Annotated in this window: 51 protein-coding genes and 2 pseudogenes (2 of these 53 only partly in view); 16 read left to right on the forward strand and 37 right to left on the reverse strand. The window is 39.7% G+C overall.

Annotated elements, in window-relative coordinates; all coding sequences use genetic code 11:
* The 4 genes in view from hxsA to FTU13_RS02760 are tightly spaced (at most 45 nt apart) and all read right to left on the reverse strand, a layout consistent with a single transcriptional unit that may run on beyond the window.
* On the reverse strand, positions 1–391 hold the 5' portion of the coding sequence (hxsA, locus tag FTU13_RS02745) for a His-Xaa-Ser repeat protein HxsA (RefSeq protein WP_180126162.1). 272 nt of this gene lie to the left of the window's left edge; the window shows 391 of its 663 coding nt (coding positions 1–391); the start codon lies at positions 389–391; the stop codon falls past the left edge of the window.
* A 45-nt stretch (positions 392–436) separates the two neighbouring features.
* Positions 437–1,633, reverse strand: coding sequence for a His-Xaa-Ser system radical SAM maturase HxsC (gene hxsC / locus FTU13_RS02750; RefSeq protein WP_180126160.1), 1,197 nt, complete (start codon positions 1,631–1,633; stop codon positions 437–439).
* Between the two features lie 5 nt (positions 1,634–1,638).
* Positions 1,639–3,060, reverse strand: coding sequence for a His-Xaa-Ser system radical SAM maturase HxsB (gene hxsB / locus FTU13_RS02755; protein WP_180126158.1), 1,422 nt, complete (start codon positions 3,058–3,060; stop codon positions 1,639–1,641).
* 1 nt (position 3,061) lies between these two features.
* Positions 3,062–3,334 (reverse strand): hypothetical protein, encoded by a 273-nt coding sequence (locus FTU13_RS02760; RefSeq protein ID WP_180126156.1) that lies wholly within the window; start codon positions 3,332–3,334, stop codon positions 3,062–3,064.
* Between the two features lie 530 nt (positions 3,335–3,864).
* On the opposite strand from FTU13_RS02760, the gene FTU13_RS02765 reads away from it, so the two are divergent.
* The 4 genes from FTU13_RS02765 to FTU13_RS02780 all read left to right on the forward strand — a co-directional run bounded on the left by FTU13_RS02765 (position 3,865) and on the right by FTU13_RS02780 (position 6,222).
* Positions 3,865–4,269 carry a Tox-REase-5 domain-containing protein gene (locus FTU13_RS02765; protein ID WP_180107315.1) on the forward strand — a complete coding sequence of 135 codons (405 nt, stop codon included), beginning with the start codon at positions 3,865–3,867 and terminating at the stop codon, positions 4,267–4,269.
* A gap of 14 nt (positions 4,270–4,283) precedes the next feature.
* On the forward strand, positions 4,284–4,970 hold the full coding sequence (locus tag FTU13_RS02770; RefSeq protein ID WP_180034536.1) for an immunity 52 family protein: 687 nt from the start codon (positions 4,284–4,286) through the stop codon (positions 4,968–4,970).
* Positions 4,971–5,556: 586 nt separating this feature from the next.
* Positions 5,557–5,964 carry a Tox-REase-5 domain-containing protein gene (locus FTU13_RS02775; protein WP_180107314.1) on the forward strand — a complete coding sequence of 136 codons (408 nt, stop codon included), beginning with the start codon at positions 5,557–5,559 and terminating at the stop codon, positions 5,962–5,964.
* Between the two features lie 12 nt (positions 5,965–5,976).
* Positions 5,977–6,222, forward strand: coding sequence for a hypothetical protein (locus FTU13_RS02780; RefSeq protein ID WP_180126154.1), 246 nt, complete (start codon positions 5,977–5,979; stop codon positions 6,220–6,222).
* 697 nt (positions 6,223–6,919) lie between these two features.
* On the opposite strand, the gene FTU13_RS02785 is transcribed toward FTU13_RS02780, so the two are convergent.
* Positions 6,920–8,086 carry a low temperature requirement protein A gene (locus FTU13_RS02785; RefSeq protein ID WP_180126152.1) on the reverse strand — a complete coding sequence of 389 codons (1,167 nt, stop codon included), beginning with the start codon at positions 8,084–8,086 and terminating at the stop codon, positions 6,920–6,922.
* Between the two features lie 295 nt (positions 8,087–8,381).
* Between FTU13_RS02785 and FTU13_RS02790 the strand changes: the two genes are divergently transcribed.
* Positions 8,382–8,834: a hypothetical protein gene (locus FTU13_RS02790; RefSeq protein ID WP_180126151.1), complete on the forward strand. Its 453-nt coding sequence runs from the start codon at positions 8,382–8,384 to the stop codon at positions 8,832–8,834.
* Positions 8,835–8,862: 28 nt separating this feature from the next.
* Here the strand turns inward: FTU13_RS02790 and FTU13_RS02795 are convergent, their stop codons facing one another.
* Positions 8,863–9,534: an HAD-IA family hydrolase gene (locus FTU13_RS02795; protein WP_180094442.1), complete on the reverse strand. Its 672-nt coding sequence runs from the start codon at positions 9,532–9,534 to the stop codon at positions 8,863–8,865.
* 98 nt (positions 9,535–9,632) lie between these two features.
* Between FTU13_RS02795 and FTU13_RS02800 the strand changes: the two genes are divergently transcribed.
* Positions 9,633–10,400 (forward strand): hydroxymethylpyrimidine/phosphomethylpyrimidine kinase, encoded by a 768-nt coding sequence (locus FTU13_RS02800; RefSeq protein WP_180126149.1) that lies wholly within the window; start codon positions 9,633–9,635, stop codon positions 10,398–10,400.
* A 79-nt stretch (positions 10,401–10,479) separates the two neighbouring features.
* Here FTU13_RS02800 and FTU13_RS02805 read toward each other — a convergent pair whose 3' ends face one another.
* The 20 genes and pseudogenes from FTU13_RS02805 to acnD all read right to left on the reverse strand — a co-directional run bounded on the left by FTU13_RS02805 (position 10,480) and on the right by acnD (position 29,894).
* On the reverse strand, positions 10,480–11,532 hold the full coding sequence (locus FTU13_RS02805; protein ID WP_180126147.1) for a DUF1176 domain-containing protein: 1,053 nt from the start codon (positions 11,530–11,532) through the stop codon (positions 10,480–10,482).
* Positions 11,533–11,622: 90 nt separating this feature from the next.
* Entirely contained in the window at positions 11,623–14,058 is a 2,436-nt protein-coding gene (locus tag FTU13_RS02810; RefSeq protein WP_257226680.1) for an AI-2E family transporter, read from the reverse strand.
* Between the two features lie 138 nt (positions 14,059–14,196).
* Entirely contained in the window at positions 14,197–14,643 is a 447-nt protein-coding gene (locus FTU13_RS02815) for a nuclear transport factor 2 family protein (RefSeq protein ID WP_218948040.1), read from the reverse strand.
* Positions 14,644–14,668: 25 nt separating this feature from the next.
* Positions 14,669–15,352, reverse strand: a complete 684-nt coding sequence (locus tag FTU13_RS02820; protein WP_180126145.1) for a DUF2939 domain-containing protein — start codon at positions 15,350–15,352, stop codon at positions 14,669–14,671.
* A gap of 238 nt (positions 15,353–15,590) precedes the next feature.
* Positions 15,591–15,875, reverse strand: a pseudogene (locus FTU13_RS02825) (YegP family protein).
* Positions 15,876–16,148: 273 nt separating this feature from the next.
* Positions 16,149–16,511, reverse strand: coding sequence for a 5-carboxymethyl-2-hydroxymuconate Delta-isomerase (locus FTU13_RS02830; RefSeq protein ID WP_180126143.1), 363 nt, complete (start codon positions 16,509–16,511; stop codon positions 16,149–16,151).
* Positions 16,512–16,673: 162 nt separating this feature from the next.
* A complete protein-coding gene (locus FTU13_RS02835; protein WP_078192316.1) occupies positions 16,674–17,015 on the reverse strand; it encodes a zinc ribbon domain-containing protein YjdM in 342 nt (113 codons plus the stop codon).
* A 157-nt stretch (positions 17,016–17,172) separates the two neighbouring features.
* Positions 17,173–17,541, reverse strand: a complete 369-nt coding sequence (locus FTU13_RS02840) for a DUF488 domain-containing protein (RefSeq protein ID WP_180126141.1) — start codon at positions 17,539–17,541, stop codon at positions 17,173–17,175.
* A 44-nt stretch (positions 17,542–17,585) separates the two neighbouring features.
* On the reverse strand, positions 17,586–18,032 hold the full coding sequence (locus FTU13_RS02845) for an SRPBCC family protein (protein WP_078191122.1): 447 nt from the start codon (positions 18,030–18,032) through the stop codon (positions 17,586–17,588).
* Between the two features lie 329 nt (positions 18,033–18,361).
* Positions 18,362–18,748, reverse strand: coding sequence for a ribonuclease E inhibitor RraB (locus FTU13_RS02850; RefSeq protein WP_111884820.1), 387 nt, complete (start codon positions 18,746–18,748; stop codon positions 18,362–18,364).
* A gap of 133 nt (positions 18,749–18,881) precedes the next feature.
* On the reverse strand, positions 18,882–19,817 hold the full coding sequence (locus tag FTU13_RS02855; RefSeq protein WP_180089192.1) for a hypothetical protein: 936 nt from the start codon (positions 19,815–19,817) through the stop codon (positions 18,882–18,884).
* 496 nt (positions 19,818–20,313) lie between these two features.
* Complete coding sequence (locus tag FTU13_RS02860) at positions 20,314–20,979, reverse strand: pseudouridine synthase (RefSeq protein WP_180126140.1); 666 nt, start codon at positions 20,977–20,979, stop codon at positions 20,314–20,316.
* Between the two features lie 85 nt (positions 20,980–21,064).
* Complete coding sequence (locus FTU13_RS02865) at positions 21,065–21,523, reverse strand: GIY-YIG nuclease family protein (protein WP_180126138.1); 459 nt, start codon at positions 21,521–21,523, stop codon at positions 21,065–21,067.
* Positions 21,524–23,333: 1,810 nt separating this feature from the next.
* The gene (locus FTU13_RS02870) at positions 23,334–23,558 is read right to left on the reverse strand and encodes a hypothetical protein (RefSeq protein WP_180126344.1); all 225 of its coding nucleotides are present in this window, start codon (positions 23,556–23,558) and stop codon (positions 23,334–23,336) included.
* A gap of 79 nt (positions 23,559–23,637) precedes the next feature.
* On the reverse strand, positions 23,638–23,847 hold the full coding sequence (locus tag FTU13_RS02875; RefSeq protein ID WP_180101845.1) for a hypothetical protein: 210 nt from the start codon (positions 23,845–23,847) through the stop codon (positions 23,638–23,640).
* Between the two features lie 219 nt (positions 23,848–24,066).
* Complete coding sequence (locus FTU13_RS17600) at positions 24,067–24,276, reverse strand: DUF2569 family protein (RefSeq protein ID WP_180126136.1); 210 nt, start codon at positions 24,274–24,276, stop codon at positions 24,067–24,069.
* Positions 24,277–24,334: 58 nt separating this feature from the next.
* Positions 24,335–24,910 carry a DUF4126 domain-containing protein gene (locus FTU13_RS02885; RefSeq protein WP_180126134.1) on the reverse strand — a complete coding sequence of 192 codons (576 nt, stop codon included), beginning with the start codon at positions 24,908–24,910 and terminating at the stop codon, positions 24,335–24,337.
* A 127-nt stretch (positions 24,911–25,037) separates the two neighbouring features.
* Entirely contained in the window at positions 25,038–25,274 is a 237-nt protein-coding gene (locus FTU13_RS02890; protein WP_143221616.1) for a hypothetical protein, read from the reverse strand.
* Positions 25,275–25,791: 517 nt separating this feature from the next.
* Entirely contained in the window at positions 25,792–27,102 is a 1,311-nt protein-coding gene (locus tag FTU13_RS02895; RefSeq protein WP_180126132.1) for a hypothetical protein, read from the reverse strand.
* A 173-nt stretch (positions 27,103–27,275) separates the two neighbouring features.
* Positions 27,276–29,894, reverse strand: a complete 2,619-nt coding sequence (gene acnD / locus FTU13_RS02900; RefSeq protein WP_180126130.1) for a Fe/S-dependent 2-methylisocitrate dehydratase AcnD — start codon at positions 29,892–29,894, stop codon at positions 27,276–27,278.
* A 590-nt stretch (positions 29,895–30,484) separates the two neighbouring features.
* Here acnD and FTU13_RS02905 point away from each other — a divergent pair.
* The 3 genes from FTU13_RS02905 to FTU13_RS02915 all read left to right on the forward strand — a co-directional run bounded on the left by FTU13_RS02905 (position 30,485) and on the right by FTU13_RS02915 (position 34,092).
* Positions 30,485–32,584 (forward strand): multicopper oxidase family protein, encoded by a 2,100-nt coding sequence (locus FTU13_RS02905; RefSeq protein WP_180126128.1) that lies wholly within the window; start codon positions 30,485–30,487, stop codon positions 32,582–32,584.
* Positions 32,585–32,701: 117 nt separating this feature from the next.
* On the forward strand, positions 32,702–33,433 hold the full coding sequence (locus FTU13_RS02910; protein WP_180126126.1) for a folate-binding protein YgfZ: 732 nt from the start codon (positions 32,702–32,704) through the stop codon (positions 33,431–33,433).
* A 137-nt stretch (positions 33,434–33,570) separates the two neighbouring features.
* Complete coding sequence (locus tag FTU13_RS02915) at positions 33,571–34,092, forward strand: hypothetical protein (RefSeq protein ID WP_078191139.1); 522 nt, start codon at positions 33,571–33,573, stop codon at positions 34,090–34,092.
* A gap of 106 nt (positions 34,093–34,198) precedes the next feature.
* Here FTU13_RS02915 and FTU13_RS02920 read toward each other — a convergent pair.
* Both FTU13_RS02920 and FTU13_RS02925 read right to left on the reverse strand, forming a co-directional pair.
* A pseudogene (locus FTU13_RS02920) lies at positions 34,199–35,382 on the reverse strand (sorbosone dehydrogenase family protein).
* A 207-nt stretch (positions 35,383–35,589) separates the two neighbouring features.
* Positions 35,590–35,835: a hypothetical protein gene (locus FTU13_RS02925; RefSeq protein ID WP_078191141.1), complete on the reverse strand. Its 246-nt coding sequence runs from the start codon at positions 35,833–35,835 to the stop codon at positions 35,590–35,592.
* Positions 35,836–36,084: 249 nt separating this feature from the next.
* Here FTU13_RS02925 and FTU13_RS02930 point away from each other — a divergent pair, with 249 nt between their 5' ends.
* Positions 36,085–36,891, forward strand: a complete 807-nt coding sequence (locus tag FTU13_RS02930; RefSeq protein WP_180023122.1) for a tetratricopeptide repeat protein — start codon at positions 36,085–36,087, stop codon at positions 36,889–36,891.
* 72 nt (positions 36,892–36,963) lie between these two features.
* Here the strand turns inward: FTU13_RS02930 and FTU13_RS02935 are convergent, their stop codons facing one another.
* The 4 genes from FTU13_RS02935 to FTU13_RS02950 form a co-directional block, all read right to left on the reverse strand.
* On the reverse strand, positions 36,964–37,893 hold the full coding sequence (locus FTU13_RS02935) for an AEC family transporter (protein WP_180126125.1): 930 nt from the start codon (positions 37,891–37,893) through the stop codon (positions 36,964–36,966).
* Positions 37,894–37,974: 81 nt separating this feature from the next.
* On the reverse strand, positions 37,975–39,090 hold the full coding sequence (locus FTU13_RS02940) for an NADH:flavin oxidoreductase/NADH oxidase (RefSeq protein ID WP_180078252.1): 1,116 nt from the start codon (positions 39,088–39,090) through the stop codon (positions 37,975–37,977).
* A 12-nt stretch (positions 39,091–39,102) separates the two neighbouring features.
* Positions 39,103–41,271: a TonB-dependent receptor gene (locus FTU13_RS02945; protein WP_180126123.1), complete on the reverse strand. Its 2,169-nt coding sequence runs from the start codon at positions 41,269–41,271 to the stop codon at positions 39,103–39,105.
* A gap of 18 nt (positions 41,272–41,289) precedes the next feature.
* Positions 41,290–42,552, reverse strand: coding sequence for a carbohydrate porin (locus tag FTU13_RS02950; RefSeq protein WP_180126121.1), 1,263 nt, complete (start codon positions 42,550–42,552; stop codon positions 41,290–41,292).
* A 389-nt stretch (positions 42,553–42,941) separates the two neighbouring features.
* Here FTU13_RS02950 and mutM point away from each other — a divergent pair, with 389 nt between their 5' ends.
* From mutM to FTU13_RS02965, 3 genes are all read left to right on the forward strand, one after another.
* Positions 42,942–43,796, forward strand: coding sequence for a bifunctional DNA-formamidopyrimidine glycosylase/DNA-(apurinic or apyrimidinic site) lyase (gene mutM, locus FTU13_RS02955; protein WP_111884801.1), 855 nt, complete (start codon positions 42,942–42,944; stop codon positions 43,794–43,796).
* Positions 43,793–44,071, forward strand: a complete 279-nt coding sequence (locus FTU13_RS02960; protein ID WP_078192338.1) for a peptidylprolyl isomerase — start codon at positions 43,793–43,795, stop codon at positions 44,069–44,071. Before mutM ends, FTU13_RS02960 begins: the two co-directional genes overlap by 4 nt.
* 197 nt (positions 44,072–44,268) lie before the next feature.
* Positions 44,269–44,643 carry a hypothetical protein gene (locus FTU13_RS02965; protein WP_005007840.1) on the forward strand — a complete coding sequence of 125 codons (375 nt, stop codon included), beginning with the start codon at positions 44,269–44,271 and terminating at the stop codon, positions 44,641–44,643.
* Between the two features lie 38 nt (positions 44,644–44,681).
* On the opposite strand, the gene mscL is transcribed toward FTU13_RS02965, so the two are convergent.
* Both mscL and typA read right to left on the reverse strand, forming a co-directional pair.
* Entirely contained in the window at positions 44,682–45,113 is a 432-nt protein-coding gene (gene mscL / locus FTU13_RS02970) for a large conductance mechanosensitive channel protein MscL (RefSeq protein WP_078192339.1), read from the reverse strand.
* 290 nt (positions 45,114–45,403) lie between these two features.
* Complete coding sequence (gene typA / locus FTU13_RS02975; protein WP_111884800.1) at positions 45,404–47,239, reverse strand: translational GTPase TypA; 1,836 nt, start codon at positions 47,237–47,239, stop codon at positions 45,404–45,406.
* Positions 47,240–47,412: 173 nt separating this feature from the next.
* Here typA and FTU13_RS02980 point away from each other — a divergent pair, with 173 nt between their 5' ends.
* The 3 genes from FTU13_RS02980 to FTU13_RS02990 all read left to right on the forward strand — a co-directional run bounded on the left by FTU13_RS02980 (position 47,413) and on the right by FTU13_RS02990 (position 51,347).
* A complete protein-coding gene (locus FTU13_RS02980) occupies positions 47,413–48,783 on the forward strand; it encodes a uracil-xanthine permease family protein (protein WP_078191151.1) in 1,371 nt (456 codons plus the stop codon).
* A 66-nt stretch (positions 48,784–48,849) separates the two neighbouring features.
* Positions 48,850–49,884 (forward strand): methyltransferase, encoded by a 1,035-nt coding sequence (locus FTU13_RS02985; protein WP_180055569.1) that lies wholly within the window; start codon positions 48,850–48,852, stop codon positions 49,882–49,884.
* Positions 49,884–51,347, forward strand: coding sequence for an amino acid permease (locus FTU13_RS02990; protein WP_180021403.1), 1,464 nt, complete (start codon positions 49,884–49,886; stop codon positions 51,345–51,347). Before FTU13_RS02985 ends, FTU13_RS02990 begins: the two co-directional genes overlap by 1 nt.
* 241 nt (positions 51,348–51,588) lie before the next feature.
* On the opposite strand, the gene ligA is transcribed toward FTU13_RS02990, so the two are convergent.
* The 3 genes from ligA to smc form a co-directional block, all read right to left on the reverse strand.
* A complete protein-coding gene (ligA, locus tag FTU13_RS02995) occupies positions 51,589–53,622 on the reverse strand; it encodes an NAD-dependent DNA ligase LigA (RefSeq protein ID WP_180126119.1) in 2,034 nt (677 codons plus the stop codon).
* A gap of 98 nt (positions 53,623–53,720) precedes the next feature.
* Positions 53,721–54,764 carry a cell division protein ZipA C-terminal FtsZ-binding domain-containing protein gene (locus FTU13_RS03000; RefSeq protein WP_180126117.1) on the reverse strand — a complete coding sequence of 348 codons (1,044 nt, stop codon included), beginning with the start codon at positions 54,762–54,764 and terminating at the stop codon, positions 53,721–53,723.
* Between the two features lies 1 nt (position 54,765).
* Positions 54,766–57,671, reverse strand: partial view of a chromosome segregation protein SMC gene (gene smc, locus FTU13_RS03005; protein ID WP_180126115.1) — the 3' portion only. It continues 544 nt past the right edge of the window; 2,906 of the gene's 3,450 nt are visible here — the last part of the coding sequence; its start codon lies beyond the right edge, outside the window — the gene reads right to left on this strand; its stop codon occupies positions 54,766–54,768.

The following is a 57,671-nucleotide window of genomic DNA, read 5'->3' on the forward strand; positions in this document are numbered from 1 at the left end:
TAGGTGTGGTATCTGTTCGCGTAGGAACATTGCTATACGTTTTTACCGTTATATTTGAGCTTTTTTGAGCTGTTGAAGTAGTCCCAGCATATGAACTACTTGTACTTGGTGCCTTATAAGTCGGTACCGAATAGGTGGGGAGTTTTGAGCTTGAATAACCCGAATAACCTGAACCAGAATAATGACTCGAATGACTTGAATGGCTACGATGACTGGAATGACTTCGATGGGCAGCAAACAGATTTTCGTACTCATAGTTGAGAGGACGAATTGATACTGGCTCTAAGTTATCATAAGAATCAACAGTCACATTTGCCATTGCTTCTGTTTTGTTATGAATGATAGGAGCTGATACAGCAAAAAGAGCCAGAGACTTTATGAATTTACTCAAGTTATTATCGCCCCAAAAACAATAAATTATTTATTAATAAATATATTATGCATTTTTAGAGTTCATAATTTCAACAAGTTTTATTGGAGATAATGTAGATGGCATCCATCCAGATTTATACCAGTTAAATAGTCCACAACAATCAGTTTTAATTTCGCAACTATTACATACATCATCATATGTATTTTTCCAATCAGAGATACTTTTTGCTGCATATTGCCATAAGCTTTGAGGCAAACAACATAGTGGAATATTCATCAAAACCAATCGAGTTTTAGTGCTTAACAACAAATCTACCGCCGCATTTAGTTGATCCCACCAATCTTTAATATCAACTTGACTAAGTTCCTGATTAGCAAGTGCAAAACCGATAGGTTCACATCCAATCAGAGCAACCTCATTTACAAACGGGAGATTAGTACGTATGTAGGTGCATAGATCAATTAAATTTTCTAATACAGGCTTAACCAAAACAATCCTTAACTGTATAGGTTGTTCATAATATTGAAGAACATAGAGACCTTCTAATGTTTCTTCAAAAGCTGAATGCTGCTGCACCACAAAATCATGTAAAAGATCTGCATGACCATATAGTGGGACAAGCCAATTCACTTTGGTTTCAAGATTAGATAACACTGATTTCGCTATCTTCGGGGTACTAAACAAACGACCATTCGTTAATACATCAATCTTGGTTGAAGGAAATTTATTATGAATGGTATCGATGATTAGTCTTAACTGTTCATCTAGTAGTAATGGCTCGCCACCCGTTAAACCAATATTCATAGGTTCATAGCTGAGATGATCAATAATTTCTAATGCTTGTTGTACTAACCATGAATCATCATGCTTGGTTGGTGGTTGAGAGCACATGATGCAGTAGTTATTGCATCTGTTGGTTAAGAATAAAGTATGGTGCGTATCACTTGCTCTCAAAAGTACACTTAAATTCTTTTTACATGGGTCAATAGTAACTACATCATTTGATTTTAGTGCTTGTTGTTCTGGAATAAAAAGATTGTTTACACCAACCCTGTCGAGTAAGTCTGAGCTATAAATTGGGTAAAGTTTATCTAGCCCGGCCTGAATATATCGATCAAAGATTTCAACTTCCTGGACATTAGTAACTGGCACTAGAATAGATTGATTAGGTAACCACTCTACATCCAAGTTATCAAGATTAAGTACCCTAAAGATTTGGGGGGTATGTTTTGTGACTGAGTCTAACTTTATTTTTCTCATCTTATCTACTTACTAAAGGCCCACTGGTTTGCTAACTTTCTAAACTTGTCAGAATTTTGGTATTTGTTAAATATCCAATCGAACAAACCCATATAACGCTTACAATGACTGGTTAAATGTGTTGGTGGAGTCATCGTTTTAAATTCGTTATAGGCACTGATAGGATCCGGCCCACAATACGGTAGATAAGCACATTGACTACAACTCGGATCAGCAAAATTTAAACTCGAAGTAATGATATTTCTTTGTAGATCAGAGTTTAACAATTGAGATAAAGGTTCACCAATTTTACCTAAGCGTAAAGAAGTATCCCCTGTTTCTTTTAGCATACGAGATTCATCACTAGGGTATACGTATCCATCATAGTTATAAACAATACACCCTAGTCCAGCGCCGGATGGACTTTGGAGATCAATATAACCTTGATCAAATGGGGAAAGGATTTTATTTAATAAGATCGCTGAATGGACTTCTATTAATGCATATCCTCTATCATTCCAATAAATGACACGCTCTAATGCTTTCTCATAAAAATCTAAGAACTCAGCATTAGTTGGAGCAAGTCGCTTTGAGTTCTTCTTAGCAAACCCATAATCACTCAAACCACGAATAAAAATATCCTTAAATCCTAATTGAACATATGCATCTACAATCTCACTAGGATAATTCAAGCTTTTACGTGTAGTCGTCATTAATGCAGAAACTGAGTCTTGGCCTAATTCTTGACGTGCTAGCTCTAAGCCTTCAATAGTTCTTTCATAAGCATCTCGATTAGCAATCGGTCTATTCTTATTATGTAAGTCTTCAAGACCATCAATACTTGTAGACAATACCACTTGATGTTCTTTGAAAAATAAACACATTTCAGAGGTTAACTGGTGCAATGTTGTAGTTACCACAAAACGAATAGATCTATTGTGCTCTTTGTTTTTTTCAGTAATGTATTCAATAGCAAGTTTTACTAAATCATATTTGATTAGAGGATCTCCCCCTTGAAACTCAACTGTTAAAGTATCTGATGTACTTTCAAAGATAGTATCGCAGGCCAAGAGTAAATCTTTTCTGGAAATAGTGAACTCATCTCCTGCTTGTTGACGACTGACTTGGCAGTAAGAACATGAGTGCATACATTGAATCGTCACAACAATAATATGGAGCGAAGTTCCTTCTAAAATTGTTGATTTTTTTGCATGTAACCTTGAAGTTAAAGCTCGCTTTGAACCAATAGCATTTTGACTCATCAGAAAAAATTTGGATTTCAATTTGAGATAGATATCCATATCTAATGATTCATCTTTAGCAATAATTTTTTTTAAATTATCCTGAGAAATAAACTCAAAATCGCCCGTAACACTTGTTATGAGATAATTATCATCTGCCATTCGTTTAAAGTTAAATGGCATTAGTTCCACATTTTTAAAAATCATTTTATTTACTTATACTTGCTAAAATAATTGCATCAACAAAAGACTTTTGTTGAGGACTAACTTGCTTATTTAACTCTTTACGTAATTTAAAATCATTTAAGAAATTAAGAATTAAATTTTTTTGATACGAATCTTCAACTTTAAAAAAGAAATGTTCAGAATCTAATCGTTCTACCTCGTATGTAATTGGGCAAAATCTCAATGCCTGTATGATTTCATCTAGTGACATCTCAACATGAATATCAAAACCAAACTGAATTAATTTTTGACTCATTTCTCCCCCCAAGAATGATAATTCTTATCTAATTTTCTAATAATACCTTATGTATTTGTATTTTGATGCAAGGTATAAAGCACATTTCATTATTGTGTAATTAAGGTTCGAATCAAAAACTGTTTTTTACGTAATGACAGCTTATGTGTCGCGAAATCCTAATAATGAAAGCTTATGTGTCGCAAAAGTTGTCATTAAGTTTCACTGATAATGCCTAAGTATATGATTTTCTATTCCATCCAATGACAACTTATGTGTCGCATGACGCAAAAGGGAGGCTTAACAGCCTCCTTTTTTTAATTTTTTTTAAAATAAAATGGAGAATAAAACAATGCCTGATGATATCGTCACGCGACACATAAGTTGTCAGTGAAAAATATTATTTTGCATCTTGCTTTTCTTTTGCGACACATGCCACTACTTGTAACACAAGACCTTCAACAGAGGTCAGTAAAGATATAACTAAACAACAGCGTTGTAATAAATGTAAACCTTATCAATTAGGTAATAAGCATCAAATAAAACGCCCAATGGGTAATGAAATCAATACTGAATATCAAATTAAAATAGCCAACTTATCAAGTTACCCTCTAACATTCCAAGCTTCAGATCCATATCTTGTTTCAGGAAATACAAAACAAACAACAGAAATACAAGAGTGGGTATTATCTGGAGTCTCATTTGATGGGCTATGGCCAATGCAATGTATACTTGTCGAAGCGAAAGGGCGTTATGCTCAATTTTTAGAAGGTAAACCTGATTTTATGAAAAATAATATTTTTCTAAAAATGCGTAATGAGGCAACTAGCCAAAGAAGTGTTGTTAGTCGTTTTAAAACATCAAAGTTGAATTGGTATTTTTATGAAGAAGAAACTAAAGTGTATTTTGATCGTTTCAGTCGCAACATAGTGCCAACAATTTTTATGCCTTTATAAAATAGGATTTCAGTATGAGAGAGTATTTTCTTAGTACACGAATACCAAAAATTCTTGGTAATAATGATAATGAAATAATTGAACAAATAGAAAAAGTTGAGCAGATTATATCTGAACTGTCAAAAATTGATCCTATTTTTAAGACTTGGTATATCAATAATGCAACTAGCTCAAAACCACCTTTAGACTATCCTTTCCCTTCAGAAAAATCGAAAAAATATTTGTTTAATCATAGAAAAGAAGACAGTTTTGAAATTTTTGGGCTCTGGAATGGATCGTTAGAAACAGAGCTTTTTGCGAGTTTTAGTTTCGATAGAACAGGTTTAGTTATGACTTTCAAAAAAGTCTTGACTCTTGAGCAAATAATTCAACTTTTTAAAGTCGTATTAGAATATCCTAAGAATGATTATGTATATCTAAATAGCGACTTTTTTGGAGATATCAATGTTTTTCCACATCGGTTAGAAACGACTTCCATTTGCTATATCCCCATTAAAATAGATGAAAAATTAATACCCCACCTTTACAAAATTGTTGATGTTGATACCCCTCTAAATAAAGGAACTATTCTAATTTTTGATGAGCATTGGGCAGATGAATCAGATGAAATGAAGAAAAAAGTACAAGAAAACTCTTTAGCCTTAGTTGAACTAGGAGTGATTCCTGAAGCTGAATTACCTGAGGATTTTTTTGAGCAATAGCAATTCCTAAAATCAAAGTAATAGGTGTTATAGACAATTATTTTCATTTATTAGTTTAAATCATACTCATATGACATAACGAAAAAACCCGATCATTTCTGATCGGGATTTTTTGATTCATGCCCCATCTATGATTAATTTTTAAGCAAAGCAATTTAGTTGAAATTTCTTTGAATTTTAAGGTTGTATTTTGTGTATTCGGGATATGTCCATAAAAAATATTCATCTTTTTTCTGAAAAAATAAATCAAAGCTTTGACCCATCATTGAATCAACTTGGCTCTGCTTTTGGTAGATAGGTGCAATACTGTTAATGTACTAATTCATCCAATCAGTTTTATTCGTAAAAGATGCATAATCTTTTAGATAATCATAAAGATTTTGTAGGTTCTCAGAAATGGCTTCAATGTTAGGATTAAACATCCATACTGTAATGTCCATCGGTTCCACAGGAATCATACTATAACTCAGTTTGCCATCCATACTTTCTAATTTATAAAGAGCTCACTAAAGATAGAACCAAGTAAGAGCAATGCAATAAGTGTGAAGCCTATCAGTTAGGTAATAAACATCTGATTAAGCGTTCTATGGGCGCCGAAGTTAATACAGAGTATCAAATAAAAATATCAAATTTATCTAGTTATCCCTTAACATTTAACTCCTATACGCCATATATAGCCGATGGCAATACAAAGGCTACTACTCCAATCGAAGAGTGGAATTTAGTTGGTACATCATTTGATGGGCTATGGCCAATAGAATGTATTTTGGTCGAAGCAAAAGGACAATATTCACAATTTTTAGACCCTGAAAAACCTAGATTTCTAAAAATGGATGTTTTTAATGGGTTAGTTTTAGAAGCTAGAAGGGAAAAAACTGTAATTACTCCATATAAAACAATAAAACCTACTTGGTATTTTTATGAGAGAGAAGCAAAAACATTCTTTGATAGTAATGGAGGGCTTATTGTGTCCTCTATATACATGTCTTTATAAATAGGATCGAACATGAGCGAATTTTTTCTTAATACTCGTTTTTTTAAACGGCTACCATCATCAGGCAGTGATATTCAATCGCAGTTGAACACATTAAAAGAAATCGTAAAAAAAATTGTTGTAATCGATCCTATTTTTTCTACATGGTATATTAATAATCCAACTGGGAAAAACCCTCTTCGGAGGGTTTATTTTTTGAGAATAAAGCATGGAAATAATAATAAATACAACAGCAAAAGAAAATTCACTGATTTATAGGTCGTGGATATGCGTCATTATTATGGGGCTTCTTTTCGGCATGTATTACCTGTTCATACAACGCTTTTACCTACTCATTATCACAATCATCATTACGCTTCCAGTAACACTCATTGCTGCAACAAGAACATGTCATCACTGCTATTTTAAAGCACTAACATTTAATATCTTGGTCATATTCAGCATATGCTTTTACCCCCTTATCATTTTTAATCATACAATTTCGATTATCTTCATAAGCTACTGTTTAATTGATGGATATCTTGTACAAAAGAAAATTAAAACGCTGCTCAAACAACCTAATTTTATCCAGTCGATCCCTACAGTAATTTCCAATAGAGATCAATTCAGTCTTGACCATGAATTGATCCACGGGAGAATATGGCAACGAAAATATCACCTGCCTTTACTCTATTTAGTAATTTTATTCACTATTCCATTGGCTTTTCTATCGAGATTAGAAAACAGCTATTTTCTTTACGTACCTGTTAGCTTATTTCTCTCCTTTTTCATTTGGGAGTACACCATTAAGAGATTTATTTATTTTTCTTATTTATTCAAATCACACCTTCCTCACATTCAAACTACACAATAGACAAGCTAAAAATGACTGTCGTTATGAAGATTACGGACGAATACCATCATCAAACCAAGGTCATAGTCCCTTCATCGCAGACGGAACTATGACAATAAACCTTCATTTTAAATAGCATTTTGTAAACATCAATCTCAATGCATATACCACTGCCATCGCAAATATTGCATAACCCGCAGGAGTAATAAACAACGGAATACATAAAACAATCACCACGGTTAAAGGATATAAAAGTTTTCTAAAGCCACTTTGATGATGCAATTCATGGAGTAAATATAAACTTGTCGTATAAATCACGAGGCTGATCGCCACAAAGTAGCTTTCTTTTTCAGAACTAATCAGTGCCTCATGCGAAACCACATCGACTGCGGCAGCTAAACTAGCACCAATCGCTGCAATACTAATAAAGACAAAGAAATGTCCATATCCCCAAGTAAATGCCATTTTTCGGCTATTTAAACGCTCTGCAATACTGGTATCAAAATAAGACCACCACATGGTGAACATCATCATCAGGCCGCCTACCATCAAAAAGATCAGTTCAGTACTAAAACGCTGATTTGTTAATGCATCGGTTATGGCAATCGAGCATCCGACAATAGATTCGCCTAAAACGATAATGGTGAGCAGTGAATATCGCTCTGCAATATGATGCGCATGCCAAGGTGTACGGCTTGCAGCCTCAGCAAAAATGGGAACAGATAGTTCAGCAATTGCGAGCAAAATGAAAAGATAAACTGTGAAATGCAGCGGCGAAAAATGAAAGAACAGCCACCCGACTTGTACCAGTATGATGCCAAAAGCATAACGTAATGCAGTTTTCCGACGGGACAAATCATGCTTAGCAACGCGAAACCACTGCGTAACTAAGCCGAGACGCATAATGGCATAGCCAATCACAATCACATCAAAATCTTGCTTTTGAAAAGCGCTTGGAATACCAGCAGCAATGACCAAAGAGCCAATAATCTGAACAAAAGTTAAGATTCGATAGAGCGCATCATCATTATCATACGCCGAAGCAAACCAACTAAAGTTCATCCACGCCCACCACAAAGCAAAAAACACCATGCCATACAGCATTAAACCCTGAGCTAAATGATTTTCAACAATGGCATGATGCAGTTGCTGCCCTGCGGTGGCGATTGCAACGACAAAGATCAAGTCAAAAAGCAATTCTAAAGAGGTCGCGACACGATGATGCTCATGTGGATCACGTGGGTGCAATGGTTTGAGCCACTGACTAGGGAATAAAAATGATTTGGACATAGCATTCAGCTTTATTATTTTCTGTCTGAATTTTTTCAAAAGCCTGAAATAGTTACAAGGTCGATTACATAAATCAGATGAGAAACAGTTTTCTAGAAAAAGGATAATGGCTTTAAAAACCTACTTAAGCGTTTGATATTTCAATCATGGAAGTAAAAATTCAAAGTGACAAAACTGCGAAAGACGTTTTAAACAAAAACTCGATAGATCGATGTGTTTTTTATATCTCAGCTATATTTTTCTCTAAATTTTAATGACATACTGCTAGTAATTAAAAAAATAATGAAATTTCAAAGTGATGTTAAAAGAAAAATTAGCGTCTTTTCCTGACGCTGTTTGGGTACAGATCCATTATGATCAAATGCAAGTTTTAACGCATGATCATCAAATTGTAGCTGAACAAAACTGCCCTTTGGCTTTTATAGAACGCGGAAGTTTTGTCCGAAACTATCATGTTGCAGAACAGTGCTTCAACCAACTCATACAACAAATCCACTTCAAGTGGTATGAGTTTGGACAGCCGGTGATTTTTATTCAGCTAAAAGAACGCTTAAGTGAAGAAGTCAGCGCACTCGAGCTACAAGCCATTCAAGAAATGGCTTTAAGCGCAAATGCACATTTTGTATTAGTCTACGATAAACATGGCATCGCACTCGAAGCAGAAACCATCAAAAATGATGAGTCACCTTTGCTCAAATGGTTTTTCTGTGGGGTGATCTTGCTCATTTTGCTGATTATCTTTAAATAATCAGCTTCATTCGCAAGGGTAAATCAAACTACGATACTTTCTGCTGCTGCAATTGCTCAATACTCGAAATCAAATCGTTAAAACGATCAATCACCAGAGCCGGTGCAGCCGTTTGAATTTCTTCTGCACTACCATAACCATAGCTCACAGCAATACTCGGCACAGCATTACGGCGTGCGCCTAAAATATCGTACTCACGGTCTCCCACCATCACACATTCCTTCGCATCCAACTGTTCTTGCTGCAAAATGTATTCAATTAAATCGCCTTTGTTGGTGCGCTCACCGTTCAGTTCACTGCCATAGATCACAGTAAAATATTGTGCCAAATCAAAATGTTCTAAAATTTGGCGGGCATAGACCGTCGGCTTTGCTGTAGCAACATACAAGCGAAAACCTTGCTGTTGTAAAGTTGCTAGAGTGTCGGCAACCGCAGGATAGACTTTATTTTCAAATAAGCCGGTCACTGCAAAGCGCTCGCGATAACCAAGTAAAGCCTGATCTGCAAGTACATTATGCACATCGACATTGAGGATTTTGGCCAAAGAGGCTTTCAAAGGTGGTCCAATGATCCAATCGATATTGGTCTCATCCGAAATGGGATGTCCAATTTTCGCCAGTCCATAGCGTGCTGAAGTGGTAATGCCAACTTTTGGATCTGTTAATGTTCCATCGAGATCAATCAATATATTCTTAATCACAGCTTTTACCTTATCCATTCACTTCTGCAAAAATACTATCGAGTGTTCGCTCAAAGTTGCCTATACTATCGCAAATTTTGTTTAATAAGGACATCATTGTGCGCCCTACTGTACTGTGCTTTTCAGGTCTTGACCCTTCAGGTGGTGCAGGACTGCAAGCGGACATTGAAGCCATTGGTCAAAGTGGTGCACATGCTGCCATTGCGTGTACAGCGTTAACCGTTCAAAACTCACAACAAGTGTATTCGTTTGAAGCGACCTCTCGTGAGTTATTGCTGGCCCAAGCACATGCTGTCGTCGGTGACCTCCCTATTCGCTGTGTAAAATCAGGAATGCTAGGAACGACTGAAAATATCGCGGCTCTCGCTGAGTTTTTACGTGAACATCCCGAATATCATTATGTTCTCGACCCCGTTTTAGTTGCCAATAGTGGTGGTTCTTTGGGCGATCAAGCAACTTTGGTCAAAGCCTTTGCGGAATTGATTCCGCTTGCCACTGTGCTTACACCTAATACCGTAGAATTACGCGCACTCACAGGTGAAGACGACATATCTAAAGCTACAGCAAAACTTTTTGCGATGGGCGCTCAAGCGGTATTAGTAAAAGGTGGCCATGAAAATACGCCAGACTATATCCAAAACTCGTTGTACATTCAGGGTGAATTAGTTTCTGAAACCCGTTGTCCACGACTGGATGGGGAATATCACGGCTCAGGCTGCTCATTGGCGAGTTTTATAGCTGGGCGGTTAGCCTTGGGTGATGAGCTCAAAGCGGCTGTTCATCATGCCGAAACATGGCTATTTGGTGTGTTGAAAATCGCTGAATCACCTGTTGCGGGCGGACAAAAAATTCCAAAACGTTTTTAGTATTGTTGGTTATTCATGTTAAGCCGATAAAAACTACTTTATATGATTTAAAAGCCCTGTATATCAGGGCTTTTTGTAATTAAGAGTCGAGTTGAACCCAATATACTAAGGTTGGAATTTCCCATGCACCGCCAGCAAATCCTTTGCACTGTGTGGTTTTTGCCATATAAGTTTGGATAAAGCGCTGACCGTTCCACGACCATTCCCCTTTACTTTGACAATCACCAATGCCTCGTCCACGTTGGTTGGAGAAAATTTGTCCTTCACTAAACCCACTTCCAGAAAAGGTCACGGATTGTTTGATTTGCTTTAAGTTACGATCCATCAGCCAATAGCCATTGCCACTGTTATATGCCCCACGCCAACATGGCACTTCGACCAAGGCATTTTTTCCATTGATTGGAAACACCACGACTCGATCATCCTCTAAGAAATTTGCATCAAAGAGTTGAGGACAATCTTCTACTGTCGTTTTTTTCTTTATCAATCCAAATAATTGTTTGGCTGTGGGCGCATTGACGGCATACCGTGTTTGTAAGCCCTTACTATAATTTTGAATATACACTTTCGGAATACTTTTCGGTTTGAGTACATTGGCCGAACTGCTATTGGCTTTACGCAATAATGCCGAATTTGTCCCTATGCGCTTTTGAAAATCATCCATACGGAGTAAAACTGCACTAGCGCCCTGCACAGACAATAACCATGTTTTGTTGTTGCCTTTCCACACAATCGGTTGATTGGCTTGTAAGGCTTGAATCAGTTTTTGAGTTTGAGCTGCACTTAACTGACCTTCCGCAGTTTTGGCATCAAGCTGCACAGTTCCCTGATTTTTACCTAAAATGTAAAGTTGAAGTGGTTGATTTGCCGCATTGAAGGTTTCAGGATCGAGTTTCACTCGTGCGCTGACTTGCGCTTGAGCGCCCGCGGCACGTTGTAATAACACAGAAATAGCGGGCTGATTGCCCGCCGCTTGATAACCTGCAACGCGACAAGTACCCGTATTATCACAAGCGATTTCCCAATCCTTATGTGAAAAATAATTTCCTTGAATTTGAGCAAAACTCACACTACAACCCAATGCAGCAACGTAGCCCAATAAAAGTTGCCAGATGACATTATTTTTGTTCATGTCTTTGGCTCAAAATAATTATATTAGAGCCATCTTAGAATGCTTTTCACTGAAACTCCAGTTTAAATGGATCTGCTACATGATTTAAATTTATAGAGATGAATCATTCAGTTGCTGTATCTCCTCACATTTTTTTCGCTTCACATTTTCATCACTGAGCGTATTCATCAAATCTGCCGCCAGTCCTTTTAACAGACTCATATCATCATCGGTCATTTGATTCGGCTGCCGATCTAAAACACAAAAACTTCCCAAGGCCACCCCATTACGGTCTCTAAGTGCAACGCCTGCATAAAAGCGAATGCGGTTATGCATCAATTCAGGTAAATGCGCAAAGCGTGGGTCACGTTGTAAGTCTTCAATAATCAAGCGTTCATTTTGATAGACCAAATGGCTACAGATCGAGTCTTGCTTCGACTGGCGCACCTGCATCGGTTGCTCAGTAGCCTCAGCCAAAGGGCTACCTGGGGTATAAACCCAATCTTGCTTGACCCAAGAAATTTGCGCATATTTCACATCGAAGGCTTGTCGAGCTTCTTCAATATATTGTTCAAAGATCGGTAAATTCCGCTCATCCAAAACATTCAGTTCTTCTAATGCTTTTAAGCGCTGCGCTTCAACACTAGGATCAGGCTCATCCAACCAAGATTCACCCTGCTTCAATTGAAAAGCTTCAATGGTTAATAACAAGTCATTCATATTATTGACCACTGCATCGACGGTGAAATTTTCTTTGATTGCATCTAATTGCTTTACTTCATCACAGCTCCAGAGTGCAAAAATCAGTTTTTTATCTGGAAACTGTGCCTTAAAAACATGGCTTAGTAGGCGAATTTGAGCTTCGGGTGCCGTATGGAAAATCGAAATACAGACGATCTGAATATCTGCTTGGATATCATCTATACTTTGATGCTGATTTTGTATCAGTACGTCGCTAAATGCCTGTGCCGGAATACCGCTTAAGCTTAGGCCATGCGCCAACATAGCCGATACTTGAACATCAATTTCCCAACGTGCGCCGATACATAAAACCTCAGTTTTCTGATCCTGCTGTGCCACTGGATATGCCCGTTGAAAACTATGATTAAACAGTTTTAATCCCTGATGTAAACGTAGTCGATGTTCAGCACTGGCCTCGGTGTTGTGGCCTCTCGAAAAAATCCGTATGGCTGGAATCGCGACTTTGGCATAAAACGCATTAACCCGACGTGCCTTGATTTCATCCGTCGCATCCTTCGGTAACTTTTCAGCAATAAAAGTCTGTGCGACATCCACGGCATCTTGCACATCATCAGCGACTAATCTTTGATAGAAGCGCTCATGCGGTGCCAATGCAGGCGTACTACCGATCAGGGTTTTAATAAAACCTAAGGATGGTACATAGCTCGAAAGCACCAATAAACATGCGGTTAAAGGCGTCGATAAAATCAAACCAATCGGCCCCCACACCGCCGTCCAAAACATGGCGGCAATAATAATGGCTAAGGTTGAAAGTCCGGTACTTTCCCCATATAACCAAGGCTCAATAATATTATTACTGACCAATTCCAAGAGCAAAATTAAACCCACTGTCCATAGCACCATATTCCATGTGGGATCTACCGCAAAAGCCAATGCAATGGGGAAAATCGCAGAAATCATTGGGCCGACATAGGGAACAAAGCGCATCACTATCGCCACCATTCCCCACATAATTGCTGCCGGCACCCCAATAAACCAAAGTCCCAAGGCCATCGGAATACCGTAGGTCACATTGACCATCAGCTGCATACGTAAATATTTACCGATACGATTGGCGGCTTCATCTAGTGCGTCTGTTCCGATATTTAAATTGCCGCCCAGCAGCTTAAGGAAACGGTCATGCAAATCTTTCCGATTGACCAAAATCAGAATCACAAACAAAAATACAATACCCGCTGTTGCCAAGGGATTGAGCACCCGCTCGCTCCAAGCCATGACCGCTTCAACCGTGGTTTGTTGTTGCCCCACTACTTCAACTTGCTGAACTTTAGGATTTTTCTCTTCAGGCACCACATCATCTATCGAGTTTTCAACAGTATCTATGGTGGTTTTTGCGCCATCCCAAACACTTGGACCGCGTGCAAATTGACGAATAGAATCCATTTTCTTTTGAATCGTACCGTGATATTGCGGTAACTCTTGGCTTAATTGCCCCAGTTGATACCCCAAATATGAAGCCGCGCCGGACAAAATCGCCAAAGCCAAACCGACCACAATAAATATCGATGGCATCTGTGGTAGTCCCCAACCTCGGAGTTTCATCACCAAAGGGTCAACTAAAAATGCCAATAAGATTGCGAGTGCCAATGGAATAAAAATATCTTTACCAAGATATAAGGCTGCAATCAGCAAACTGCAGATGATGAATCCTGCCGTGATTCGAATCACTTTATGTAAATCTGCAGGGGGCATTTGCTTCGAGGCGTTCAGGTCTTGCAAGCCTTGCTTTTGACCTGATGGTGATGATTCAAAATCTTGCGCTAATTTATTATTTTTATGATCCATTTTCTTATCCTGAACGATGGTCATTATTTTTTAATTTAGGCTGAAGTTTTAGAACTGCATACGCCTTTCATGTAATGATTTGCAAAGAAAAAAAACAGAGCGACATGGCTCTGTTTTCATACTGTGTTTTGAGATGAATTAAAAGATAATTACTTTACTTTGATGAGTCACAATATCCACTGGAACAGAAATATGTTGATGAACGATCTTCCATAGAGACTGCGTTTTTTTCATCCCAATGGTGTTACGACACCACGAGATCCCTGGCGTTGGTATCCCACTCTTATCATCAATTTTGGAATAACAGTGCAGAAAGGCAATATCAGGTTCTGCATGGATGACCAGTTCCCGCCTAAACACCTTTAAACCCTCACGAAAATACTCCCGATAAAATTCCCACATTTTTTGATATGCCATTAAGCCGCGCATTTCACAACTGGCATCAAAAAAGTTCACATCTGCTGCGCAGGATTCAGCAATATTCTCAATTTTCAATTGGCAGATAACCTCATCCCAATTGGCTAAAAATTGCAGAATTTCGTCAGCGGCCTGTTGGTCACCGACTATTTTGATTTTATCTTGCATCTCTGGCACCTATTTATTTTATTTTTTATGAAGCATTGTTCTGGGCGGCGTTTGGAAGTTGAATTTCAACGATCTTCCAGCTCCAACCACGGCGTTGCATACTAAATACGGTATATTTTGCTTCGCTTAGGCCTTGGAGCGGCACATACAGATCAAATCGATTCCAAGCGCTGTAGCTGGCTTTAGGTTCAAGTGGCTGGCTTTGCTTTAAAGCTGCAGCGGTTGTAGTTGCATCATTTTTGGATAATGTTGATGTATGAGGTGGTTTTGCGACCTTATTTTCAGCATGCGTGAATAGTTCAATCCCTGAGCTAATCATGCTCGGATTGGTCAGTTTGGTTATTTCTGGTAGTTGGATCGACTCTTTTAATGCTTTGCCTTGTAAAAGCAGCATGATACTGGTTGGATTGACCAGACTGTCGACTAGCGTTGCACTCAGGACTGTGCTGAGCTGCCCACCCCAAGACTGGGCGAATTCGGGTAAATGCTGTAGCCCAGTTTTCTGTTGAATGAGGTCTTTAACTTGTGGTTTTAGACTCGATTTGACTGCCGAAAAATCGATATATTGAGCAATTTTTTCAGGTTGATTGTGCTCATAGGCTTGACGTATTTGGAACAGCACCCAATACGGAGACGCAATCATCCAACCCAAGACGATGATCAAGATCGCAATGAGCCCATAATACAAAATATGATTCTGCTTATTCATCGTTCACCACTCTAGCCAGTGAAGTTGTGGTACTTCCTTGTACCGTTAAATAAGCCTGCTCTAGATTGAATAGCATCCAACCTAACAGCGCTTATCTGAGAACCATATAGCTTTTGATCTTGTGATTTTGACGAGCCTTCAGGTTTGTTCATCTCGCTTTGGCTGTCTTAATCAGGTTGTTTCAAATTTAAGCTGTTAATTCTCTAATTTGGGTATTCGCACCATGGGTTTTAACTGACTAAATGCCTTTATCGCGCGATTGCTCACTGGCATAAAATTGGCTGATCCCAATAATATGATGGTTTGCCGCTTTCAGATTGAAATATGGTTTACCATTATTAACATTCAGTCGTTCAAAGCGACTATCATCTGCACTGTTGTTTTGGACAGACTCAATCCCGTTTTGTGATGATGCTTAAACTTTATATAATTCACTCGTTAAAATGATTTCACCGTTCCATGCTTTTGATACAAAACGAAACTGCTGATCATTAGAATGAGTGATCTGGTACCATTCCGACATATGTTACCCCATCATTTTCATTTTTTTATCTATTATTCGATCAGGATTTATTATTGGAAATTAAACCTGATCTACAAAATATAAATGAACTCGGTCACATTTTTCAATGTCTTTTTTGATCAGTGTCAAGGCTTAAAATTTAATCACTAAGAAAATGATTTTCAATAAATAATTCCAATAAAAAATAATCCGACCGAAGTCGGATTTCATCATTCTTTCATCATGATGTATTTGTGAATAGAGGCGCATTACTCAACGCATCGAATAAAGGCCTTAAGGACTGAGGATCTGCTTTGAATACGTCGCTTTATTCATTTCTAATATTTCCACACAAAGTTGCACTTCTATTGCTGGAGCTGTGACATGTTGTTTCAACACGTCCAATAGTAACAATGAAATTTGCTTTTGCACTTCGACCGTTCTACCCGTCAATAATGAAACTTTGGCATGCATATACGCATGTTGAGCATGTTCATCCAAACCCACAACAAAATCTTGCTGAGCGACAGCGCGGCTTTTAATATCATTGATGGCACTGACATGACCCGATTCAAATAAGGCAGCGTTCAGCGCTTTAAGTAAAGGACGAGGCTCCAGCTCAAGGTTATTGGAATATTCCAAATGAATATGCGGCATAGTAAAGACATTTCAAACCCGTAATGCGTCTATTATGCAGGCTGAAAAATAAAATCTATAGCGGATTAGTTATCTATTTCATCTTTAAGTAGACATCCCAAGCCAAGTGTGGCCTTCGCTTAGGATGATTGAAGATTGCTTTAAAGCGAACAATAACGAAACTTAAACTTTTTTCACGTATTCAGATTTGAGTTTCATAGCCCCAATACCATCAATTTTACAATCAATGTCATGACCATCTGTTGCATCGGCTAAAAGACGGATATTTTTAACTTTGGTGCCAACTTTCACCACTGAGGATGAGCCTTTAATTTTAAGGTCTTTCACCACAGTAACCGTGTCACCATCGGTCAATACATTGCCATTGGCGTCTTTAATCAGCACCTGTTCATCTGCAGCGCTTTCGCCTTCACGCCATTCATGTGAACATTCGGGACAAATCAGTAAATCGCCATCATTATAGGTATATTCAGAATTACATTGGGGACAATTGGGTAAAGACATACAAGACCTCAAAAAAAGATGGATGTAAAAATCCACAGAAACTTAATATAACATTTTTATGTATTTCATAAACTTAAAAACCATAAATTTCGTATGGTTTAATCACATTGTGAAGGTCGTAAATTTCACAACGCTACAGCACTTGAAGGTTTAAATTTTAGATCTCTAATGAGGTATTTAATATTAAAGCTTTTAAGATATGCGCATGATTTTTATCCATATGTCTGGCCGCTGTGAGTAAGGTCAGGGGCTCCTCTTTTTCCCATGCGCGCAGTTGTTCTAACTCGGCTTGATTGGGTTGTATTTCTTGCAAATAGCGCTGTTTAAATTCGTCCCAACGAGAAGCCATTGCCTCATCTTGATGATACCAACGACGTAAATCTGTAGATGGCGTCAATGCCTTCGGCCACAAATCTAGCTCTGCGCTCACTTTACTGATACCACGCGGCCACAAGCGATCGACTAATATGCGTTTACCGTCGTCTGGGCTTATCTCATCATAAATACGTTTAATGTGTACAGTCATTAAGCCCTCCTTCGCCTATTTATAGTTTTCGATCATTCTTCAAATTATTCATCGGGGATCGCTGGATTCACTAAAAAAGCCAGCAACTGTAAAGACTCCTGCCAACCCAAATAACAGGCATCTGGTGGAATAACGCTCGGCAACCCTGCCTGTACAATCGTCACTTCGGTTCCTACTGATACCGCTTTAAACTCAACAGTGACTTCGATTTCACCGGCTAACTCTGGCATATCAAATTGGTCTGTATAGCGCAGTAAATGATTCGGCACGACTTCATGATAATCACCATGGAAAGCGTGTGTGGTTCCCGTTGAAAAATTTTGAAACGACATACGGTACGAGCCACCTACACGCACATCCGAATGTTCCACATGGGCAGTAAATCCATGCGGTGCCATCCATTTAACCAAAGCATCTGGCTCCACAAAGGCACGATAAACGCGCTCTACAGGCGCACTAAAAACACGATGTAATCGAACAGTATTGCTCATGATGATGTCCTTTTGTCATTGTTTTCACTGAATCATCCACATGCATTCACCCTCGCTTTATCGTCAATTTTTATCACACTGAAACGTTCTAAATGAAACAGCTTTGAAACGTGCGAGAAAGGTTATTGCTGTTCAATACTATAGCGAATCCTACAGATTGATCCCATCATTTTAACGCAATGCCTTGTTATGTTTTGTGAGCTGCATTCATATTAACTTGAATTTAAATTGTTTAAAAATATATACTTAACCCAACATTCCTACAATTAAAAAAATAAAAACCCAGTTAAATCACTGGGTTCTTATTTCTAACGATACAATAGTGAGACTTAGCTCAATTGTGCTTCATCTTCATCCAGATCATCATCTTCATAGATATAAGCCATACAACCCCAGCCGTCATATTCGCCCGAATGTTGTTCCGCAATTTTAATAAACCACTGCTCTAAATCAACGATATCTTCATAATCAGGTTCCATATAAACATAGACCGTGATAATCCATTCCACGCGATCTGATTCTTCATCTTGGAACAATGAAATTTTTTGCTCTTCTTTCAATAAATACAATGCACACTGTTCAGCCTGCGCTTCGTTGGAAAAGGCAATTGAATATTCGATTTCGTGCGGCACAGATAAATCATCACCATCTTGCTGCATCTGCCACAGCACATTGCCATTATCATCATCTGGAAATTGTTTAAAATCACGAGTCATTGTACTTTCCCTTATCGTTTATGAATTTTATTCTGTTGACTTAGATTAACGGATAATTGTTGCAATTTGCATTAGCGAAATCTCTTTAATCAGAAATAGACCGCCGAAGCGATCTTTCTTATAACAATTCAAATTAAACCACAACGTCCATGTGGGCCTGAGTTTCTTTAAGATGTAAAACCAAAGCTGCCATTTTCAATTCTTCTAAGCGTAATTGTAGATAACTGTCGAGTACCCGTGCCTGACTAAAATGTACACCATGCGCATTGAGCAAGGTGAAATCATCCGCCAAAGCCTGCAATAGCTCACCTAAGTTTTTGGTATTTAATTGGGCTAAATACAAATCAGCACGACTATTAAACACCAATGTAAATAATTGCATCGCAGCCAAACGACGTTCTTCATCAACATAATTACATTTTGCAGTCGATTGCTGCTCCATTGCATCAATCATTTTGCAACGTACCGCAGTCAAATTTTGCTTTGCCGCAGATTCATTCATGCCATCCATCAGCTGATCTAAAATACTCTGTAAAGGTAAAAAGAATGCTGACTGATAGCCCCGTATTTTGTTGTCCAAAGCACGGTTGATGTTTTCCAAATGCTGCTGATCCAGCGCTTGGCTATACAAACCCTTTAACTCGGCACGGGCTTGTTCCTGTATTTGTGATTTAGCTCTTTCTTGATATTTGCTCAAATACTGACGCACTTGTTCGATCTGTGCGCGAATATCATTCAACATGATATCGGCATTGGCTTTGGTGACTTCCACCAAACCATCAGCCTGTAAAGTTCGATACTCAACATATTGTTCAATATCCACAATATGTTGATATTTCGCTACTTTATCGACTTGGATTTTTAAGCCACTGTTTTGAATGCGTAATTGACTGATTTCATAATTCAGTTCATCTTGCTGCGACTCTGTTTCAGCCAGTTTTAACCGCGCACGATCGAAGTTTTCCTGCAGTGAACGTAGGGTTTTATCATTTTTCAATTTGCGGTTATAAACAAAAAGGAGAGCCACAATTAATAGGATGATAAGGACAATTAAAGCAATATTGATCATTTGCTAATCCTCAAAATAAGCTTCAATAATTTAATTTTATTCCCCAAAACAAACCTAAGTTACAAAAGTTAAAATCTATAATTCATTTCATATTAGCAGAACAAATGCAAAAAACCGTATTTATCTGACCAAATACACACCTGCACACAATTCAACCAAAATACTGTTTTAAATCAATTTAATAAAAAATTTTCATATTAAAAAATAATCAATCAATATTCTTTAGGAAATATAATAAAACTTTAGAAATGGTATTTATTTACTAAAAGATACAAGGAAACTTAATATTAATCTTTGTAAATATTTCACACACTTTATAGAGATATTTAAATCATTTATATATCCCCAGAATTGGGGATATAGTGTATATCATGATTTATTTTTAAGCAGAAAAACCTATTTAAAGCTGTAATTTTTCTTAGCTTGCTAAGCTGCATAAAATTTTCAATGCAACACAGCAGATTTTATGAACAGTGAGCATTCACATGAATATGCTTTAAAATTCTGCTGCGCAATGAATATGAACAGCTTGTTGGGTTAAGGGCTGGGTAAATGCCAGATCGCAAGCATGTAACGCCATCCGTCCGAGTAAGCTCTGTTTGGCATTTGGGTGATACAGTTGATCCCCTGTAATTGGGTGCCCAATATGCATCATGTGTACACGTAGCTGATGAGAACGCCCTGTCACTGGTGTTAATAATACTCGGCTAATATCCTTGCTTGCGTCATAGCTGATGGCTTGATACAAGGTTTTTGAAGGTTTGCCCAATTCAAAATGCACCATCTGTCGTGGGCGATTTTCCCAGTCCGTAATGAGGGGCACTTCAACACTACCCTCACCTTCAAGTTTGCCTTGAACCAAAGCCACATATTGCTTTTGAACCGTCCTCGCTTGGAACATTTTACTCACTGCCACTTCTGCATCGCGGTGTTTCGCAAACATCAAAATGCCTGATGTTGCCATGTCTAAACGATGGGTAATTTTTGCAGCAGGATACTGCTCCAAAACACGAAGATAGGCACTGTCATGATGCTCAGGCAAACGTCCCGGAACCGACAGCAATTCCGCCGGTTTTTCGATGACAACCAAGTCTGCATCTTCATACAAAATACGTAGAGGACCTTGAGGCGGCGCATAGACAAAGTTGGGATCTAAAGGCATGGATAGACTGTGTACTGGGAGAATGTCGGCAAAATAACAACTGACTAATTCGCTGTCAATCGACTTTAACCGATCAGGTCTAACCCTAACGATTATTGCTCCCCAATTTACCAAAGGCTGGTGCTAATGAATGAGACAAATCATCCTCCAGTAACTGTAAGATGCTTGCACTCGTGGTTGATGGATACTGATGTAGTGTGATGCGATATTTGCCCTGAAACCACTGCGACAAATGCAAGGCATAAGTTTGTTTAGGCCCAAGACCTAGATGTTGTTTTAAACGGTTCTTTATACCTGTCCGTGATGATCCGACATACAGAATGTGATTGGGTTGATTTAACTTGGCGCAAGCATGGGTTTTCAATGCCTTAAATGCAGCATAGTCCTGATATGTCTGCTGTATATCGCCACCAACTTGCTGTATCACATAAATATAATGTGCGTGTAGAGCAAGATCATCAAAACTTGAAAACTCAAATATACGCTCAGCTTTAGTCTGCTGTGCCTGCAGACAATCCTGTATCAATTGATTCAGATAACCCATATCAAAATTATTTAAAATTTAGATAGTTAAGCATAACAACTTTGTGAAAAAGGACAATCCGAAGCTTAGATTAAGTTTGAGTTGTTCTGCGTGATATTCATTACATCAGCAATGATCAAAGTTTGTCTGGAATGAATGCGAAGTTTGGAATTTTGAAAAAGATGGAAGGATTTATTATTCGATTTAATTCTTAAAAATTTTTTAGGGTGTAAGAGAAAACAGTATTGTTTACTTCAACTATCATCACTTTGTAAGTCATGATCTTATAGCCTATAAACTTCTGGTTTATAGCGTCCTAAGCTGAATCGAGACCTTTTGGGTGAGTACTGTACACGTGTTTTGCACCACTGACAGCATGCTACTCTTTTCAATCTCTATCACACCCTTGAGGTATATAGTAGTGGTATCGATGAGGGATTGTTTCCCTGAAAATTACTATTTTTGACTTATTTTAAAAATATTTTTCACATTTAAAGATATATTGAAAATATTTTCTTCTTGTATCATGTTTTAGCATTTTTTCCATCTGATAAATGACTTTTCCCGAGAATTTTCGCCATAGTTTATCACTCAAACCATCGGGATCATTTGAATTCTAGACAGGACTTTTAACCAATGAGAACTTGTATTGAAATGAGTTCTCCAACTGGATTAAGAGTCAATAATGCATACCACAGCGAGATTTGAAAATTGAGGTGTGCTTGAAAAAAGTAGCAAAAAGCACAGAAGCTATTCAATGCGATGAAAATGAAATTCGTTCAGATTTAACACTTGGCTTAGGACTATTTTTACGGGAGATGCCTGATGATCTTTAAGCTTATGGTGATTAAACGGGTGTGGTTTGTTTTATGTGGATTAAAGGAGTAATGATTCATTATTCTTTTTTATTTTGGCTTAAATTTTTGGGGTGGTATAAGAGAAAACAATATTGTTTACTTCAACTATCATCACTTTGTAAGTCATGATCTTATAGCCTATAAACTTCTGGTTTATAGCGTCCTAAGCTGAATCGAGACCTTTTGGGTGAGTACTGTACACGTGTTTTGCACCACTGACAGCATGCTACTCTTTTCAATCTCTATCACACCCTTGAGATATACTTTAACCAAAGAGGATCGGGATTAATTTCCTAAGTTTTTCTAATTTTCTACAAATTCAGCAAATTTTTTCAGCCATTTTAGGTTTAGCAGGATATTTTATCTTTTCAGCTCATTTCAGCGTTTTTTATCTGCAGATTTGCCCAATTATAAGAAAATTTTCTTTTACAACAGACCAAACGTCTAAACACAGTGCTAAATTCTAAAATGTATCGCCACTGAGCATTCATCCCTTCATTTGAATTATCTACATTAATCATGACTCACAAAACACCGCTCAATGAGTAACTAATGATCTAGATCTATCTTTGTTCTACTTATTGAACTGATGTTACGCAGTAACATCAGAAGCGCAATTTGCTTCAAATAAATGAACGATACGCGGTCACGTCATCCGCAAGTGTTTGAGACAGAGCTACTTTTAATCAAAAATGTTTTTGCGATACTTTGAATAATTTGACGGTAATGAGCGAGTTTTGCGGTGAGGAGCATTGCTCCGCAAGATGGTTTCCTTGCGAAGCTTCGCTTCTCATTTTGCCGAATGAGAAACAATGTTTCGTAAGAGTACCTCCAGCCGAAGGCTAATCCATTTATTCAATCCCTAGATATAAGACGCCGTCGAATAGAATTAAAAATCATTTTAAAAATGCAAAACTACTTTTAAGTGTGTAACATCAGCTATTTAATGGATGATCTATTCAACGCATGATTGGTCATTGAGCTAAATAGCTTTGCACCCACTGTGCGCTAAACCACCAACCACTACATGCTGCCATACCACAGAGTAAATTGGCCAAAATTTTATTCATTCGGCTGAGGTCTGATGCATATATTTTGAGATTGATCAAATAAGCAATCACGGCATATACCAGTCCAATCGCACCACCAAGGATGATCAGGATCAAAGGCCATGCTGCATATCCTATAAATAACGCGATTACCTGTTTTAGTTAGCAATTTCTGCGCCATTTTTCTTGGATATACAGCGTTATTTCAAAGTTAATGCATGTTGAATTTCTAGCTTTGACTACAGCATTTATCGCAACCAACAACTTTTTCTGTTGGCCAGCTCATACGTGCACGCTTATAAGCGAGTTCAAAATTGGCAAAATAACCAATCAATATTTGCTGGTCAAACTGCGGCATATCTACGCATCCTTGCGTGCCATTGTGAATTAAATGTGAGCCATTCGATAAGGCATTTTCATCCACTATAAATTTAATCATCTACCATCCCCCTCTTTATTTTTTATAAAATTCAAAAGATTAATAAATCCATATAAAATTTATGTGATTTATAATCACATACTAAAATTATGCCTTTATTGTTTAAAAATCAATCGTAATTTAAAGATTTTTTTAGGCGTCTCTTGGATGACTTAAACGCAGAATGATGTGCTCTTTTAGGACAGATAGGTGGGATTTCTCGATAGTATTTTTTTGCGCTTAAGCCGAGTGCTTGGAATGTTGAATAAAGGTATTTTTCACTCGAACTGACATCAACAAATACGGCGTCCAAATCAGACAACCCATAGTACTCGTTGCTAACTGTATGATTGTCTGTGTATCAGTAGCATTTCTTATAATTTTTATAATCTTTAGCAAACGCTGCCAAAAACTCAGTTTCGGATTTTTATTTCTATATTTATTAAGCAAACACGCAGATCACTCACTCTAAAAGATGGATTCATTTTAGAGTGAAATGTTGATTGGTTTATAAAGGGGTATCGACCTGTACAGTTCGTTTTTGGCGTATGCGGCGAACCAACCAGATCACGATTGCAATCACTAAGATCACCACGAAAAATGGGACTAAAAAGGCCAATACTGACAAGACTGCAGCACCAATCCACTCTCCAGTAGATAAGATGGGGTTTGCAACGCCACCTGTGGTTGCGGTAGATACACCACGCGCAGCGACAGTACTCATTTGCACTGCTGTTGCTGTATCACCACCGACAATAATTGCTGCCGCCCAACTGGCAAACTGTGACATTTCACCTGAGCTTACTGCCATTGTGGCGATGGTCCCTGCGATCATTGCTGCGGGTGTTGAAATGGTGTCGAGGGCATTGTCTACCCAAGGGATATAGTACGCGGCAATTTCACAAACCGTCGCAATTGCTAAGCCAATACAAACTGCAGGCATAGACAACCATTCGAATCCTTTCATCGGTTCGAATAGTCCTAAAATGGAAGCAACACTCATCACCAATAAAGGTACAAAGACACGGAAGCCACAGGCAGCACTTAAGCCAATACCAATACACAGTCCTAATATTGTTTCCATGGGCTTCTCCGAACAGTTAAATGTGCAATTTGTTTTTATATATGCAGTGTTATACGTTAGCAAAAAGCCCTATCGAGTGATAGGGCTTTTCTTTCTAAACAGCGGATAACTGTTAGTGTTTTGCAGCTTAGGCATTCTTATTGTTAAATTGATTGCCTTGGCATTTGGTACACGGTGGTAAACGATCAGTACCAATTTCTAAGTAGACGCGGTGTCCGCATTGAACACAAAAATAGAAGCCTGTTCCGGGTTTTTGACCAGCAGTAACCATTTTTGTTCTCCATGTGTTTTTAGAAATGGTAGATTCAGTATAACCTTCTTGTGATGAATGTCTATTGGTCATTTCGACAATTGATAATGGCATTTAGGCAAAGCATAATTTCGAATGGAAATTTTGGTCGGTTTATAGCAATTTGCTGAGCCAGTTTTCTACTTGCAGTTCGTCTACACGCAGAAATTCTTTTTTATATTCTAATGTTGATCACTTCTAGTTCTTGCAGTGGTTCATCTACTCTTGTTTATGTATAAAAGTCGTCCGCCATGTGCGCCAAATATTTAAATAGTTGATCTGCCGTGATTTATTTTTCTCGGAGTATAGCCTCATCGCCACGTTGAAAGATTTCTACCTCTTTGCCGTCGAAGTGAAATTCTTTGGGTAAGCAAATGATTTGCTGTGAACTGTCTTAAAAACTTTTACTGTAGTTATTGGGCTACCCCATAAGTTTTGATATATACCTTAAGAGTGGTAGTTATTGGCTTTTTCAACAATCCATTAAAATTTAAAAAACCCTATTATCATAATAGGGTTTTTTAAATCGCGAAACACAGTTTTAATAAATAATGCTATCTAGGCAAATACATACTATGTCTAAATACAAAATTTAATCATTATCAATATCTTGTATTGGATTTGGAATATCATCCAAAATCTCTTCCCTATCGCAATGTTTTAGGAAAAAGTACATAGATGAATCAATAACCTTCAATATTTTTCCACCTCTATCATAGTCAACAAATGGTGGTTGAATTTTTTTACTAATTTGATGCTGTGAAATATTATGTAAAAATGCTCCTAAATCACCTGACCTCACATCTTCAGGCCTATGATGAATTTTTCTTATTTCTTCCAATAAAGTGGCTCTGGAAAGCCCTTTTTCAATTTCATCGAATTTATGACTCAATAAAAGCTTAATAAAATAAAAAGGGAAAGCTAAAGAAGGTTTTCCACTTTGATTACTTGTTTTTCTTGTAATATCAACAAAAGCTTCAAAATTTCTTATATGTCTCACACCATAATCTTCAGCTTTTTGCCTTAATGCCTCTTCTAAATGATGAAGCTGTAAACATATAGTTTTATCTGATGTTTCATAAACACCTGCTGCATTACAACAAAGTTTTGCTATTTCTTGTACAACACCAATACTATCGAAAGAATCTTCAATCAATTGCGTTTCGATTTCAGAGAAATCTACATTTAATAAACTAGCACCTTTTCTAATTACTTTTTGAAAATCGTCTGCTAACCATGGCTCAACTGGTATTTCTGTAACTCGATCTAAAAGATCTCCATTAAATTGAACTAGCCGGTTAGCTTCTCTCCAAATACCTAAAATAATAAATATTATGTGGTGATCTTGAAATGTTCTTAAATCGAATGCTAAGGCTTCCTGAACATCTTGTTGTAAATAATGAAAATTCTCTAAAATTACATATTTTTTAAAATTAATTTTTTTTAATAACTCAGATACATCTTGGGCTAACGACAAATTATATTCAATATAAACATCTTTTTTACTAAATTTATCAATTTGCTTGTCTGCAACCTCCCCTCCAATACTAGAATCGATAAATAACGGTATTTTCACTTTAAAATTAGCTGATATTTTTCCACCATGCTCCAAGGAAGCTTCAATAGACTCTGATTCTTGAAAAGTAATATCCATTTGTCTAAGAATCGATTTATAAATATCAATTGCTTGTGTTTGAGGTGAGCATTCGACTTTTACATAATTATTATCATCAAGGTGCTTTAGAATTAATGAAGTTTTTCCTTGTTTTGAAGAACCATAAACAATAACTTCATTTCCATCAGTAATCGCATCCTTGAATTTGTTATCCACATCTAATCTTTCAACATAAGATGCTATTAATTTACTTTTAACCCCAAATACATCTGCTGTTTTATAAATCACGACTTATCCAATTATTATCTATAAATTTACTAAATCTATTATATTTTTTCATTATTTTCAACAACTTCCACCCTTACAAAGCAATGCTCCTCATCTTTCAAATAAAGGGAACTTCCTCCTTTTTCAAAAGTGAGATGCACTGCATCGAAAAGGGGTGGATTTAAAGAATTACATCAAGCCACATTCCCTTCCAAGAAATCCTGTGCAAAGCGCTGTAACACACCACCCGCTTCATACACATGCACTTCTTCTTCAGTGTCTAAACGGCAAGTCACAGGCACTTTAATGATTTCATTTTTGCCATCAGTCGTAGAACGTTCAATCACTAAAGTTAAATCAGAACGCGGTGCAATATTACCAATCACGCTATAAAGCTCAGTACCATCCAGCTTCAAAGTTTTACGGTCAGTCCCTGCTTTAAACTCAAGCGGTAACACACCCATACCCACCAAATTTGTACGGTGAATACGCTCAAAACCTTCCGCCACAATCACTTCTACACCTGCAAGGCGCACACCTTTGGCAGCCCAGTCACGGCTCGAACCCTGACCGTAGTCTTTACCTGCAATGATGATGAGCGGCTGCTTACGGTTCATATAAGTTTCAATCGCTTCCCACATACGCATCACTTCGCCTTCAGGCTCTACACGCGCTTTTGAACCTTGTTTGATCGTGCCGTCAGAACGAACCACCATTTCATTGAACAATTTCGGGTTGGCAAATGTTGCACGCTGCGCAGTCAAATGGTCACCGCGGTGGGTTGCGTATGAGTTAAAGTCTTCTTCAGGCACGCCCATTTTATGTAAGTACTCACCTGCAGCCGAATCCATCATGATCGCATTTGAAGGCGATAAATGGTCTGTGGTGATATTGTCAGGCAAGATCGCAAGCGGACGCATATTTGACAAGGTACGCGGTGCAGCCAAAGCCCCTTCCCAATACGGCGGACGGCGGATATAAGTACTTTGCGGACGCCAGTCGTATAACGGGCTTGCCGCTTTTTCACGCTCACCCAAATCAAACATTGGGATATACACTTTCTTAAACTGTTCAGGTTTAACCGCTTCTTTCACCAATGCATCAATTTCAGCATCAGACGGCCAAATGTCTTTCAGGTAAATTGGATTGCCATCTTTATCATTGCCCAGTGAATCGGTTTCGATATCAAAACGAATCGTCCCTGCAATGGCATACGCCACAACGAGTGGAGGCGAAGCCAAGAACGCTTGTTTTGCATAAGGATGGATACGACCATCGAAGTTACGGTTACCTGAAAGTACCGCAGTTGCGTACAAATCACGATCAATAATTTCTTGTTGAATTTTTGGATCTAAAGCACCTGACATACCATTACACGTGGTACATGCATATGCCACGATACCAAAACCCAGCTTTTCTAAATCACCGAGTACACCTGCTTCTTCTAGGTATAAAGCTGCTGCTTTAGAACCTGGTGCAAATGATGATTTCACCCAAGGTTTACGCACAAGTCCTAACTCATTAGCTTTACGTGCAAGTAAGCCTGCTGCCACGGTATTACGTGGGTTAGAAGTGTTTGTACATGAGGTGATTGCTGCAATGATGATTGCGCCATCAGGCATTAAACCTTCAGCTTCCTGAGCTTTAGCCGCTTCTAAGTTACCTGCAATGCCTTTCGCTTTTAAATCAGCGGTTGATACACGTGCATGTGGATTCGATGGACCTGCAATATTACGAGTGACTTGTGATAAATCAAAACGTAGTACACGCGGGTATTCTGCCGCTGTCATATCCGACGCCCAAAGACCAATTTCTTTGGCATAGGTTTCAACCAATTTCACTTGATCCGCTTCACGGCCTGTCAATGTCAGGTAATCAATGGTGTTTTGGTCGATGTAGAACATTGCAGCCGTTGCGCCATATTCAGGGGTCATATTCGAGATCGTTGCACGGTCGCCTACAGACATACTGTCTGCACCTTCACCGAAGAACTCTAAATAAGCACCAACCACACGTTCTTTACGCAAGAATTCAGTTAAAGCCAATACGATGTCAGTTGCGGTGATGCCTGCTTGACGCTGACCGACAAGCTCTACACCAATGATGTCGGGCAGACGCATCCAAGATGCACGGCCGAGCATCACGTTTTCAGCTTCTAGACCGCCGACACCGACAGAAATCACACCCAATGCATCAGTATGCGGTGTATGTGAGTCTGTACCCACACAGGTATCAGGGAATGCTAAACCATCACGGTTTTGAATCACTGGAGACATTTTCTCCAAGTTGATTTGATGCATGATGCCGTTGCCCGCAGGGATCACATCGACATTTTCAAAGGCTGTTTTGGTCCATTCAATGAAATGGAAACGGTCTTCGTTACGACGGTCTTCAATCGCGCGGTTTTTCTCAAATGCGTCTGGGTCAAAACCGCCAAACTCTACAGCTAGAGAATGGTCAACAATCAGCTGCGTTGGAACAACAGGATTGACTTTTGACGGGTCACCGCCTTGGTCTGCAATCGCATCACGCAAGCCTGCAAGGTCAACCAAGGCTGTTTGACCTAAGATGTCATGGCACACCACACGTGCAGGGTACCAAGGGAAATCGTGGTCTTGTTTGCGGTTAATCAGTTCTTTTAAAGACTGTTCTAAGATTGCAGGGTCGCATTTACGAACCAACTGCTCTGCAAGGACTTTAGATGTATATGGGAGTTTTGCGTATGCGCCTGGCTGAATATCTTCTACGGCTTGGCGTACATCGAAGTATTCTAGCTGGGTGCCTTGCAGCGGTTTACGGTAGTTGTTGTTCATAGCGTTCCTGCCCTCGGTCTTTCATTTTTTGCGTTGTCTTTTTCATAGACAATTCATCTTTGTTCGATAGGCATACTACACTGCCGAAAACCCATTTCCCAAATCTCATATATTTCATAGAGTTAAATATAAAAACAGGGGTTTTTGAAATATTTAGTTACACTAACTTTGGAATATTCGCTCTAAATGTGAATTTTTTTGAAAAATAGCTGCAAATCCGCCTCATTCTTTAGTCTAAGGTAAATTGCACTGCATAATATTTAATCTAAATAGCAACCAAATTGATTAAAAATCATTCTTATCAATTTTAGTATTTAATAATCAAGGTATTAAATTACTTCATTAGCTCATTGCGCCTCAAAGCCATAATGTGAATCAAAACACTGTTTTATCATTTATTTCATCTTAATTCTCAATTTATCCCTATTTGCAGGGATAGCGTCGAATCACCCCTCTCTCAGATAATAAAAGCACGACATACAAGCACAGTAATTCGCTGTACTCGCCAAAATAATCACAATATTTACAAAACCTTAGCTAAATAAATCAGCGACTACTGTTCTACCGTCATTATGCTTTGGGGAAAGATCATGACAAAATTTAAAACCATCATTGGGGCTGGCTGCCTCTTAAGCTGTCTCAGCTTCATTGCCTGTGGCGACAACGACCAATCGACAACAGATTCGACGACTCAAGAAGAGGAAGTAGACTCACCGACTGTCATCTCGAATCCACCACGTTTGAAAGCCAATGCACAAGGTGAGCATGAACTGCTGATTGCCTATAAACGCCAAGCCTTATACGACCCTGAAACGGGTGAAAATGACCTATTACAGGTCAGAGGCTATCTGACTAAACCTGAACTCTGGAACTCGAAAAATAGCGATGGCAGTGTTTCGGATGTGTTGGTTGGCCCACAAATTCGTGCGAAACAAGGTGACAATTTAAAAATTCATCTGGTCAATCATCTCCCTGTTGAATCGACAGAGACCTGTCCAAGTCCAGTGACCAATATTAACCAAGGGAACTGTTTTAACACCACAAATTTACATACACATGGTCTTTGGGTTAGCCCGCAAGGAAATAGTGACAACGTATTTTTGAGCTTAAAACCTCAGCAAGATTTTCATTACGAATTTAAGATCGAACCGAATCATCCTGCGGGAACATTTTGGTATCACTCACATGTGCATGGTTCAACCGCGATTCAGGTCTCAAGCGGCATGGCTGGCCCTTTGATTATTGAGGGCGAGCGGAAACCTGTCATTCGTCAGGGGCAAATTCAGCAGACTGGAGATTTGGACATCTTATGGAAAAATCAAAAAAACCAGCAGTATGACCATGAAAAAATCATGCTGTTCCAGCAGATTCAATACAATGAAGATTGCGACAGCAATTTAAGCCAAGTGAATGGCACACCCTGCATCTATAGCTTAGAAGATTATTCAAAACTCGATATACCAACCTCATGGGCGGATGAAAATCGTTTTACCAGTATCAATGGCAAAATGTTTGGTGAAATTAAGGTGGATCAGAACCAATACCACCGCTGGCGCATGATTCACGGCGGTATCCGTGACACCATTGGTTTGACCATCAAAGAACTGCCTGATTCTGCGCTCTTTACCGCAGAGCAAACCCTGAGCGAATGTCAAAAGTATCAAAGCAAGTCGATGTCTTCACAGTTTAAAACGCTGAAAACATTACCGTTATATACCCTTGCACAAGACGGCTTGACCATGGGAAAAATCCAAAAGCACGGGGTTGAAATTTTTCAACCGGGTTATCGCTTTGATGCCATGCTCTCCTTCCCGACCACCAATAAATACTGTGTATACGATGCCAAGCTGAATCTAGAAGATGAAATTAATGCGCATGAATCAAGTCCGTTACTTCGTCGCGCACCAGAAGAAAAACTCAATACACAGCTCCTCGGTTGGGTCAATGTGCAAGCAACTCAACTACCGCAGCAAACGCCGTTTAACTTCTTAAAAAGTCAGGCCACCCAACTAAAACTGGCACCAGAAGTGATTGCACAGCTCGAACAGGGTGATTTATCAGCCTTTATCTCTCATGCGAGTTTAATGACTGCTGAAGTCGATGAAATGCTCAAAACGATGGCGAAGCAAATCACCAACTTTGACATTCTGTTCAATGCAGATGGCAGCTTTAAATTTGGTATTCGTCATGCCGAGGAAGGCACTTTGATCAGCTTTGGCGATGCCTACCATGATGAAGACCATACCCACCATAGCTATGTCCGCAAGCTTCCAATCGGGCAAACTCAAGAGTGGGAGTTAAGCAGTAATGTTGCCAGTCATCCTTTCCATATTCATGTCAATCCATTCCAAGTGGTGAAAATATTGAATGAAAATGGTGTCGATGTCAGTGCGATCGGCAGCTCAGATAAAGATGGTGCAGGAAATATTGACTCGCAATATCATGGCATGAAAGGCGTTTGGAAAGATACGCTCTTCGTCAAACAGGGCTATAAAATCTTTGTGCGCAGCAAGTACGAAAAATTTGAAGGCGACTTCGTGCTGCACTGCCATATTTTAGACCATGAAGATCAAGGCATGATGGAAACCGTGCGTATTTGTGGCGACCAATATGATTGTAATAGTGAACCGCCTTCACATCATTCCACTATGGATATGTCTGCAAGCGATATGCCGACACACAATCACTAAGACAGATCTCTGCTGTACAAAAGCCCGTATCAATATGGGCTTTTTGTTTGCCTAACACTGCGGCTTGCTGCAAAATAACATGATTAATGATATCTAAAATTTATACTGAGGCTGGTCATGACAACGTCTATGGCATTCACATCTTTTTCTCTCAACGGTGTCGATGCACAAAAATTTCTACAAGGGCAAGTGACTTTGCATGTTGAACGCCTTGAAGAAAATGTAACGCGTTATACTGCAATCTGCGACCTCAAAGGCCGTATTCATTTTGGTTTATGGCTCACCAAACACAGTGCTGAAAGTTTTTCTATTGTCACTACAGCAGATCAAGCCGAAGAATTTGCCAAACATATTAAAAAATATGGTGCATTTTCTAAGATGAAACTTGAAGAAACTGGTGCAGTTTTTCCAAGTTTAGTCGGTGATGAAACGACATTTACTTCGGAACCGACGGATGTTGCAGCATGGGAAATTCAAGCGATTCAAGCGGGTCAAGCTTATATTGACCAAGCGATTGAACATGTGTTCCAACCGCAAGAGTTACGTCTACATCAGCGTGAAGGTGTCCACTATGACAAAGGCTGTTATTTGGGTCAGGAAGTGATTGCTCGTTTATGGTTTAAAGCCAAACCGAAAGCTTGGTTGCATGCGATTTCAGGTACAGGCGCTGCTCCTGCACAAGGCGAACACCTGAATAAAGGCGTACAAGTCGTCAATAGCGCGGCTGTAGATAATGGTTATGTAGCATTGGTTGTTGCTCGTCCAGAAGCTTTAGAAGAGTTAGATGTAACTGTTTTAGCCTTGCCTGAAGCTTTGAATGGTGATGTGGCACGTCCGCAGTCAGCTTAAATAAATTCAGAAGATAGCTACATTTAGCTATCTTCTTTTATAATAAATCTAAGTTTTAAATTTTAAAATTCATCATATTAATTTGACTATTTTTAAACTAAAATGCACTCCGAATTTTAACAATAAACTATATAACGATGCATCAGACACAATTTCAAGACCCAAAGCACAAGATCATTGCCCTTTATTACGGAATTTTTGCCCTTCTAGGCATGGTCATACTCGGCAATCAATTGCTTTCAATTCAGCTATCTCTACTTGTTTTGATTATTATTCTTGTACTGTATGCCCAACTCTTTTTCATGCTAATGGGCGCTATCAAATATTGGAAAAGAGATGTTCTAGGCTTGAAAATACTGTTTTGGATCAGCTTAAGCCTTGTCCCGATTATTATCACACCCTTAGTCATTTACTATCCAAAAGTAACAACTGGCTTTTTTCTCTTTATGCAAAGCTCATTTGGCTTCAGTAGCACAGGCTTCGAGTTTCATGTTGCCTACGACACCCAACTCACCCTCTTAAATACATCTTTTTGGGGAATTGGAATCAATCTTATTGAATTTTTTCTATGGTTACGCTTTAAGAATATTGCAGCAAATAATCATATTTCGATTGCCCATTTCAAGAATGAAGACTTAGAACTGAAACGCTATGATTAGCCATTTTTGACCGTATATAAACTAGAATTCTGACATCAGGTCTGACCATCTAAATCTTCTGACCATCCCTAAGCACTCAAAGCCAAAGCCTAAAAACTTTGGCTTTTTAATCACTCATTTTTTCCCTCACATAATAAATCACCCCTGCCCGATCATCTGAAAAATAAAAAGATTTTTCATCGATCTTATAAATATCAGCAGGTCGCCCATGCACTTTTTTACCGACTAAAAAGCCATCCATAAAGGTTTCAAGTTTTTGTCCTTTACGCATAATTGCAATTTTATAGCCATGACCAATGCCTTCGTCCGTAGAACCATGCAAGGCCATTAAAAATGCATTTTTAATGGCGGTATCAGTATGAGGGTCATCAAAATAATCAAAACCCAAAGCAGATGAATGCGAAGGGAAATAAGCATAGGCCGATGGAACATTTTTACAGCCAGATGCGCGTTTAAATTTAGCATCCGCCAAGACTTTGCCCAGCCATGAATAACATGCGGACCAACCATAATCGACATTCTGTTTTAGCGCATAAAAAGTTTCATCTGGCTTTTTACGTCCCAAATGATCAGAACCTTGATTGGTCGCAAATAGAAATCTACCGATCCATTTTAATCCAACTGCATTACGCAAATTTGTCGCATAAATCCGTTGCTCTGAACCATCAGGATTCATCTCAATGACGGAGGCTCGTACTTTTTCTTTTTCTACACACGCATTACAACTCGAACCGACAGATACATAAACTTTTCCATTTCCACCGATAGCAATCGTCCGTGTCAGGTGCCAACCGCCGTATTTATAACTCAAACCATAATCTGGAAATGTCGCTAAAACTTCAGCCTTACTCGAAGGCTGAGTGTCTCCTTTACTAAATTTTTGCCGTGTCAGTTGATGCGTTTCCGCCAAATAGAGCCAATCCTGTCCTTGAGCATCGGTATAAAACTGAACTGAATTTGGATTTCTCAAACCGGTCAGATAAGGAATGATTTTACCAAATTTACCTGTGTCAGCATTCCAATCATCCAATATATACACAGTACCTTTTTTATTATCTGTTAGATCATACATATCCGTGACAAACATTCTGCGATCAGGTGCTTGCGAAAAAAAGCGTACCCGTTTGAGACCTTCAGCAGCAGGAATGATCTCGAAATTTGCAGGCAAATTTAATGAAAACTGCTTGCCATTTTTAAATGGATTGGATGAGGTACAAGCTTGGGTTGTTGAGCCCAACTGGTCATTGAACAAACGAAACTAAGGATCAAGATGGCACTTATTTTTATCATATTTAAATACATCTCAATGAATCATGTATATCTGTATTCATCATAGATGTCTTGTATCTATTTTATTCAATTTATATTTTTATAAAATATTATACTTTTGAAAATAAAGGATTTTTAAATCACATACGCTGTTACAGTACACAACAAACAAAAATAAGGAGGAAATTTATTCCCCCTCACTTCTTCGTTTTTAAATCATGATTTTAATCAAAATCCATGAAACAACTTATTCATGTCTTTGCATACATATTCTTTAAAATGATAGGCGCGGGCATGTTTGGCATCAAATTTAGCTTCTAAATCGCCTTTTTTGAAAATATAAACACGATCCTCTTTACTGACTAAAAACTCTGCCCCCAGTTTCATCAAAAGCGCATCGATTTTATCTTCATCTGCAATCGATTCATCTGCATTAATTTTATCGTAATTGCGTTTAATGCCTTTAATAAACATCGCGCTGCCTCTGAGAAAATAACAATGCGCGATTAAATCAGAGTCCTGCTTTTTTGCAAAGGCTTTTGATGCAATAAAGTCATGGCATTTAAAGCGCTAAGGGCGATCAACATTATTTTATAAAAGCGCTTTAAATCACAATTCCTCACTTTACATTTACGTAAATCTACCTATGATGTAAAAACCGACAAAAATAACCACCAAAACACATAAACGGAATTATGTGTATGATTTACAAAAGGTTTTAAGATGAAAAAAATCCTACTCGCAAGCATTTTGGCAATGAGCGCTCAATTCGCTTTTGCTGAAACCAAAACAGATGCCGTCGATCCTGAATTTGCTAAAGTGGAAGCTATGGTCAAGGCCAAAGATATGAATGGCGCCTACCAAACACTGAGCAAGCTTGCAGCAAAAGGTAATGCTCAGGCTATTTATAATTTGGGCTATCTTACTCAAACAGGTCAAGGCGTAGCGAAGGATGAGAAAAAAGCCATCCAACTCTATGAACAGGCTGCAGCCAAAGGGTATCCAGTTGCAAACTATGTTTTAGGTAAAAATTATGCAACGGGCACACTGGGCTTAAAACAAGATACCAACAAGGCCAAACAATATTTAGAACGCGCATCTTCGGCAGGGTTTGACGATGCCTCCATCGACTATGCCATTTTACTTTTTGCAGAAAATAAACCTGAGTCAGATAAATTGGCACTCAGCAAACTTGATCCGCTGATTAAAAAAGGCAATTACCCTGCGATTCATGCCAAAGCGCTTTATGACATCAGTGCTGGCTTTAAAGCTAAAAATGAAAAGCCTATTCAGCAAGGTCTGAATAGCATTCAAGAATTAGCAAAAAAAGGCTATGTCCCTGCATTGATGGCGGTGGGCAATATGTTTGTAAATGGCAATATCATCCCGCAGAATTTGCCTGAAGCTAAAAAAATATTTAGCGCATTAGCCAAAGAAAATATTCCGCAAGCGAAAGAATCTTTGGCAACCGTGGATAAAATGATTGCTGAACAAGCCAAAGCGCCAAAAGCCAATGCGAAAAAGAGTTAATTAAGCATTAAAAAAAGCCCTGCGCATGCAGGGCTTTTTCATGGGTTTAAGCAAATTTTTAGCTGATCAAAATCACGCCCACCACAGACTGATTAATACGCCCGTTACGACAAAACCCAAGATGGTACTCATCAATAAAGGCGTTAAGGTCTTTTCATTTAAGCCATAAACTTGTCCTAGCATGGCAAAAATTGTCGGCATCGGTAATGCGGCAATAATCGTCCCTGCATATAACATCTCTTGGCTGACATCGGTCAAATAGCGTAAGCCCAAATAAGTCAGTAAAGGCATCACCAAGTTGCTTGAAATCACCAAATAGAAGCTCTGAGCATTCACATACTTTAAGCTCATACCGACAATTCCCCCACCAATAGCAAACAGCGCCAGTGGTGAAGCCGTTTGACCTAACATCGCCAGTACATCATTGATTTGATGAGGTAAACGAATTTGGAAAATTGCAAACCCAATCCCTAGCATTACCCCTGCAAAGAGTGGATTTTTTAACAGGGTCATTAAGGTATTTTTGATAATGTCGCCAATATTGGCTTTTTGCTGTGAACTTCCTAATTGCGCAAGCACCAGCACCATTGGAATCAACAGCACACTTTCAATAATGACGATTAATGAGGTATAGGTCATCGCATTTTGACCGACCAATAAGCTTAGGACTGCAGTGCCAATTAAGCCTGTATTTGACATGCCAGCACCTAGTGACAGTACCGCTGTTTGCGACATATTATTTTTAAAATGTGTCGACAATAGCCAATAGGCCATGCCATACAATAAAAATGTGACTCCGGTATAAACAAAGAAATAGCCGGGATACCAAATTTGATGCAAATCTTTAGAAGCTAATGACTGAAAAAACAAAGCCGGCAGTGCAATTTTAATCACAAATGCACCAATGGTTCCGACCTGTTCTTTACTCAATAAACTGCATTTTACAGACAGATATCCCAAGGCCAAAAGAAAAAAGATTGGACCAATCACCTCAAAGACCATACGAAATATCCTGTGTAATAGACTCTTCTATCCACACCCTCAACCTGAGAGTGTAGATCGGCCCGTTATAAATTTTGATAATTAGAAAGCCGTAAATTGACTTCTTTGTGCATGCGGCTGACAGCGTAAGTACTGCGGAGAAATTTTTAGATTTTCACCGAGTTCAGCAGCAGCATGCCATGGCCAACGCGGGTCATATTGAATTGCACGAGCAAGACCAATCGCATCTGCCATGCCATATTGTAAGATGCCTTCGGCTTGCATTGCTTCGGTAATTAAACCCACAGCAATTACGGGAACCTGAACGGCTTGCTTAATGGCTTCAGCAAAAGGCACTTGATAACTGGCTTGTAATTGAATTTTTTGCGCAACATCTAAGCCGCCACTAGAAACATGAATATAGGCTGTGCCTAGTTGTGCAAGCGCTTTTGACAAGCCAACAGCCGAGTCTAGATCCCAACTCGGTGCTTCAGTATATTCCATCCAGTCAGTTGCAGAAATACGTACCCCAATTGGATAATCTTCAGGAACGGCATTTTTCATGGCTTGGAACACTTCAAGCGTCAGCCGAATGCGATTTTCCAGACTGCCACCATATTCATCGCTACGCCGATTCGACAATGGCGACATAAATTGATGCAGCAAATAACCATGTGCAGCATGTAGCTCAATTAAGTCAAAGCCTGCATCTACCGCACGTTTTGCTGAATCGGCAAAGTCTTGAATGATCTGCTGGATTTCTTCTCGGCTTAAAGCATGGGGTGCATGATCTGTGGCATTAAAGGGCAACTCACTTGCTGAAACAGTTTGCCATCCTTGAGGGTGATCTGGGGGTAATTGTCCACGTCCTGCCCAAGGTTTATCTGTCGATGCCTTACGACCCGCATGTGCCAGTTGGATAGCAAATGGCATAGGTGAAAGTGATTTCACCTTGGCCAATAGTGCCTTCATCTGTGCGCGTTGCATATCATTCCAAAGGCCGAGGTCTGCATAGCTAATGCGCCCCTCTGCCTGTACAGCTGTTGCCTCGACGATACAAAGTCCGGCACCTGACAAGGCATAATTCGCCCATTGTTGCTCATGCCAATAGCTTAACTCCCCTTGCTCATTGGCAGAATATTGACACATGGGTGCAATCACGATTCGATTACTCAGCCCCAATGTTCCAAATTGAATTGGTTGAAATAACAACGCCACATTACTCTCCTTTTAGAAGGCTTTGGTCACACTTAATCCTGCACTCCAATTCAAACCATCAGCAGGCTCATAATAGCGATAGACGCCTTGTGATCCTGATGTATTGACGATAACTGAACCCACATAGTCTTCATCAAAAAGATTATCTATTCGTGCATAGCTACGTACTTTCCAATCATTGTTTTTCCACAAATAGCCAACATTAACAGACGTCACGCTATAGCTTGGAGCTGTTTCTGAATTAGCATCATTGGCATAAATCTTGTCCATATAACGCACTTCAACACCCGCATTAAAACCAGCTTCAGGTTGCCATCCTAGCGCAGCATAAGCTTGGTTCTTTGCAATACCTGGGATGTAATTCCCCTTTTCAATTGCTATACCATCAGAATTTGAATAGGGAGAATCAAATTTTGCATCAATATAGCTATAGCTCGCTTGTGCTGTTAAATCGTTCCAAAGTTTATGTTGCCAAGAAAACTCAATACCTTTTCTCAGTGTTTGATCGGCATTTTTATAAACTGTGCGACCTGCATCACTCAGGTATGAAACAATATCATCATGCGTTTTTGTATAAAAACCTGCCAAAGTGAATAAACCATAATCATTTTGCGCCTTAAAGCCTAACTCATAGTTATCACTTGAAGATGGATCTAAATCATTATTTATTCCGCCGATGATTTGACTCGGTTCAACTGGATCTAAACGGTAGGCACTTTCTGTAAAGGTCGGTGTTTCAAAACCTTTCGCAAAACTGATATAACTCGTCAAATCAGGAGTAATTTCCCAAGATAATGCCGCTGATGGTAAAAATTTATCATACTTATTTTTACCACTATCATCACCATTAGCTAAATAGCGATCTTTAGATTCATAACGAACATTGCTATAACGCAAGCCAGTGTCTAATCGAACTGTAGGTAAAAATTGCCACGAAGCTTGTAAATAAGGATCTATATTCCAAAGGGTATTATTTTCTTCTCGGCGTAAATTTCCCTTATGACCAAAATCATAATCTGTTGCAGAAGTATTAACAGAAGTTCTTTTGAAATTTTCATAACCACGTCGTTCTTCATCCATTTGATCAACAGCCAAGCCTAAGCTAAGACGTGTATTTGGCAATAAATCCTTACCTGTCCAACGGAAATCTGCTCCATAATAATCCCTATCAAAATCAATCACCCCACCTGCATGCTCGGGATTTCTTTGCACAGTATTTGGAATACCTTGATACTGAGTGACTTCACGATGTCCTACATAACCCATTACATAAATTTCATGACGATCATTGATTGGTTTAGTCCAAGTTAAACCTGTTTGTGTTTGTTGAATCTCTTTACGTACATCATATTTCAAAACATTTGCTTGAACTTGCTTAGGATTTTCTTTCCATTCTTGTTGACTCAACCCTTGTGGGTCATCGGCATTAATATCCACATGATTCACAATCCAATTAACCTTGGAACCATCATCCAGATCCCAAGTCAGTTTTGCATTGCTGAGTACCTTATTTGCAGCACTATGATCACGGTAACCATCGGTTTCAAAATAAGAAGAACTGACAACATAGCTAGGCTCATTGGCCCGTTCTGAGCCACCTTGCAGCACAATATCAGCACGACTTTTATGATGACTGCCGCCCGAATAGCCGAGTTCGATAGAGTCTTTTCCAGTACCTTGCTTGGTTGTTGTTAAGATTGCCCCACCCGAAGAATTACCGTATAAAGAGGAAAATGGCCCACCCAATACCTCGATATGATTTAAGCTACTCATATCGATATTTGATGTCTGTCCCTGACCATCCGGCATGGTCGCAGGGATTCCATCAACATATAAACGGATACCACGCACACCAAATGTTGAACGTGCGCCAAAGCCTCGCATAGACAGTTGCAAGTCTTGTGCGTAGTTTTCACGGTTATTCAGTTGCAGTCCGGGCACACCTTTTAAGGTTTCAGACAGATTCACACCCGTATTGTTATTATTTTCAGCTTGCTGTACACGGTATACCGATGCAGGTGTTTTTAACCACGTAGTATTGGTTCGTGGTGCTTCAATGGTAATCTCAGGAAGTAAAACAGGTTCCGTAGAACCTGTTTCTGCATACAGCTGTTGGCTAATACATGCCGTCAGGCAAAGTAAATGTGTCTTAAATGATGTGACGTTAAATTTACTTTGCATAGAGCACCTATTTTAACATTAGAAGATTACCTTAGAGCTTAAACCAATTAGGAAAGCATCATCAACTCGATTTGTTGAGCCTGGGTTAATCACATATTGTAAACTTGGACGAATCATCAACCATTTCGTAGGGTTATGGCTATAGTTCAACTCGACATTATATTCTGCACTTGCATCAAATTTCTCAGCAGAAAGTCGATCATTGACATGCACACGGTTCATGCCCAAGCCAACCATATCGTTAGGCAAACGATCGGCCAATCCAATGTATTTCAAACCTAGCTGCTGTGAGTTATCAACTTTTGTGGTGACACGATCATGCCAAGTAAAATTGGCAAAGCTATGCAAACCACGTTTGCCTTCACCTGTAGACGTTAACTGTTGCTCAATCGCGACCCAACCACCAAAGGTACGATCTTCTGCTTCGCCCGAAATAATGTCTTTTTGATTTTTGACATTATCTGCGGTGTTGTACATCGCACCAAAGCGGTAGCTCCCCGGTAAGCCATTGACCAATGATTTTGGTGTCCAAACCAATTCTACGGGAATAGTTACGCCATCAGCATGATCTGTATCTAGACTCCAACCTTGACCTTCTGCTTTGGCATTACCATTGTCAGGGTTAAATTCGTAAACACCGACTTGTGCCGCAAGTTCTGGCGTTGCTTGGTATTTCACACGTCCACCCCATTGTGAAACTGGAGTATTCATCCACATAGAACCTTGCCATTTACCCATTTGCGCTGCACAAAATGCGGTGCTGGCAAAGTCACATGCCATCACGTTAAAGTCCATACCTAGACCTAAACGACCTGCTTTTACACTAATGCCTTGTTCTTTGAAATTCTTTTCAATCGAAAGCTCGGTTAAGCGGCTGTCTTGGTTACCACGGCCAAAATTGGCTTGTGCATTTGCCAATTGAGGAACATCTCCTTGCAAATCACGAACTGAGGTACTTTGACCTTGACGAGCAGTCATTACAGCACGCACAGTCACGCCATCCCAACCCGCAAGTTTTTCCATATCAAGCTGTGTACCTAACCACAATTGGCTGGCTACCGTTGCTGAATGTCCCGGATTACGACCGCCATCGGCAAGATAGGCAGCATCAGCAGCAATATTGGCCTCAAACTTCACACCTTGTTGTGCAAGTTCGGTACGTTTACCATCCCAATCCCCGAGCATGTACTGACCTTTAGTGTCGAATGCTTCTGCGGCGTGAACATGTGTCATGGCTGCTGCAACAAATGCAGGTAGAAGAGCTAGACTGTATTTTTTCATGGTAAAACCTAAATCTGGAGAGAGTCTCTAGACAAGCCACAAGGCTTGAAATCTAATGTCACAAAAATTACATAATTTTTCACGTTCTATCTCAGCATTATTTTTATCATTCACCAAACTTTAATTTATTAATAATTGATTTTAAATAAATCTATTGTTATGCAATATTTTTAGTGATTATTTTTCAATATCTTATATATCTATTAATTCAATTGTTTAACTTCTGATCGCTTATTCAAACTCATTATTGTGACTTGTTGGTTTATTATTCTCACAATTAATAATCAATAACCTATTCATACACTCCCTTAGGCCGCGATGAAACTTGCATTATGTAGGGCTAGACCCAATAGTATGCATAACTTGAATGATCCATTGCTTCGACCTTTATGCCTGAATTACCAGAAGTAGAAACCACTAAAACCAGTTTATTGCCATTATTGAATGAAAAGGTTCTCAAAGTTGAGGTTTTTCAGTCGAGCCTGCGTTGGCCTATTCCTGACGACATTCAAAAACTCGTCGGACAAAAGCTGCTTCAGCTCAGCCGTCGATCAAAATATATTTTGGCTGAATTTGAACAGGACAGCATGTTGTGGCATTTGGGCATGTCTGGCAGTTTTCGGATTTGTGAAGGTGATGAAGCATTACGAAAGCATGATCATCTGGTGATTCATTTTGAAGATATGCAATTGCGCTATCACGATCCACGCCGTTTTGGCTGTATTTTATGGTTAGATGCATCGTCTCAAAGCAAACTGATTGACACGCTTGGCCCTGAACCGCTGAGTGATGACTTTAATGCTGAATACTTATTCCAAAAATTTAAAAATAAGCAGACCAGTATCAAAGTATCGATCATGGACAATCATATTGTGGTTGGTGTCGGCAATATCTATGCAACGGAAAGCTTATTTAACTTAGGCATACACCCTGCGCAGCCTGCATCAAGTTTGAGTTTTGAACAAGTTGAAAAAATGGTCATCGAAATCAAACGTATTTTAAAACAGGCAATTGATTTAGGCGGTTCGACGTTACGTGATTACACCAATGCGATGGGCGAAAATGGTTATTTCCAACAAACTCTGCTCGCCTACGGACGTGCCGGTGAAATGTGCATCAACTGTGAAACCATCTTGCACAATATCAAACTAGGGCAACGTGCATCGGTGTTTTGCCCAGAGTGTCAGCCTTTAAAAAAGGTTAAAATGCTGACTAAGAAAACCGTGAAAGGAAATAAAGCATGAAGTCTGCGATTGTTCGCCACATATTAGTCAAAGATAAAGAACTATGTGAGCAACTGAAAAAGAAAATCAAAGGCGGTGCGGACTTTGCCAAAATTGCAAAGCAGCATTCGACATGCCCTTCGGGTAAAAAAGGCGGTGAGCTTGGCGACATTAAAAAAGGCCAACTGGTTGGTCCAATTGATAAGGCGGTATTTACCCTACCCGAACGTGAACTGCATGGTCCGATCAAAAGCCAATTTGGCTGGCATTTATTAGAAATTAAGTTTCGGATGTAACATAGCACCCACATTGAACATGCTATAACGAGTATATCGCGAATATGTGCTTTTCATCTTAAAGCACATAATCCCAGTATTTTTTTCAATCGTTCAGAACATTGGCTGGCGGTTTTCAATCATATAATATAAATCATAGCAACCAGATAACATTGCACTAAATCAATTCTACTTAATAATAAATAAAGGACATTCCATTGGGCTATTACAACTATTTTCGTCTTGGCACTGTCGATACAACAGATTTTACAATCATTCGAGGTGAACGAAAGCATGCACTTATCCAAGCATTATATGATGATCAAGATATGAACCCTCATGGTGAAGTCCAGTTGGCACTAGATTTAGATGGGAATCGTAACGATGAATCAAAATGGTATGATGCGATACAGCAAATTAGCAAATTATCCAAAAATCACCCTTTAGTCTTATTTATATTAGGTCAACAAGCCTGCGCACCCGAATCACCTGAAGAAGCAAATGAAGTATTTACAGGCATTCGAAATGGCATTGTTTTTTCGACATCAGAACCTAAGTTTATGAAAATGACGCCTCAACAAAATTCACAATAAAAAACGGCGCTTTAAGCGCCGTTTTCACTGCTAAAGGATTAACCTTTACGTTTTAATTCATCACGAATTTCACGAAGTAATTCGATATCTTCTGGAGTCGCCTCTGGAGCTGGCTCTTCAACTTTTTGACGGCGCAATTTGTTCATCAATTTCACTAACCAGAATACGACCCATGCCAAAAGCAAGAAGTTGATTAAGATGGTTAGGAAGTTACCGTAAGCCAACACATTAAGGCCTGCATCTTGTGCTGCTTTTAGCGTGGTTAAATTGTTTGGGTTATCGCCCAATACTAAGAACCAATTTGAATAATCAACGTCACCACCAAGGATCCAAGAAATAAAAGGCATGATAATGTCTTTTACCATTGAATCGATGATTTTACCGAAAGCACCACCAATGATGACACCTACAGCCAAGTCCATCACGTTGCCTTTTACCGCAAATTCTCTAAATTCTTGAATAATACTCATGTGATCTCCAGAAATTTTTTCAGCTTTAATTTTGTGACGAAGTATACATTATATCTGTATAACTATTTCCACCTAATTTACTTGGTTTATATTAGATTCTAAATACCATGTATAAAAATTCACACAAAACATTTTTGATTTTGGTAATACATTCTATTAAAAAGGATTTATCAAAATTATACATGTCGAATTAAATGAATAAAGTCATTCAATTTTTGCATTTTTATTCAAAACACCCATGCATAAAAAAACCGCTAACCTAAGTCAGCGGTTTTTTTGAAACTGTAAAATTAACCGTTACGGTTACGTTTACGTTCGTTTTCAGTCAACCAGCGTTTACGGATACGGATTGACTTAGGTGTTACTTCAACTAATTCGTCGTCTTCAATGAATTCAAGCGCTTGTTCAAGCGTAAATTCAATGTGCGGAACAAGAGTCAACGCATCATCAGTACCAGAAGCACGTACGTTAGTTAGCTGTTTCGCTTTAGTTGGGTTAACAGTCATGTCGTCTGAACGTGAGTTAATACCAACGATCATACCTTCATAAACTTCTAACTGAGGTTTAGCGAATAGACGGCCACGGTCTTGTAAGCTGAATAGTGCATAGCCCAAGCAAGTACCTTGAACCATAGAAATCAACACACCGTTTTGACGTTTCGCAACAGTACCTTGTTTCATAGGACCGTAGTGCGAGAAGCTTGAAGTCATGATACCTGTACCTGAAGTCATAGTTAAGAATTCAGAACGGAAACCAATCAAACCACGTGAAGGAACTGTTGCTTCAATACGGATACGGCCTTTACCGTCAACTTCCATATTGGTCATTTCACCTTTACGGTGACCCATTTGTTCCATTACAGCGCCTTGATGCTGCTCTTCAACGTCAAACGTTACGTTTTCGTATGGCTCTTGTTTTTCACCATCAATTTCTTTGATGATTACTTGTGGACGTGATACGCCCATTTCGAAGCCTTCACGACGCATGTTTTCAATAAGAACTGAAAGGTGAAGCTCACCACGACCAGATACTTTGAAACGGTCAGGACTGTCAGTATCTTCAACACGTAATGCTACGTTGTGAATCAATTCGCGATCTAGACGTTCACGGATATTACGTGAAGTTACGAATTTACCTTCTTTACCAGCAAACGGTGAGTTGTTTACTTGGAAAGTCATCGATACTGTAGGTTCGTCTACAGAAAGTGCAGGTAAAGCTTCAACTGCTTTTGGATCACAGATTGTGTCAGAGATATGAAGTTCATCAATACCCGTTACACAAACGATGTCACCAGCAGAAGCTGATTCAACATCGATACGCTCTAAACCATGGTAACCCATGATTTTTAAGATACGACCGTTACGTGTTTTACCGTCTTTGTCGATTACAGTTACAGGAGTGTTTAATTTCACTGAACCACGTTGAATACGACCAACACCGATAACACCTACGAAGCTGTTATAGTCAAGTGAAGACACTTGCATTTGGAATGGACCGTCAACGTCAACCGCTGGTGGTTCAACGATGTCTACAATTGTTTCGAACAATGGAGTCATGTCTTCAGCAAGTTCTTCTGGAGATGGACCAGCCACACCACGAAGGCCTGAAGCATATACAACTGGGAAGTCTAACTGTTCGTCAGAACCACCAAGGTTGTCGAACAAATCGAATACTTGGTCAATTACCCAGTCTGGACGAGCGTTTGGCTTGTCGACTTTGTTAATAATTACGATTGGTTTCAAACCACGTGCGAACGCTTTTTGCGTTACGAAACGAGTTTGTGGCATTGGGCCTTCTTGAGAATCAACAAGAAGAAGTACGCAGTCAACCATTGACATTACACGTTCTACTTCACCACCGAAGTCGGCGTGTCCCGGGGTATCCACGATATTGATACGGTATTCAGTGTTAGTACGCTTGTCTAACCATTTGATTGCAGTGTTTTTTGCAAGAATGGTAATACCACGTTCACTTTCAATAGCGCCAGAATCCATTACACGTTCGATCTCGCCTGCGCGATCGCCAAGAGCACCTGATTGCTGTAAAAGTTTGTCTACAAGAGTAGTTTTACCATGGTCGACGTGCGCGATGATGGCAATGTTACGGAGAGTTTTAATATCTGACATGTGAATTCGATACGCCTAAAGTTTGAGGGCAAATTATACAGAAAAAATATAGATTTTAGTAGTGACAGTTTATTGACAATCGCATTTTTTTTGACGACTGGTACGCTTTTGGTTTTGTAAAGCTGTGTAAACAGATTAGAATAGCGCCACCTAGCCTTAATTTTCAGTGCCGCATGTCTGATTTAAACCAATCTCCCGAAGCAAAAGATCAACTCGATTTAGTCTATGGATTGAATGATCGACCAAAACCTTTTATTGCTTTTCTCGCTGCGTTCCAACATTTATTAGCCATTATTGTCCCAATTGTGACGCCGGGTCTGCTGATCTGTTTAGCACTTGGTGTGTCAAAAGAAGACACCAATATGATTCTGTCGATGTCATTGGTGATCTCTGGTATCGCAACTTTTTTACAATGTAAAAAAGTCGGCCCATTTGGTGCAGGTCTCCTGATTGTACAAGGAACCAGCTTTAACTTTATTGGTCCTATTATCGGTATTGGTTCTGCGATGGTTGCGGCAGGCACACCTGTAGAAGCAGTCATGGCATCTATCTTTGGTGTGGTGATCGCGGGTTCATTCATTGAAATGGGTGTGTCACGTATCTTACCGTGGGTGAAAAAACTGATTACCCCATTGGTAACAGGTATTGTGGTGCTATTGATTGGTCTGACTTTAATTAAAGAAGGCCTGATCAGCATGGGTGGTGGTTATCAAGCTATGGGCGATAAAACATTTGCCAATGCAGACAACCTCATCATGTCATGTACCGTTTTGGCACTGATCATTTTATTGAACCGTGTGCGTATTACATGGGTAAAAAGTTCTGCCATCCTAATTGCCTTAGTCGTGGGTTACATCCTTGCAGGCTTTATGGGTCATTTAAACTTTGATGGCTTAAAAGATGCGCCACTGGTTCAAATTCCAACACCGATGCACTTTGGCTTAAGCTTCTCTTGGAGCTTGTTTATTCCAATGGCATTTATCTACCTTGTGACATCTTTGGAAGCGATTGGCGATATTACCGCGACTTCTAAGCTTTCAAATCAAGCTGTAGATGGCCCTGAATGGATGAAGCGTATTAAAGGTGGTGTATTGGTGAATGGTGCAAACTCATTCCTTGCCGGTATCTTTAACACGTTCCCAAGTTCTGTTTTCGCGCAAAACAACGGTGTCATTCAGTTAACAGGTGTTGCAAGCCGCTATGTAGGCATTTGGATTGCTGCCCTATTGGTTATTTTAGGCTTACTTCCTGCTGTAGCAGGTGTCATTCAAGCAGTTCCACAAGCCGTGCTTGGTGGTGCTGTGATGGTGATGTTTGGTGCCGTGGCTGCCTCGGGTATTAATATCTTGTCAGGCATTCATTTAGACCGCCGCGCACTATTAATCATTGCGATTTCATTGGCATTGGGTCTAGGTGTTGCACAAGTACCACAAATCCTTGAACATCTTCCTGAATTGTTCCGTAATATCTTCAGTTCAGGCGTTGCCACTGGTGGTATCGCTGCCCTTATTTTGAATATTGTTCTTCCTGAAGTGAAGAAGTAAGTTCATTTGTCAAAGAACACTGCCTAGGTTCCGCCCTAGGCAGTGTTTTTTATGATGGAGAAATCTATGGATCTCACAAGTGAAGTCGTTATACGACAGATCGATTTATTACAAGATCGCGTGCTTTTCGTAAATGCACCGACAGATGACTTACTCAGTCAATTGAATGACAATATTAAGCCATCGATTTGGTGCTGGAATTTTAATGATTTTCAGTACTTTCAAAATCAACAGTCAAACGTCCATTTTGGTGTCGATTTTCCTGAAGGTCAGTTTGATCAAGCGGTTATTTTTGTTCCTAAATCAAAAGAACTGCTGAATTATTTATTACACAATGTGGCAAGTCACCTTGCTCAAGGTGCGTCTATTTTCCTCGTGGGTGAGAAAAAAGGCGGTGTTGAACGCGCAGCAAAACAATTACAACCCTTTGGTAAAACCCTAAAAATTGATAGTGCGCGTCACTGTCAAATGTGGCAAACCCTCTTAGAAAAAACTGTAACACTCAAGCCACTACAAGATTGGGTGCAAAAATATCCAGTTGAGACTCCAAATGGTGAGCTTACGATTTGCGCACTGCCGGGCGTATTTAGCCAGAACCGTTTAGATGTGGGTACGGCTACCTTATTGCCTTATTTATCACAAGTCACTTCGGGCAAAATTGCTGATTTCGGCTGTGGTGCGGGTGTCATCAGTGCTTATTTAGCCAAACTGAATCCTAAAAATCGTATCTTTGCCATGGATGTAGATGCTTTTGCACTGGCTTCTACACAAATGACATTTGAACAAAATTTGCTTGAACCTGAACAACTTGAGATTAAAGCGGTCACAGGAATCGAGGATGCACCACTATTTTTACATGCCGTAGTCAGCAATCCACCCTTCCATCAAGGGATTCAAACCGACTACAATGCCAGTGAAAATCTATGCAAAACTTCGCGCAGACATTTGAAGTCTGGGGGCGAGCTTTGGATTGTAGCCAACCGATTCCTCAATTATCCGACTTTAATTGAGCAGCATTATGGTCAATGTACAATCAAAGCCGACCAACAAGGATTTAAAGTCTTGTTTGCGAGCACGCAAAAAAATCTTAAGGAACAATGATGAGCGAAACTCAAAAACCAGCTCAACTTCAGCGTAAGTTGGGTGCTCGCCATCTCAACATGATTGCAATTGGTGGATCAATTGGTACAGGTTTATTTCTAGCCTCTGGAGCAACCATTGCCAATGCAGGCCCGGGTGGCGCCCTGCTTGCATACTGCTTAATTGGTATCATGATTTACTTCTTGATGACCAGTCTAGGTGAGCTTGCAACACATAACCCAACTTCGGGTGCATTCTTTACCTACGGCACAAAATATGTCGAGGGTGGTTTCGGCTTCGCTTTGGGTTGGAACTATTGGTACAACTGGGCGATTACCGTGGCATTTGAATTGGTTGCAGTCCAATTCATTATGAAATTCTGGTTTCCAGATATTCCTGGCTTTTACTGGAGTGCGATTTTCCTCGCAATCGTCTTTGCCATTAATGCACTGACCGTAAAAGGCTTCGGTGAATCTGAATTCTTTTTCTCGCTTGTTAAAGTGCTCGCAATTGTTGCCTTTATCATTATCGGCCTGTTTATGATTGGCAAAATCATGCTGACACCGGGCGTAGAAACATTTGCCAACTGGACCAAGGGTGAAGCCCCATTTGTCGGCGGTTTATCTGCCTTGATTGGTGTGGCCATGATTGCCGGTTTCTCTTTCCAAGGGACTGAAATGGTTGGTGTGGCTGCAGGTGAATCGAAAGATCCTGAAAAGACCATTCCTATTGCCATCAAGCAAATTTTCTGGCGTATCTTGTTGTTTTATATCGTGTGTATTTTCATTATCGGCACTCTTATCGCCTATGATGACCCACGTTTATTACAAGCAGCATCTACTGAAAATATTGCACTATCACCATTTACCTTACTGTATGAAAAAGCAGGTTTTGCTTTTGCTGCATCGGTGATGAATGCGGTGATCTTGACTGCGATTTTATCAGCGGGTAACTCTGGTATGTACTCCTCTACTCGTATGCTCTTTGATATGGCACGTAAAGGCAGTGCGCCGAAAGTCTTTGGTCGCTTAGATGCACGTGGCGTACCAATGAATGCGCTTTATGCAACAACGGCGATTGCGGCACTGTGCTTCTTAACCACATTTATCGGTGAACAAGCGGTCTTTAACTGGTTACTGAACATGTCAGGTATGTGTGGCTTTATTGTGTGGCTCGGTATTGCAGTTTCACATTATCGCTTCCGTAAAGGCTACTTGGCTCAAGGCAATAAATTAGAAGATCTTGCTTACCGTGCAAAATTCTTCCCATTTGCACCGTGGTTTGCCTTTATTTTGTGTGCCATCGTGGTCCTTGGTCAGAACTATCAAGCCGTTTTAGATGGTGAGTGGTTAGCCGTTGTTTCTACCTATATTGGTATTTTCTTATTCCTTGCCATTTGGTTCGGTTATAAGTGGAAACACAAAACTAAGTTGGTTTCATATCAAGAAATGGATGTAAAACCGATGAAAGTTGATCAAGAATAATGTGATCACTGAATAAAAAAAGCAGCTCCTAAGCTGCTTTTTTTATGGCTAAAATTGTATCTCAATACATTCACGCTTTAACAAAATATTTCGTGAGTGATGTTGAGGAATGATGTCTGATCTATCATCAACAACTGATAGGCTGACGCAATCATGTTAAGCAGCAAAATAAAAACGCCCAATGCAATGCATCAGGCGTTTGTTCAAAAGTAACTACGTTTTCAGGTTTGATTTTCAATACTTAAGAAGCATTATGCTGTTGTACAAAGGCAATAAACTCGTCTTCGCTCATCACAGGTACACCCAGCTTTTCAGCCTTTTCTAATTTAGAACCTGCCTTTTCACCTGCAACTACACATTTGGTTTTACCCGAAACACTACCACTGACACGTGCGCCTAAGGCTTGAAGCATTTGCGTCGCTTCATCACGCCCCATGGTACTCAATGTTCCAGTAATCACCCAACTCTCGCCATTCAGCGGCTGACGACTTGGTGCAACAGGTGCATCCCAATGAATCCCAGCTGCCAACAAACGATCAACCACTTCGAGGTTATGCGGCGCTTGGAAAAAGTCGACAATCCATTCAGCGGTAATATCACCAACGTCTGGCGTTTTTTTCAAGGATTCGAGATCTGCATGACGAATCGCATCAAAGGTTTGGAAGGTATTGGCGAGCATGCGTGCCGTGGTTTCACCCACGCCTCGAATGCCAAGTGCATAAATAAATGCGCCTAGTGTCGTTTTCTTACTATTTTCAATAGAATCGATGAGGTTTTGAACCGACTTCTCGCCCATTTTTTCAATAGTCAGTAATTTTTCACGATGCGCATGCAAGCTATAAATATCAGCAACATCTTTGAGCAGATCCAAATGTAAAAGTGATTCCGCCCAACGGTCGCCTAAGCCCTCAATGTCCATAGCTTTACGCGATACAAAGTGACGAATCGCCTCAATGCGCTGTGCAGCACAGTACAATCCACCTGAACAACGTGCCAAGGCTTCACCTTCTGGCATCACCACTGGAGATGAGCAGACTGGGCAATATGCAGGTAACTGAACTTCTACCGTATCTACAGGACGGAATTCAGGCCATACTTTTTCCACTTTTGGAATCACATCGCCACTACGGTAGACACTGACTGTATCACCCACACGGACATCTAAACGGTGAATTTCACCAATATTATGTAGAGTGACATTGGAAACCTTTACGCCACCGACTGCAACAGGATTTAAACGTGCGACTGGAGTTAAAGTCCCTGTACGCCCCACTTGCCAATCAATATTTTCAACCGTCGTGAGCGCTGCAACTGCAGGGAATTTATATGCCGTTGCCCAGCGCGGTTCACGACTTAAAAAGCCCAGTGTTTGCTGTTGCTTCAGGCTGTTTACCTTAATCACCATGCCATCAATTTCAACACTCAGGCTTGGTCGATCAATGATCATTTGCTCATACGCAGCTTGTACGTCCTGAATGCTGTCACATATAAAGTGACGTTCACCGACAGCAAAACCAAACTGTGTCAGCCATTCTAAGCTAGCAGACATGGTGGTTTGACCATGATGTGGTTCGCACTGTGCAATGCCATAAGCATAAAAAGCCAAGGGACGCGAAGTCGCAATTGCAGGATCGAGTTGACGTAAGCTTCCTGCTGCTGCATTTCGTGGATTGGCAAAGGTTTTTTCACCTTTGGCTTCGTTTTCAGCATTAAGCTTTTCAAAGCCTGATTTTGGCATCAGAACTTCACCACGGACTTCAAGCAGACTTGGAATTTCAGTCTGTGTAGAGGTCAGTACTTTAGGTAAATTACGAATGGTTTTTACATTTTGGGTAATGTCTTCCCCAGTTTCACCATCACCCCGTGTCACACCACGGACTAAAATGCCATTTTCATACCAGAGAGAAATGGCCAGTCCATCAAATTTTAATTCGACATCATATTCAATTTTTTGATTCGGTAAGCGCTCTTCTACGCGGCGTGCAAAGGCAAATAAATCTTCTGCATTAAACACATTACCTAATGACAACATGGGTACTGCATGGGTTACAGATTCAAACTTAGACAAGGCCTTTCCACCCACTTTTGTAGTTGGTGTATCAGGTTGTACTAAATCAGGGTATTGCTCTTCTAAAGCTTTTAATTGGTGAAAAAGTTGATCATATTCACTGTCCTCAATTTCTGGCGTGTCCATGACATAGTAGGCATGGTTATGCTTCGCCAAGAGTTGAATCAGTTGTCGCATCTGTGCAACGACAGTGGATTGTTGTGTCATACATTCACCATAAAAAAGGGCGGTTCATGCTCCGCCCTCAAATTTCATTATCTGTTGCTATTATAGAAACCCACTCGGTGAGTTTCAATCAAAGAGGCTTAGACTTCGATAGCTTGACCTTGACGATAATCAATCGCTTGATGACGCCAATGTTCACGCATCTGCGGTGTAAATTCTTGGTTATTTTGATCATACACAGTACCGTCAATTTCACGGGCAATTAGACGTGAAATGCTATCCATGGTATCAAAGGCATTTTGTACATCGCTGTGTGGCAGCGCTAAGAAGAAAGCCAAACCTTTTACTTCTTCAGTCGATAAAGTTTCAAGATCAAAACCTTGCGCAGCGCCATCATTATTCATTTGCAATACAGAGAATAATAACTTTGTACCTTCTTCATCATAGCGATGGAAACAGGCCATTTCGCCAAAACGCAGGCCGTATTTGAGTAAAACTTTTAATGCTTTTTCACCCGACAAGGCACGGCTATCTGGGAACACATTTAAGGCGATATAAGTTTCCGCAGTTGCTAAAGCACTTTCTTCATCGACAATTTTTTGTTCATGTAAATGAGCATCCAAAATACTGCTTTCTTCATCAAAATCGCTAATTTCAGCTTTTTCAATTGCGCTATTTACACTAAATTCTGGCGCTTTTTCTGCAGGGACAACTTCAGCCTGAACATCCGTCGCGGGAGTCGTTGTTTCATTGGCTAAATCTGCTACAGATTTATCTGTCGTAGATTCAGTGGCTTCTGTAGACAAGGTACTGTCTTCTGTCGCAGTTTGAGCGTTTTCAACTGAAATAGGATCCGTCGTAGTCGTCTCAGTCTTTGCTGTCGTCTCAGCGCTCTGCTCAGCTGCCGTTGCTTCTTGCGTTACATTCGCTTGAACAGTTTCAGTCGCTTCAACCGCTGTGACTTTTTCCTCAGCCAAAGTCGGCTCAACACGTTGCGTGGTTTCAGATGTATTTAACTGATTTCGTACATGGCGCGGAATAACAGGTTGCTGACTATCAGGATCAATATGTAATTCGGTGTCAAGTGATGGCGCTGCATCTGCAGGTTTACGAAACATCATTCGAATACCCACAACCATGATAATTACAGCGATTACAATCCCAGCTATAGTGGTGATTTCCATGTTATGCCTCCGCAGCTAAACCGTATTCTTTGGCTTGCTCTATATTCACAGTCACTAATTTTGAAGTTCCTGGTTCTGGCATGGTCACACCAAGTAAGTCAGTTGCCATTGTCATAGCCAGTTTATTGTGTGTAATGTAGATAAATTGCACTTGTTCTGAAAGCTCTTTTACAAGATTACAAAATCTTCCTACATTTGCTTCGTCTAAAGGTGCATCGACTTCGTCTAAAACGCAAAATGGTGCAGGATTTAGGCGGAAAATCGCAAAAACCAAAGCCAATGCGGTCAGTGCCTTTTCACCACCTGACAATAATGCCAAAGAGCTGTTTCGTTTACCCGGTGGTCGTGCCATCAGTTTTACACCCGATTGCCAACCATCTTCAAGACTTAAACTTGCTTCACCACCATTAAATACTTTCGGAAACAACGCTTGAAGTTCAGCATTAACCTTATCAAAAGTGGTCATAAACAGCTTTCGAGTTTCCTGATCAATGCTTTTCATCGCAGCTTGCAGTTGTTCAACGGTCTTTTGCAAGTCATCAATTTGGTGGCTTAAATCATCAAAGCGTTTAGAAACTTCAGTATATTCTTCTGCCGCAGCCAAGTTGACTGCACCCAATTTATCAAACTGCTGCTGTGCTTTTTCTAGTTTTTGCTGATGGGATACCACATCAATGCTTAAACCTGTCAGCATTTCGCTGTTCATTTCTTTCAGCTGTTCAGAATAATGCTGCAAATCAGACTGCGCGGATTGCCAAGCCAAACGCTTTTCTTCCAATTGCGTACGCAATTTTTCATCTTGCTGTTGATGTGAATGGCGTTGTTCCGTCAATGTCTGTTGTTTGCTCTGAACATTATTGAGTTCAAGCTGCCAGTCATTCCAGGTTTTTTGTAAACGTTCAGTGACTTGAGCCTGTTCAGAATACTGTGACTCAAGCGCAGGCAATTCTAACTGTACTGGATCGACAAATTTCTTCGCCTGTTCCATCTGTCCAATAATTTGCTGAGTTTGCGCTTTTAAAAAGACCGTGTCTTTTTCTAATAATTCAATCTGTTGTTTCGTCTGTATAGACTGACGACGCACGATTTCCAATTCTTGCTGACTGTGTAATGCCACTTGCTGAGCACTTTCCAGCGCTAGACTCAATTCCTCAACTTGGAATTGCAAGGTCTTATAATTGGGCAAAGCTTGCTCAAGCTTCATCGTCAGCGCATGCAAATCAATTTCCAAATCGTCTTTTTGCATGGCATCTTCTTCAAGCTGTGCTTCAAGTTGCTGTAATTGATCTTCTAACTGCTGCTTTTGTAATGCAAAAGCCTGATTGGAACTTTGTACCTTCGCAATGGCAACATCAGCATTTTGAATGTCTTTTTGCCAATTTTTTAATTGGCTATGTTGCTGTTGCAGATTTTGCTGTAAAGCTTGTACGGCATTTTGCAACTCAGGCAATTGGCCTTCTAGTTGCGTTAGCTTTGGCTGCTGCTCTGCAAGTAATTCAGTCAATTCATCTAAGCGAATACGGTGGCTCAATGCACCTTGCCCTGCTTGGCTGTCCTCATCATAATCTAGACCAATCACCCAATCTGCACCGACATGATAACCATCGAGCGTGAGTATTGACTGACCTGCGGCCAGTTTAGCCTGATGGCTCAATGCCACTGTCAATGTTTCAGCAATCGCGACCTGCTGCCAGATCGAAAGTTGAGGGGCTTCAATCCACGTCGCCAAAGCGTCTAATCCAACGATTTGTACTGCGGTGTGGTGATTGCCTTTGACCTGACGTGCAATACTGTCTTGAAAATTATCACTGTGTCCCAAGACTTGGGCACTCAGCCATCTAGACAAAAATTTTTCGACCAGTTGTGCATGCTGTTTACCTTGTGTGCTCAACTGCAACTGCTGCATTAAATGTTGACGCTGGCTTTGCTGCTTTGGACTGGCTTTAATCATCAATTGATTTAGGTTTTTTTGCTCTGACAACAACACCTGTATTTCTGACTTTAGCTGCAGCACCATATTTTTATGCTGTGCCTGCTGTTCTTGTGCAGCTGCAAGCTGTGTCTGCGTTTCGGCAATCACCTGCTCTTGTTGCACAATTTGTTGTTCGAGCTGTTGCTTATTTTGCTGATACTGCTCCAACTCATCTTGCTGCGCCTGATGCTGAATTTGACCTCGTTGCTGTTGCAGAGTCTCACGTTGTTGCTCAATACGACCAATATTTTTGGTCAATTGTTCACTCTGCGCCAACATCTGTAGCTTTTGCTGTTGCTGCTTTTCGACTTGCCCACGGCATTGTTCAAATTGTTGAACCGCTTGTTGATGCTGAGCTTTCAAATCGGCTAACTGCTGGGTCTGTTCCTGACTACTGCTTTCTTGACGCTGTAATTGTTCAACAAATCCATCTTGTTGTTCTTGCAGCGTTTCCAGTTGTAACTCTAATAACTGTAAACGTTCTTTGGTTTGAGCTTTTTGCTTCTCAAGCTCCACCAAACTTGCCGAATTTTGTGCAAATAAACCCTGCTTTTGCTCCAGCGTCATTTTCAACTCAGACAGTTTCTTTTCCGCCTGTTGCCATTCACTTTGTAAAGGAGTGGACTGTTGAATAAGCCGTTGAAATAAAGCACTGGTGGAAGATAAGTCATGTTCTAAGGTATTCAGCTCAGAACGAACCAGTTTGAAGGTTTCCCCGAGCTCATTCATCTGAAGCGTGTATTCTTGCTGTAAACGTTTACTTTGCTCACATTGGAAAGACAGCACTTCGATCTTAATAGTACGAATTTGGGTTTCTAATTCTTTATATTGCACCGCCGTTTCAGACTGACGCTTTAAGGTTTTCAACTGAGACTTCAGTTCTGATGCAATGTCTTCGAGACGTTCTAAATTTTGAGTGGTGTGTTCTAGATGCT

Source organism: Acinetobacter sp. YH12064, assembly GCF_013419735.1.
In the GTDB taxonomy this organism is placed as follows: domain Bacteria; phylum Pseudomonadota; class Gammaproteobacteria; order Pseudomonadales; family Moraxellaceae; genus Acinetobacter; species Acinetobacter amyesii.

Bases quoted from the DNA above. Each gene is read 5' to 3' on its own strand.
- hxsC (WP_180126160.1), bottom strand. From the start codon at position 1,633: ATGAGAAAAATAAAGTTAGACTCAGTCACAAAACATACCCCCCAAATC.
- hxsB (WP_180126158.1), bottom strand. From the start codon at position 3,060: ATGATTTTTAAAAATGTGGAACTAATGCCATTTAACTTTAAACGAATG.
- FTU13_RS02760 (WP_180126156.1), bottom strand. From the start codon at position 3,334: ATGAGTCAAAAATTAATTCAGTTTGGTTTTGATATTCATGTTGAGATG.
- FTU13_RS02765 (WP_180107315.1), top strand. From the start codon at position 3,865: ATGGGTAATGAAATCAATACTGAATATCAAATTAAAATAGCCAACTTA.
- FTU13_RS02770 (WP_180034536.1), top strand. From the start codon at position 4,284: ATGAGAGAGTATTTTCTTAGTACACGAATACCAAAAATTCTTGGTAAT.
- FTU13_RS02775 (WP_180107314.1), top strand. From the start codon at position 5,557: ATGGGCGCCGAAGTTAATACAGAGTATCAAATAAAAATATCAAATTTA.
- FTU13_RS02780 (WP_180126154.1), top strand. From the start codon at position 5,977: ATGAGCGAATTTTTTCTTAATACTCGTTTTTTTAAACGGCTACCATCA.
- FTU13_RS02785 (WP_180126152.1), bottom strand. From the start codon at position 8,086: ATGTCCAAATCATTTTTATTCCCTAGTCAGTGGCTCAAACCATTGCAC.
- FTU13_RS02805 (WP_180126147.1), bottom strand. From the start codon at position 11,532: ATGAACAAAAATAATGTCATCTGGCAACTTTTATTGGGCTACGTTGCT.
- FTU13_RS02810 (WP_257226680.1), bottom strand. From the start codon at position 14,058: ATGGATCATAAAAATAATAAATTAGCGCAAGATTTTGAATCATCACCA.
- FTU13_RS02815 (WP_218948040.1), bottom strand. From the start codon at position 14,643: ATGCAAGATAAAATCAAAATAGTCGGTGACCAACAGGCCGCTGACGAA.
- FTU13_RS02820 (WP_180126145.1), bottom strand. From the start codon at position 15,352: ATGAATAAGCAGAATCATATTTTGTATTATGGGCTCATTGCGATCTTG.
- FTU13_RS02830 (WP_180126143.1), bottom strand. From the start codon at position 16,511: ATGCCGCATATTCATTTGGAATATTCCAATAACCTTGAGCTGGAGCCT.
- FTU13_RS02835 (WP_078192316.1), bottom strand. From the start codon at position 17,015: ATGTCTTTACCCAATTGTCCCCAATGTAATTCTGAATATACCTATAAT.
- FTU13_RS02840 (WP_180126141.1), bottom strand. From the start codon at position 17,541: ATGACTGTACACATTAAACGTATTTATGATGAGATAAGCCCAGACGAC.
- FTU13_RS02845 (WP_078191122.1), bottom strand. From the start codon at position 18,032: ATGAGCAATACTGTTCGATTACATCGTGTTTTTAGTGCGCCTGTAGAG.
- FTU13_RS02850 (WP_111884820.1), bottom strand. From the start codon at position 18,748: ATGACTCGTGATTTTAAACAATTTCCAGATGATGATAATGGCAATGTG.
- FTU13_RS02855 (WP_180089192.1), bottom strand. From the start codon at position 19,817: ATGATCAATATTGCTTTAATTGTCCTTATCATCCTATTAATTGTGGCT.
- FTU13_RS02860 (WP_180126140.1), bottom strand. From the start codon at position 20,979: ATGCCTTTAGATCCCAACTTTGTCTATGCGCCGCCTCAAGGTCCTCTA.
- FTU13_RS02865 (WP_180126138.1), bottom strand. From the start codon at position 21,523: ATGGGTTATCTGAATCAATTGATACAGGATTGTCTGCAGGCACAGCAG.
- FTU13_RS02875 (WP_180101845.1), bottom strand. From the start codon at position 23,847: ATGATTAAATTTATAGTGGATGAAAATGCCTTATCGAATGGCTCACAT.
- FTU13_RS02885 (WP_180126134.1), bottom strand. From the start codon at position 24,910: ATGGAAACAATATTAGGACTGTGTATTGGTATTGGCTTAAGTGCTGCC.
- FTU13_RS02890 (WP_143221616.1), bottom strand. From the start codon at position 25,274: ATGCCATTATCAATTGTCGAAATGACCAATAGACATTCATCACAAGAA.
- acnD (WP_180126130.1), bottom strand. From the start codon at position 29,894: ATGAACAACAACTACCGTAAACCGCTGCAAGGCACCCAGCTAGAATAC.
- FTU13_RS02905 (WP_180126128.1), top strand. From the start codon at position 30,485: ATGACAAAATTTAAAACCATCATTGGGGCTGGCTGCCTCTTAAGCTGT.
- FTU13_RS02910 (WP_180126126.1), top strand. From the start codon at position 32,702: ATGACAACGTCTATGGCATTCACATCTTTTTCTCTCAACGGTGTCGAT.
- FTU13_RS02915 (WP_078191139.1), top strand. From the start codon at position 33,571: ATGCATCAGACACAATTTCAAGACCCAAAGCACAAGATCATTGCCCTT.
- FTU13_RS02925 (WP_078191141.1), bottom strand. From the start codon at position 35,835: ATGTTTATTAAAGGCATTAAACGCAATTACGATAAAATTAATGCAGAT.
- FTU13_RS02930 (WP_180023122.1), top strand. From the start codon at position 36,085: ATGAAAAAAATCCTACTCGCAAGCATTTTGGCAATGAGCGCTCAATTC.
- FTU13_RS02935 (WP_180126125.1), bottom strand. From the start codon at position 37,893: ATGGTCTTTGAGGTGATTGGTCCAATCTTTTTTCTTTTGGCCTTGGGA.
- FTU13_RS02945 (WP_180126123.1), bottom strand. From the start codon at position 41,271: ATGCAAAGTAAATTTAACGTCACATCATTTAAGACACATTTACTTTGC.
- FTU13_RS02950 (WP_180126121.1), bottom strand. From the start codon at position 42,552: ATGAAAAAATACAGTCTAGCTCTTCTACCTGCATTTGTTGCAGCAGCC.
- mutM (WP_111884801.1), top strand. From the start codon at position 42,942: ATGCCTGAATTACCAGAAGTAGAAACCACTAAAACCAGTTTATTGCCA.
- FTU13_RS02960 (WP_078192338.1), top strand. From the start codon at position 43,793: ATGAAGTCTGCGATTGTTCGCCACATATTAGTCAAAGATAAAGAACTA.
- mscL (WP_078192339.1), bottom strand. From the start codon at position 45,113: ATGAGTATTATTCAAGAATTTAGAGAATTTGCGGTAAAAGGCAACGTG.
- typA (WP_111884800.1), bottom strand. From the start codon at position 47,239: ATGTCAGATATTAAAACTCTCCGTAACATTGCCATCATCGCGCACGTC.
- FTU13_RS02980 (WP_078191151.1), top strand. From the start codon at position 47,413: ATGTCTGATTTAAACCAATCTCCCGAAGCAAAAGATCAACTCGATTTA.
- FTU13_RS02985 (WP_180055569.1), top strand. From the start codon at position 48,850: ATGGATCTCACAAGTGAAGTCGTTATACGACAGATCGATTTATTACAA.
- FTU13_RS02990 (WP_180021403.1), top strand. From the start codon at position 49,884: ATGAGCGAAACTCAAAAACCAGCTCAACTTCAGCGTAAGTTGGGTGCT.
- ligA (WP_180126119.1), bottom strand. From the start codon at position 53,622: ATGACACAACAATCCACTGTCGTTGCACAGATGCGACAACTGATTCAA.
- FTU13_RS03000 (WP_180126117.1), bottom strand. From the start codon at position 54,764: ATGGAAATCACCACTATAGCTGGGATTGTAATCGCTGTAATTATCATG.